The sequence below is a fragment of the Nocardia sp. NPDC056564 genome, from assembly GCF_042793755.1.
Classification (GTDB): Bacteria; Actinomycetota; Actinomycetes; order Mycobacteriales; family Mycobacteriaceae; genus Nocardia.
This window is the reverse complement of sequence record NZ_JBHTUR010000003.1, coordinates 229,192-286,862: the sequence shown is the minus strand read 5'-3', so window position 1 is coordinate 286,862 and position 57,671 is coordinate 229,192. Positions and strand designations below refer to the sequence as shown.

The 57,671-nt window shown below is 68.1% G+C and carries 46 protein-coding genes (2 of these 46 only partly in view); 35 read left to right on the top strand and 11 right to left on the bottom strand.

From position 1 onward, the window contains the following. The 9 genes in view from ACFQ9K_RS09155 to ACFQ9K_RS09115 are tightly spaced (at most 46 nt apart) and all read left to right on the top strand, a layout consistent with a single transcriptional unit that may run on beyond the window. A protein-coding gene (locus tag ACFQ9K_RS09155; protein WP_378718191.1) for an amino acid adenylation domain-containing protein crosses the window boundary here: on the top strand, positions 1-6,003 show its 3' portion. 2,652 nt of this gene lie to the left of the window's left edge; 6,003 of the gene's 8,655 nt are visible here — the last part of the coding sequence; the start codon falls outside the window, past its left edge; its stop codon occupies positions 6,001-6,003. A 44-nt stretch (positions 6,004-6,047) separates the two neighbouring features. Continuing rightward, the gene (locus tag ACFQ9K_RS09150; RefSeq protein WP_378718192.1) at positions 6,048-6,800 is read left to right on the top strand and encodes a class I SAM-dependent methyltransferase; all 753 of its coding nucleotides are present in this window, start codon (positions 6,048-6,050) and stop codon (positions 6,798-6,800) included. A gap of 32 nt (positions 6,801-6,832) precedes the next feature. Beyond that, entirely contained in the window at positions 6,833-8,143 is a 1,311-nt protein-coding gene (locus ACFQ9K_RS09145) for a phytoene desaturase family protein (protein WP_378718194.1), read from the top strand. Between the two features lie 46 nt (positions 8,144-8,189). Continuing rightward, positions 8,190-9,380 carry a LeuA family protein gene (locus ACFQ9K_RS09140; protein WP_378718195.1) on the top strand — a complete coding sequence of 397 codons (1,191 nt, stop codon included), beginning with the start codon at positions 8,190-8,192 and terminating at the stop codon, positions 9,378-9,380. Next, on the top strand, positions 9,377-10,783 hold the full coding sequence (leuC, locus tag ACFQ9K_RS09135; protein ID WP_378718197.1) for a 3-isopropylmalate dehydratase large subunit: 1,407 nt from the start codon (positions 9,377-9,379) through the stop codon (positions 10,781-10,783). The genes ACFQ9K_RS09140 and leuC overlap by 4 nt, the downstream gene beginning before the upstream one ends. Next, positions 10,780-11,403, top strand: coding sequence for a 3-isopropylmalate dehydratase small subunit (gene leuD, locus ACFQ9K_RS09130; protein WP_378718198.1), 624 nt, complete (start codon positions 10,780-10,782; stop codon positions 11,401-11,403). Before leuC ends, leuD begins: the two co-directional genes overlap by 4 nt. Then, positions 11,400-12,422, top strand: coding sequence for an isocitrate/isopropylmalate dehydrogenase family protein (locus ACFQ9K_RS09125; protein WP_378718199.1), 1,023 nt, complete (start codon positions 11,400-11,402; stop codon positions 12,420-12,422). The genes leuD and ACFQ9K_RS09125 overlap by 4 nt, the downstream gene beginning before the upstream one ends. A gap of 17 nt (positions 12,423-12,439) precedes the next feature. Then, positions 12,440-13,654 carry a pyridoxal phosphate-dependent aminotransferase gene (locus ACFQ9K_RS09120; RefSeq protein WP_378718200.1) on the top strand — a complete coding sequence of 405 codons (1,215 nt, stop codon included), beginning with the start codon at positions 12,440-12,442 and terminating at the stop codon, positions 13,652-13,654. Beyond that, positions 13,648-14,607, top strand: coding sequence for a helix-turn-helix domain-containing protein (locus ACFQ9K_RS09115; RefSeq protein ID WP_378718201.1), 960 nt, complete (start codon positions 13,648-13,650; stop codon positions 14,605-14,607). Before ACFQ9K_RS09120 ends, ACFQ9K_RS09115 begins: the two co-directional genes overlap by 7 nt. A gap of 508 nt (positions 14,608-15,115) precedes the next feature. Here the strand turns inward: ACFQ9K_RS09115 and ACFQ9K_RS09110 are convergent. After that, positions 15,116-16,348, bottom strand: a complete 1,233-nt coding sequence (locus ACFQ9K_RS09110; RefSeq protein WP_378718203.1) for an ROK family protein — start codon at positions 16,346-16,348, stop codon at positions 15,116-15,118. Between the two features lie 143 nt (positions 16,349-16,491). Here ACFQ9K_RS09110 and ACFQ9K_RS09105 point away from each other — a divergent pair, with 143 nt between their 5' ends. The 14 genes from ACFQ9K_RS09105 (at position 16,492) to crcB (ACFQ9K_RS09040) (ending at position 29,978) form a co-directional block, all read left to right on the top strand. Then, the gene (locus ACFQ9K_RS09105; RefSeq protein WP_378718204.1) at positions 16,492-17,541 is read left to right on the top strand and encodes a substrate-binding domain-containing protein; all 1,050 of its coding nucleotides are present in this window, start codon (positions 16,492-16,494) and stop codon (positions 17,539-17,541) included. Further along, entirely contained in the window at positions 17,532-19,055 is a 1,524-nt protein-coding gene (locus tag ACFQ9K_RS09100; protein ID WP_378983011.1) for a sugar ABC transporter ATP-binding protein, read from the top strand. The genes ACFQ9K_RS09105 and ACFQ9K_RS09100 overlap by 10 nt, the downstream gene beginning before the upstream one ends. After that, positions 19,052-20,107 (top strand): ABC transporter permease, encoded by a 1,056-nt coding sequence (locus tag ACFQ9K_RS09095; protein ID WP_378717580.1) that lies wholly within the window; start codon positions 19,052-19,054, stop codon positions 20,105-20,107. Before ACFQ9K_RS09100 ends, ACFQ9K_RS09095 begins: the two co-directional genes overlap by 4 nt. Before the next feature lie 130 nt (positions 20,108-20,237). Continuing rightward, the gene (locus ACFQ9K_RS09090; protein ID WP_378717582.1) at positions 20,238-21,137 is read left to right on the top strand and encodes an SMP-30/gluconolactonase/LRE family protein; all 900 of its coding nucleotides are present in this window, start codon (positions 20,238-20,240) and stop codon (positions 21,135-21,137) included. Then, positions 21,127-21,738 (top strand): bifunctional 4-hydroxy-2-oxoglutarate aldolase/2-dehydro-3-deoxy-phosphogluconate aldolase, encoded by a 612-nt coding sequence (locus ACFQ9K_RS09085; protein ID WP_378717583.1) that lies wholly within the window; start codon positions 21,127-21,129, stop codon positions 21,736-21,738. Before ACFQ9K_RS09090 ends, ACFQ9K_RS09085 begins: the two co-directional genes overlap by 11 nt. 72 nt (positions 21,739-21,810) lie before the next feature. Beyond that, positions 21,811-22,755: a sugar kinase gene (locus ACFQ9K_RS09080; RefSeq protein ID WP_378717585.1), complete on the top strand. Its 945-nt coding sequence runs from the start codon at positions 21,811-21,813 to the stop codon at positions 22,753-22,755. A 17-nt stretch (positions 22,756-22,772) separates the two neighbouring features. Continuing rightward, on the top strand, positions 22,773-23,528 hold the full coding sequence (locus ACFQ9K_RS09075) for an SDR family NAD(P)-dependent oxidoreductase (RefSeq protein ID WP_378717587.1): 756 nt from the start codon (positions 22,773-22,775) through the stop codon (positions 23,526-23,528). Next, positions 23,525-24,670 carry a galactonate dehydratase gene (gene dgoD, locus ACFQ9K_RS09070; protein WP_378717588.1) on the top strand — a complete coding sequence of 382 codons (1,146 nt, stop codon included), beginning with the start codon at positions 23,525-23,527 and terminating at the stop codon, positions 24,668-24,670. Before ACFQ9K_RS09075 ends, dgoD begins: the two co-directional genes overlap by 4 nt. A gap of 48 nt (positions 24,671-24,718) precedes the next feature. Next, on the top strand, positions 24,719-24,988 hold the full coding sequence (locus tag ACFQ9K_RS09065; RefSeq protein ID WP_378717590.1) for a hypothetical protein: 270 nt from the start codon (positions 24,719-24,721) through the stop codon (positions 24,986-24,988). 325 nt (positions 24,989-25,313) lie between these two features. After that, positions 25,314-26,777 (top strand): MDR family MFS transporter, encoded by a 1,464-nt coding sequence (locus ACFQ9K_RS09060; protein WP_378717592.1) that lies wholly within the window; start codon positions 25,314-25,316, stop codon positions 26,775-26,777. Between the two features lie 196 nt (positions 26,778-26,973). Beyond that, complete coding sequence (locus ACFQ9K_RS09055; protein WP_378717593.1) at positions 26,974-28,515, top strand: M28 family metallopeptidase; 1,542 nt, start codon at positions 26,974-26,976, stop codon at positions 28,513-28,515. Positions 28,516-28,587: 72 nt separating this feature from the next. Next, positions 28,588-28,941, top strand: coding sequence for a hypothetical protein (locus ACFQ9K_RS09050; protein ID WP_378717594.1), 354 nt, complete (start codon positions 28,588-28,590; stop codon positions 28,939-28,941). Between the two features lie 186 nt (positions 28,942-29,127). Beyond that, the gene (gene crcB, locus ACFQ9K_RS09045; protein WP_378717596.1) at positions 29,128-29,619 is read left to right on the top strand and encodes a fluoride efflux transporter CrcB; all 492 of its coding nucleotides are present in this window, start codon (positions 29,128-29,130) and stop codon (positions 29,617-29,619) included. After that, positions 29,616-29,978: a fluoride efflux transporter CrcB gene (crcB, locus tag ACFQ9K_RS09040; RefSeq protein ID WP_378717597.1), complete on the top strand. Its 363-nt coding sequence runs from the start codon at positions 29,616-29,618 to the stop codon at positions 29,976-29,978. The genes crcB (ACFQ9K_RS09045) and crcB (ACFQ9K_RS09040) overlap by 4 nt, the downstream gene beginning before the upstream one ends. Before the next feature lie 36 nt (positions 29,979-30,014). On the opposite strand, the gene ACFQ9K_RS09035 is transcribed toward crcB (ACFQ9K_RS09040), so the two are convergent. Next, positions 30,015-31,154, bottom strand: a complete 1,140-nt coding sequence (locus tag ACFQ9K_RS09035; protein ID WP_378717599.1) for a Fic family protein — start codon at positions 31,152-31,154, stop codon at positions 30,015-30,017. 329 nt (positions 31,155-31,483) lie between these two features. Between ACFQ9K_RS09035 and ACFQ9K_RS09030 the strand changes: the two genes are divergently transcribed. After that, positions 31,484-33,610, top strand: coding sequence for an SGNH hydrolase domain-containing protein (locus ACFQ9K_RS09030; protein WP_378717650.1), 2,127 nt, complete (start codon positions 31,484-31,486; stop codon positions 33,608-33,610). An 11-nt stretch (positions 33,611-33,621) separates the two neighbouring features. On the opposite strand, the gene ACFQ9K_RS09025 is transcribed toward ACFQ9K_RS09030, so the two are convergent. From ACFQ9K_RS09025 to ACFQ9K_RS08985, 9 genes are all read right to left on the bottom strand, one after another. Next, positions 33,622-35,913: an ATP-binding cassette domain-containing protein gene (locus tag ACFQ9K_RS09025; RefSeq protein WP_378717651.1), complete on the bottom strand. Its 2,292-nt coding sequence runs from the start codon at positions 35,911-35,913 to the stop codon at positions 33,622-33,624. A 44-nt stretch (positions 35,914-35,957) separates the two neighbouring features. After that, complete coding sequence (asnB, locus tag ACFQ9K_RS09020; protein WP_378717600.1) at positions 35,958-37,814, bottom strand: asparagine synthase (glutamine-hydrolyzing); 1,857 nt, start codon at positions 37,812-37,814, stop codon at positions 35,958-35,960. Between the two features lie 26 nt (positions 37,815-37,840). After that, positions 37,841-39,322 (bottom strand): aldehyde dehydrogenase family protein, encoded by a 1,482-nt coding sequence (locus ACFQ9K_RS09015; RefSeq protein WP_378717601.1) that lies wholly within the window; start codon positions 39,320-39,322, stop codon positions 37,841-37,843. Positions 39,323-39,340: 18 nt separating this feature from the next. Further along, a complete protein-coding gene (locus ACFQ9K_RS09010; RefSeq protein WP_378717603.1) occupies positions 39,341-40,396 on the bottom strand; it encodes a zinc-dependent alcohol dehydrogenase family protein in 1,056 nt (351 codons plus the stop codon). A gap of 11 nt (positions 40,397-40,407) precedes the next feature. Next, the gene (locus tag ACFQ9K_RS09005) at positions 40,408-41,601 is read right to left on the bottom strand and encodes a cytochrome P450 (RefSeq protein ID WP_378717605.1); all 1,194 of its coding nucleotides are present in this window, start codon (positions 41,599-41,601) and stop codon (positions 40,408-40,410) included. Further along, complete coding sequence (locus tag ACFQ9K_RS09000) at positions 41,598-42,659, bottom strand: methyltransferase domain-containing protein (RefSeq protein ID WP_378717607.1); 1,062 nt, start codon at positions 42,657-42,659, stop codon at positions 41,598-41,600. The genes ACFQ9K_RS09005 and ACFQ9K_RS09000 overlap by 4 nt, the downstream gene beginning before the upstream one ends. 33 nt (positions 42,660-42,692) lie before the next feature. Next, entirely contained in the window at positions 42,693-44,492 is a 1,800-nt protein-coding gene (locus ACFQ9K_RS08995; RefSeq protein WP_378717608.1) for a gamma-glutamyltransferase, read from the bottom strand. A gap of 11 nt (positions 44,493-44,503) precedes the next feature. After that, complete coding sequence (locus ACFQ9K_RS08990) at positions 44,504-45,967, bottom strand: FAD-binding protein (protein WP_378717610.1); 1,464 nt, start codon at positions 45,965-45,967, stop codon at positions 44,504-44,506. 158 nt (positions 45,968-46,125) lie between these two features. Continuing rightward, the gene (locus ACFQ9K_RS08985; RefSeq protein ID WP_378717612.1) at positions 46,126-46,605 is read right to left on the bottom strand and encodes a MarR family winged helix-turn-helix transcriptional regulator; all 480 of its coding nucleotides are present in this window, start codon (positions 46,603-46,605) and stop codon (positions 46,126-46,128) included. A 103-nt stretch (positions 46,606-46,708) separates the two neighbouring features. Here ACFQ9K_RS08985 and ACFQ9K_RS08980 point away from each other — a divergent pair, with 103 nt between their 5' ends. From ACFQ9K_RS08980 to ACFQ9K_RS08930, 11 genes are all read left to right on the top strand, one after another. Then, positions 46,709-47,461, top strand: a complete 753-nt coding sequence (locus tag ACFQ9K_RS08980; protein WP_378717613.1) for a VOC family protein — start codon at positions 46,709-46,711, stop codon at positions 47,459-47,461. An 8-nt stretch (positions 47,462-47,469) separates the two neighbouring features. Further along, complete coding sequence (locus tag ACFQ9K_RS08975; protein WP_378717614.1) at positions 47,470-48,648, top strand: MFS transporter; 1,179 nt, start codon at positions 47,470-47,472, stop codon at positions 48,646-48,648. A gap of 321 nt (positions 48,649-48,969) precedes the next feature. After that, on the top strand, positions 48,970-49,440 hold the full coding sequence (locus ACFQ9K_RS08970; RefSeq protein WP_378717616.1) for a VOC family protein: 471 nt from the start codon (positions 48,970-48,972) through the stop codon (positions 49,438-49,440). Next, a complete protein-coding gene (locus ACFQ9K_RS08965) occupies positions 49,437-50,345 on the top strand; it encodes an L-tyrosine 3-hydroxylase (RefSeq protein ID WP_378717617.1) in 909 nt (302 codons plus the stop codon). The genes ACFQ9K_RS08970 and ACFQ9K_RS08965 overlap by 4 nt, the downstream gene beginning before the upstream one ends. After that, positions 50,342-51,226: an LLM class flavin-dependent oxidoreductase gene (locus ACFQ9K_RS08960; RefSeq protein ID WP_378717619.1), complete on the top strand. Its 885-nt coding sequence runs from the start codon at positions 50,342-50,344 to the stop codon at positions 51,224-51,226. Before ACFQ9K_RS08965 ends, ACFQ9K_RS08960 begins: the two co-directional genes overlap by 4 nt. Beyond that, complete coding sequence (locus ACFQ9K_RS08955; RefSeq protein ID WP_378717621.1) at positions 51,226-52,059, top strand: phenazine biosynthesis protein PhzF; 834 nt, start codon at positions 51,226-51,228, stop codon at positions 52,057-52,059. The genes ACFQ9K_RS08960 and ACFQ9K_RS08955 overlap by 1 nt, the downstream gene beginning before the upstream one ends. Beyond that, positions 52,056-53,285: an aminotransferase class V-fold PLP-dependent enzyme gene (locus ACFQ9K_RS08950; RefSeq protein WP_378717622.1), complete on the top strand. Its 1,230-nt coding sequence runs from the start codon at positions 52,056-52,058 to the stop codon at positions 53,283-53,285. Before ACFQ9K_RS08955 ends, ACFQ9K_RS08950 begins: the two co-directional genes overlap by 4 nt. Beyond that, a complete protein-coding gene (locus tag ACFQ9K_RS08945) occupies positions 53,282-54,082 on the top strand; it encodes a tryptophan 2,3-dioxygenase (RefSeq protein WP_378717624.1) in 801 nt (266 codons plus the stop codon). The genes ACFQ9K_RS08950 and ACFQ9K_RS08945 overlap by 4 nt, the downstream gene beginning before the upstream one ends. A 49-nt stretch (positions 54,083-54,131) precedes the next feature. Further along, positions 54,132-55,196, top strand: a complete 1,065-nt coding sequence (locus tag ACFQ9K_RS08940) for a methyltransferase (RefSeq protein WP_378717625.1) — start codon at positions 54,132-54,134, stop codon at positions 55,194-55,196. Further along, positions 55,189-56,079: an alpha/beta hydrolase gene (locus ACFQ9K_RS08935; RefSeq protein ID WP_378717627.1), complete on the top strand. Its 891-nt coding sequence runs from the start codon at positions 55,189-55,191 to the stop codon at positions 56,077-56,079. Before ACFQ9K_RS08940 ends, ACFQ9K_RS08935 begins: the two co-directional genes overlap by 8 nt. Beyond that, positions 56,076-57,671, top strand: partial view of an amino acid adenylation domain-containing protein gene (locus ACFQ9K_RS08930; protein ID WP_378717629.1) — the 5' portion only. The gene runs 237 nt beyond the window's last position; only the first 1,596 of its 1,833 coding nucleotides appear in the window; it begins with the start codon at positions 56,076-56,078; its stop codon lies beyond the right edge, outside the window. The genes ACFQ9K_RS08935 and ACFQ9K_RS08930 overlap by 4 nt, the downstream gene beginning before the upstream one ends.

Here is a 57,671-nt window from a genome sequence, read left to right as displayed (position 1 = left end):
GGAATCCGGATCACCCGCGGGTACCTGCGTCGCCCCGGATTCACCGCAACCCGTTATGTGGCAAGTCCTTTCGGTCCGCCGGGCGAGCGGGCCTACCGGACGGGCGATCTGGTCCGGGCGCACGCGGACGGGGTCCTGGAATATCTCGGCAGGGCGGACGCGCAGCTCAAGGTGCGCGGCCATCGCATCGAATCCGGCGAGGTCGAGCACGCGATGAATCTCCATCCCGCGGTGGTGCAGTCGGCGGTGGTCGTGGATGGTGCGACGCCACTGGACCGGCATCTGATCGGCTACTTCGCGACCGCTGGGAATGCCGATGCCGAGGATCTGCGTGCGCACCTGACCGCCACCCTGCCCCGGCACATGGTGCCCGATCGGCTGATCCGGCTGGAACGCCTGCCGCTGACCCCGCACGGCAAACTCGACCGCGCCGCGCTTCGCTCGGCGGCCGCACGTCCGGTCCGCTCGATCGAACCGGCCACTATCGCAACGCTTTTCGAAGAGCAGGTGGCGCAGCATCCCGCCGGCGTCGCACTGAGTCTGTCGGCAGGCGAGGAGGTGTCCTACGCGGACCTGAACCAGCAGGCCAACCGGATCGCTCGGATGATCGTCGCCCGCGGCGCCGGCCCGGAACGAGTGGTGGCGCTGCTGCTGCCGCGCGGCCGGATGCTGATCACCGCGATCTTGGCGGTGGCGAAATCGGGGGCGGCATTCCTGCCGATCGATCTGGACGCCCCGCTGGATCGAATCAGGTTCGTGCTCAACGATGTTCGACCGGCACTGGTCATTCGCCGCGCCGCCGACAGCGGCAAGTGGGTCGCTGCGGAGTCCGTCGCGGAACAGATCGTGCTCGACCAGGACGACCTCCACACCGACCGGTGGCCTGGCCACGATCTGGCCGCCGACGAGCGGCACGGCGCCATCGCGCTGGATCAGCCTGCGTATGTGCTCTACACCTCCGGGTCCACCGGCACACCCAAGGGCGTCGTCCTCACCCATGGTGGCCTGGCCGGCCTGGTTCGGGTCTCGCGCGGGCGATTCCGGGCGGGCGGTTCGAGCCGGGTATTGCAGTTGTCCTCGCCGGGCTTCGATATCGGGATCATGGAGCTGTGCGTGTCGTTGCTGTGCGGTGGCGTGCTTGTGCTGGCCCCGACCGGCCAACTGCGACTCGGTGCGCCCCTGGTGGAATTGTGTGCGCGACAACGGGTTACCCATATGATGATGGCGCCCACCGCGCTGTCGGCGCTGCCCGTGGGTTCCCTGCCGTCGGTCGAAGTGCTCGCCGTCGGGGCGGAGGCGGTGCCGCAGACCTTGGCCGCGTCCTGGTCCGCGGGCCGGGTCCTGCTCAACGGGTACGGTCCCACCGAAGCCACGGTCTGCGCCACGGTGAGCCGGCCGCTCGACGGCTCGGTGCCGCCGCCGATCGGCCGGCCGATACCCGGCGTGCGCTGCCACGTCCTGGACGACGCGCTTCGACCGGTACCGGCCGACGGGGTCGGTGAGCTGTACCTGGGCGGGCCGGGGCTAGCGCGCGGATATGTCAACCGGCCCGCCGCGACGGCGGGGCGGTTCGTCGCCGATCCGTCCGGGCTACCCGGCGAACGGTTATACCGAACCGGCGACCTGGTCCGCAGGCACGCCGACGGTGATCTGACCTACCTCGGCCGAGTCGACGATCAGGTCAAACTCAACGGCGTCCGAATCGAACTCGGCGAAGTCGAGTCGGCGCTCGGCACGCACGCGGCCGTCCACGCCTGCGCGGTCACGGTTCGGGAAGACCGCCCCGGCATCCGCTATCTCGCGGCCTACCTCGTCTGCACCGCCGCCGATGCCCCCGCGCCCGCGGAATTGCGCGAACACCTTCGAAAGACGCTGCCGGACAGCATGATTCCTACCGCCTACGTGACGGTCGCCGAACTCCCGCGCACCCTGAACGGCAAGATCGACCGCGCCGCGCTGCCGAAACCGGAGCAATCGAGCGCGCCCCCGCCGGGAGACGACCGGACCGGGACGCAGGCGGAGATCCAGCGCATCTGGTGTGCGGTGCTCGGCCGGGATTCGATCGGTCTCGACGAACCGTTCTTCGAGGCCGGCGGGACATCGCTGCTGCTGGTCCAGTTGCAGCAGCGGTTGACCGAGGCGCTGGACACCGAGGTGGACGTCGCGACCCTGTTCGACTATCCGACCATTCGGCGCTTTGCCGACCACTGCGCGCCAGAACGCCTGCCGGAACGAAGTTCCCGGGGCGAGCGCGGGCCCACGGAGCACTCGATCGCGATTGTCGGCATGGCGGTCCGGGCGCCCGGGGCGGCCGGCCTCGATCAGCTGTGGTCGTTGCTGACCGATGGCACGGAGGGCATCGTGCACGGCTCGGCAAGCCGGAACGGTTTCGTCGCCTCGACCGGCGTGCCGCCGGGGGCGGGCACGTTCGACGCCGGCTTCTTCGGCTATACGGCGGCGGACGCGCGGCAACTCGACGCCCAGCAGCGGCTGTTCCTCCAGACGGCGTGGGAGGCCGTGGAGCACGCCGGATACGATCCGCGCGCGCTGGACGGCCCGACCGGTGTCTTCGCGGGCGCGGGCCTGCCCTACGACTGGCTCCGCGCCAACGACTGGCGGCAGACCACGAATCCGGCTGCGCTGCAACGGGTCGGGCTCGGCAATCCGCTGCAATTCTTGAGCGCGCACACCGCCTACAAGCTCGGTCTGCGCGGACCGGCCCTCACGGTGAACACCGCCTGCTCCACGTCGTTGGTCGCGGTGCATCTGGCCTGCGAAAGCCTGATCACCCGGCAGTGCGCGACGGCGCTGGCTGGCGGCGTGAGCCTGCGACCGGACGGTGAGACCGGCTACCTCCATCAAGACGGCGGGGTGCTGTCCCCGGACGGACGATGCAGGCCGTTCGACGCCGATGCCGGGGGAACGATCTCCACCGGCGGTGCGGGCCTGGTCGTGCTGAAACGCCTTGCCGACGCGGTCGCCGACGGCGACACCATCCACGCCGTCATCCGGGGGTCTGCCACCAACAACGACGGTGATCGCAAGCTCGGCTTCACCGCGCCCAGTGTCGACGGCCAGGCCGAAATGCTCGACGCCGCCTACCGGTTCGCGGGTGTCGATCCCGGGACGGTCACCTACATCCAGGCGCACGGCACCGCCACGGCCCTCGGCGACGTCGTCGAGGTGCGCGCACTCGACCGGGTGCTTGGCCGATCCGGTGACACAGCGCGCCGCTGCGCGCTCGGCTCGGTGAAAGCCAATATCGGGCATACGGATTCGGCGGCCGGGGTGATCGGGCTGATCGCCACCGTGCTGGCCGTCCGGCACGGCCGGATTCCAGGCGTCGTGCATTTCCGGCAGCCGAACCCGAGGCTGGAGCTGGACCGAACGCGCTTCTACGTCAACGCCCGGACGGTCGCGTGGCCCCCCACCGATGGCCTCCCACGACGCGCCGGGGTCACCGCCATCGGCCTGGGCGGCACGAACGCGCACGTTGTGGTGGAGCAGGCCCCGGCACCCGGGCGATTGCCGGAAACCGAACGGGCACAGGTGCTCACGGTGTCGGCCAGAGACGCCGCGACGCTCCAGCGTGCTGCGACGAGACTCGCCGATCACCTGCGGAACAGTTCCGATCTGTCGTTGGCCGATGTCGCGTTCACCCTGCAACGCGGCAGGCATCACTTCGCTCATCGCCGCGCCGTGTCGTGCCGAAGCGTTGCGCAGGCGATCGAGGGACTGTCGGACACCGGCAGCCCCGGCCACGTCGTCGCCGACCCGGGCACACCGCGAAAGCTGGTCTTCCTGTTTCCCGGCGGCGGCTCGCAGTTTCCCGGCATGGGCCGGACCCTGTATGCCGAAGAGCCGGTCTACCGGGCGACCTTCGACGAATGCCGCGCCCTTTTCCGAACCGAATTGGGCTGTGACATCGGCGAGTTGCTTCTTCATGCGGAAAAGGGTGACGACACCGCCACAGTGCTGCGCCGCCCTTCGCTCAACTTCGCCGCGATACTCACCACCGAACTCGCGGTCGCGGCACTGCTCAGGTCCTATGGCATCACCCCGACCGCCCTGATCGGCCACAGCCTGGGGGAGTACGCCGCGGCGCACGTCGCGGGCGTCCTGTCCATGCCCGATGTGGTCGGTCTGGTCGCGGCGCGCGGATTGCTGTGCGACAAACTCCCGCCGACCGCGGTGGTCTCGGTTCCGCTGGCCGAGGACGAGGTCGGGCCGATGCTCGATGCCGGACTCGCCATCGCCGCGGTGAACAGCGTCCGGCACTGTGCCGTCTCCGGGCCGGTGGACACACTCGAACAGTTCCTGCGGCGACTGCGCCGCGACGGCGTCCAGGTCAAGCCGGTGCCGATCGACATGGGCGCCCACTCCGCCGCCACCGATCTCATCGCCGACGAGTTCGCCCGGGAATGCGCACGCCGTCCCCATGGGTCGCCGACCATTCCCCTGGTGTCCGGATTGACCGGGGCCATGCAGCCCGTCGGCGAACCGTTCGACCCGCGCTATTGGGTTCGGCATCTGCGTCAGACCATTCGATTCGCCGAGGGGCTGAACACCGTGCTCGCCGACCCGGATGCGATCGCCGTGCAGATCGGGCCGGGGCGGGCCCTGCTGCAACTCACCGAGGTGCATCCACGCTGCGGTGCGGACCGCCCGGTCCTGCCGACCCTGCTGCCCGATCGATGCGAAACCGACACGGTCGCAGAACTTCTCGCCCGGCTGTGGGAACGCGGCGTCGACCTCGACTGGGGTGCCGCCGGGCACGGGGAACGTCGCAGGCGCGTCCCGCTCCCGGCCTACCCCTTCCCGGTGGATGACGAACCGGCGACACCGGCGGCCCACCCGGAGCCGCTCAGCGCGACCGAGCCCGGTTCCGATCGAATCGAACAGGTGCTGCGTCGGCTGTGGTGTGAACTGATCGGCGTCGCCGAGGTCGGCGCCACGGACGACTTCCTCCACTCGGGCGGCGACTCCCAACTGGCCGTTGTGTTCCGCAGCCGGATCAAAGAGGCACTGGGCGTGCAGATTTCGGCCCATGCCTTCCTCCAGTACCGGACCTTCGGTGCGCTGCTCGATCATCTGCGGCCCGCGCCGGCACCGGCACGGACAGCGGCGGCGCACTCACCGGTCCTGATCACCCTCAGATCGGGCGAGCCGGACCGGGTGCCCCTCTACCTCGTTCAAGCCATCGGCGGCACCGTGTACTCCTACCGGGACTTGGTCGACCACCTGGACGCGCGCCGGCCCGTGCACGCCTTCCGCGCCTACGGGATCGAACCCGGCGAACCGGTTCCGTCGACGATCGGCGACGCCGCCGACCGCAACGTGCGGGCGTTGCTCGACACGCACCGGGGCGGGCCGATCGTGCTGGGCGGTCACTCGTCCGGTGGCGTGCTCGCGCACGAGATGGCCAGGCAACTGCTCGACGCGGGACAACCTGTCCCCGTGGTGGTCCTCATCGACACCACGACGTTCGCCGACGCGCACCGATACAACCTGCGCACCGCCGAGGACGTGCGCGCGGCCTTCGACAGCTTCCGTGACACCGCACCGGAGGCCTGGGCCGCGTTCACCACGGCGATGGACACCGACCCGAATATCCGAGCCGTGATCGTCGCGACCAATTCCGCGATCCGCGAACACCAGCCGGTCGCGATACCCGCCGACCTGCTGTACCTGCGCGCCGCCGAGACCAACCGGATATTCGACCCGCATCCCGAAAACGCATGGCGCCAATTGTTCTCGGGCCGGACAACAGTGTGCACCGTGTCCGGGAATCATTTCACGCTCATCGACGGGCCGCATGCCGCCGGCGTGGCGGAAGCGATCGAGCAGGCGTTGCGCGGAGTCGAAACCGATTCGGCCGCAGAAGTTTCCGGCAGCCCGTCGATGCTGCACATTCGCACCCCGTCGGGCCTGCGGGTGGGCGGGCTCAGCCTGGCCCAGGCGGCCGAGCTGATCCGGGCGACGGGAGGTCTGCGCGACAGGTGAAAACCGCTGCTGGCGAACGTTATCCACCAGAACCATGAGGAGCCATGAACAACCCAGCGATCGGCGATCGATTCGCCGCATACGGTGCGACCTACGCACAATCGGAACAGCTTCCGTTACGAAAATATCTGGAAGCGCCCAGCTTCTTGTCCGTGCTCGGCGACATCGAGGGGCTGTCGGTTCTCGACGCGGGGTGCGGGAGCGGGTTCTATGCCCGCACCCTGGCCAGGGCGGGAGCGGGAAAAGTGATAGGCCTGGACCCCTCCGAGGGCATGCTCGCTGTCGCCGAACAGCTCGAGCGCGCCGAAACCGACGGCATAGCCTATGTTCTCGGTGATCTCGCCGATGCGGCCCGGCTCGGCCCGGTCGATATCGTCACCGCGGTCTACGTCCTGCCCTATGCCACTTCACTGGAGCATCTGGCGGCGATGTGCCGTGGCGCCGCCGCGGCGCTGCGGCCGGGCGGGCGCTTCGTCACCTTCGCCGTGAACCCGGATTTCGCCCGCGATCCCGACTGGTACGCACCGTACGGGTTCGCCCTGCGCTGCGCGCACACCGGCCAGGAGGGTGAGCCGGTGACCCTGGTCTCGGAACTGTTCGATCCGCCGCTGGCGGTGCACCTGCGCCGCTGGTCGCGCCAGGCGCACGAGACCGCCCTGCGCGCAGCCGGTTTCGCGGACATCACGTGGACGCACCCCAGGCCCTCGACCGCCGGGATCGCCGAGCTGGGTCCCGAGTTCTGGGCGGCCTACACCCAGATCCCGCACGCCCTCGTGCTTACCGGCCTGCGCCCCTGATCGACTTTCGGACAACACCCGAGGAGGGTGACATGGCACCCGAGTACGACGTCATCGTCATCGGAGCCGGCCTGGCCGGCTTAACCGCGGCCACGGCCTTGCAGGCGGCGGGCCGTCAGGTCACGATCATCGAGCGGGCCGATCGCGCCGGCGGATTGTGCGGCAGTCGGATCATCGACGGTTACTCGTTCACCATCGCCTGCAACGACTTCGGGCATTTCATCGTCGACGCGATGGCTCGGCTGGGTGTGCAGATCGAATTCACCAGACCGCGTTCGCTCCTGTGCACCGCGCGGCGGACCTACCGGCTTCCGATCGGCCCCGCGACGGTGTGGCCGCTACTACGCGAGCTGCCCGACCTCGCCCGCTTTCTCCGGGCGCTGCGCAGCGGAATCGCCTCCCCGGAAACCGTTTTCGTCGACGACATCCTCGCCGCGGTGAAGGGCCCTGCCGTCGCGGACCTGATCGGCATCTGGTGCTGGGCGTTCGGCACGCCTCCGGGCCGGTTCCGCGGCGACAAGTTCGCCGCACTGTTCGCGAGAAAGCCGGGATACGGCTACGACCGGATGGTCACCCCGGTCGGCGGACCGCAAGCCCTCGTCGATGCCATGACGGCACGCTTCACCGAACTCGGCGGCGAAATCGAGCTGGGCAGCAGGGTTCTCGACGTCGTGGCCGCCCCCGAGGGCAAGATCGTCAGCACGGCGACCGGAGTCCGGCGCGCGCGGCAGGTGGTGTCCAGTCAGGCCCCGGCCGACCGGTACCCGCCGGGAGTGGTACCGGGCCTGGCGTTCGGAACCCTGCACCTCGCCACCGACGGCGGCGCGCCCTTCCCGGCGGGCGTGCACACGGTCGCGCACGTGCCCACCGGAATCCCGGAAATCCTGAATCGCCTCGACGCCGGTGAGCTGCCGGACGACATTCCGTTCACCGTGTTTCCCTGCGGCCCTGCCGGTTCCGCGCAGCGGGACCAGCGGACGTTCAACGCGTACCTGCTGTTCCCGCGCGGTGTCGATGAGTTCGACGCGCAACAGCGCAGCCGCATCGAGCTTTACGTGCTCGCCCGGATCGAATCCATGATCCCCGGTTTCACCGCCCGGATTCGCTACCGCAGGCTCGTCTCGCCCCGCGAATTCACCGCGCTGCACGGTGTTCCGAGCTACGCGACGCCGGTGATCATCCCGCCGGGATTCGAGAAGCCCGACGGCTACGACCCGATCCGGGACATCTGCTACGTCGGCAACCACGTGCAGCCGGTGGGCGAGCACGCGTGCAGTGCCGTCGCCTCCGGCTTACGCGCCGCCGAAACCCTGGCCAGGGCCGACGATCTCGTTCCGCGCTGACGGCGCACCGAAACATCCCCACCGATCAGGATTGGAGAAACGAATCATGACCAGCTGCGACAATTCGTCACTCCGGCGAATATCGCTGTTCGACACCACGTTACGAGACGGTGAGCAGGCCCCCGGGAACGCCTTGTCGCCGCGACAGAAACTCGAGCTGGCCCTGGCGCTGGAGGAGATCGGTGTCGACGTGATCGAGGCGGGTTTCCCGGCCTCGTCACCGAGTGAATACGAGGCCACGGCGCTGCTGGCCAAGGAGTTGACCACCGCGCGGATCGCGACGCTGAGCCGGGCCGTGCACGAGGATGTGCGGCTGGCGATCGAGGCGGGCGGAACCGCGAACCACCACCTCCAGATCCTGGCCACCGGCAGCGAGACCCACCTGAAGTACAAGCGCGGCATCGACAAGGCCGAGGCGGTGCGCGAGGTCGTCGACACGATGCGCTACGCCGCCGCGCTGGGCGCGGAGAATCTGACGCTGGGTATCGAGGACGCGACCCGTGGTTCGGACGCGCTGCTGCGGGAACTGATCGAGGAATCGCTGGCCGCGGGCGCGAATCTCGTCGCGGTCGGCGACACCACGGGGTGTATGACCCCGAACGAGTACGGCGCGCTGATCGCCAAGATCCGTTCCTGGGTCGGCCCGGATATCGCGATCGGAACGCACTGCCACGAGGACCTCGGCCTGTCGCTGGCCAACGCGCTGGCCGGCATCCAGGCCGGGGCCGACGAAGTGCAGACCACCCTGGCCGGGATCGGCGAACGAGCGGGCAATACCGCGCTCGAAGAACTGATCGCCGTGCTCACCTACAAGGGCCACGAGATCGGCGCCCGAACCAGCGCGAAGACCGAGGGCCTCTACCACGCCTTCCAGCTACTCAGCCGGGCGATCGGACTGACCGCGCCGCGGAACAAGGCGATCTTCGGCGTCAACGCCTTCGCGACCCAGGCCGGCATTCATCAGGCCGGCATGCTGCGGGAACCGATCACCTACGAGTACATCGAGGCCGCGCGATTCGGCCGGACCCGATCGCTGCTGGTCGGCCGGGGCTCGGGTCGGGCGGTGCTGCGCTACGTCTACGACGAGATCGGTCTTCCCGTGGATGAGGGCGTGGTCGAGCGGCTGTATCAGGACTACGTCGCCAATCGGGTCAACGGCGAGTGCATCGACCTCCAGGGCGTGCGGGAGCTGATCGTGCGACAGCACGCCGCGACCGGGAAGGCGGGGGTTCCGTGAGCGGCGCGCGCACCCTGATCGACAAGGTCTGGGACAACCATGTGATCCAACCGGTCGACGAGCACACCGACCTGCTCTACATCGATCTGCACCTGGTGCACGAGGCCAGTTCGCCCCAGGCGTTCGACGGCCTGCGCCAGGCCGATCGCCGGGTTCGCCGCCCCGACCTCACCCTGGCCATCGAGGACCACAACGTCCCGACCCGCTCGCTGTTGCTGACCGACGCGCTGGGCCGGGGGCAGGTGGAAACCCTGCGGCGCAACTGCGCCGAGCACGGCATCGAGTTGTTCCGGCTCGGCGACACCCGTCAGGGCATCGTCCACGTCGTGGCGCCCGAACGCGGATTCGTCCAGCCCGGCATGTCGGTCATCTGCGGTGACAGCCACACCTCGACCCACGGCGCCTTCGGTGCGCTCGCCTTCGGCGTCGGCACCTCCGATGTCGAGCACGTGCTCGCCACCCAGACCCTGCCACTGGCGCGACCGCGCACCATGGCCGCGGAATTCGTCGGCGAGTTGCCCGCCGATGTCACCGCTAAGGACATGATTTTGGCGCTCATCGCCCACATCGGAGCCAACGGCGCGCACGGTCACATCATCGAATTCCGCGGCCGACCCGTCGAAGCGCTGTCGATGGAGTCGCGGATGACCATGTGCAACATGAGCGTCGAGGCCGGCGCACGAGCGGGGCTGATCGCACCCGACGACACCACCCTGGCCTATCTCGACGGGTTGCCCGCGGCGCCCGGCAAAGCCGCCTGGGCCGACGCCGTCGCGCAGTGGCGGACGCTGCCCACCGATCCGGGCGCGGTGTTCGACCGCACCGTCACCATCGACGTCTCCGGCCTGACCCCGTTCGTCACCTGGGGCACCAATCCCGGGCAGGCCGTGCCGATCTCCGGTGTGGTGCCGGATCCGGCCGGGTTCGCGGATCCGGCGGCGCGCGCAGCCGCTCAGCGCAGCCTGGACTATATGGATCTGATCCCCGGTACGCCGATGCGGTCGATCGACATCGACACCGTCTTCCTCGGGTCCTGTACTAACAGCCGCATCGAGGATCTGCGTTCCGCGGCAGCGATTCTGCGTGGCCGCACCATCTCCCCGTCGGTGCGGATGCTGGTGGTTCCCGGCTCGCTGGCGGTGCGGCGGCAGGCCGAGCAGGAGGGGCTGGACACCGTCTTCCGCGCCGCCGGGGCCGAGTGGCGGCTGTCCGGCTGTTCGATGTGCCTTGGGCTGAACGAGGACCGGCTGACCGGCACCGAACGCTGTGCGTCCACATCGAATCGCAATTACGAGGGTCGCCAGGGCGCCCGTGCGCGTACGCATCTGGTGTCTCCCGCCGTTGCCGCCGCCACCGCGGTCACCGGACGACTCACCGGCCCGAACACTCTGGAGGAGTCATGAAGGCGGTCACCGAGCACACGGGCCGGGCGGTGGTGTTGCGGCGCAGCAACGTCGATACCGACCAGATCATCCCGGCAGAGTATTGCAAGCGGCTGACCAAGAGCGGGTACGCGGACGCGTTGTTCGCCGGCTGGCGGACGGATCCGGATTTCGTGCTCAACCACCCGGCGAATACGGGCGCCAGCGTCCTGGTCGCGCAACACAACTTCGGCACCGGTAGCTCCAGGGAACACGCGGTGTGGGCGTTGCGGGATTGGGGATTCGTCGCCGTCGTCGCCACCAGTTTCGGAGATATCTTCCACCGCAACGCGTTCAAGAACGGACTACTGGCCGTCGAGTTGCCCGAACCGGCGGTCGATTGGCTGGCCGACGCGATCGAACGCGACCCCGGCCTGCCGGTCACGGTCAATCTCCGTCGGTGCGAGATCGGGGCGGGTGGGGTGCGGTATCCGTTCGCGGTCGACGCGCGGGCCCGGGAGTTGCTGCTCGGCGGAATGGACGAGATCGCGGTGACGCTCGAACGTGACGCCTCGATCAGGAGCTACGAACGGACCCGTGCCCACTGGCTGCCCAGCATCCGCCCGAGCGTGCCCAGCCTGGTCGGGGGAGCCGGGTCATGAGCACGATCACGGTGATTCCCGGCGACGGCATCGGCCCCGAGGTCATCGAGGAGGCGGTGCGGACCCTGGACGAGCTGGCGCTCGGGCTCGAGTTCGACATTCTCGGGCACGTCAATGCCGACAATTATCTGCGCACCGGAATCGCGTTGTCGGACAGCGATTTCGATCGCATTTCCGCCAGCGATGCGGTCCTGCTCGGCGCGGTCGGCGACGCCAGGGCCGATATGGCCTATGCCCGCGGCGTGCTGCTGCGCCTGCGTTTCGACCTGGACCTCTACGTGAACTATCGGCCCGCCGTGCTCTGCCACGATCGGCTGAGCCCGCTGCGCGACGAGACGCGGCGGTCGATCGACTGCCGGGTGGTCCGGGAGAACACGGAGGGGCTCTACGCGGGTATCGGCGGCAGACTGCATCGGGCGACGAGCAACGAGGTCGGGATCGATGCCGAGATCAGCACCTATCACGGTGTCGCGCGCATCCTCGACTTCGCGTTCACCAGCGCACGGCGCTCGGTGTGCCTGGTGGACAAGTCGAACGCGGTCCGCAACGGCGGCGCGTTGTGGCAGCGCTGCTGGGCCGAGGCGTGTGACAAGTATCCCGACGTGCCCGCCCGGCACCTGTACGTCGACGCGGCGGTCATGCACCTGGTCCATGATCCGACCGCGTTCGATGTCATCGTCACGAACAACTCCTACGGTGACATCCTGAGCGACCTCACCGCCGAGCTGGCCGGCGGCCTCGGTGCGGTCGGATCGGCGAATATCAACGGCGGCAACGGGTTCGGCCTGTTCGAACCGGTGCACGGTTCGGCGCCCGATATCGCGGGACGGGCGATCGCGAATCCGATCGGCGCGATCCTCACCGCCGCGCTGCTGGTCGACCACCTCGGCCACCGCGACGCCGCCCGCGCGGTTCGCACCGGGGTCGAGAAGGTGATTTCCGCCGGGCACGTCACCCCCGACCTCGGCGGGCCGCTGTCGACGAGGGACGTCGGCGCGGCGATCCGCGCACAGTTGTGACCGAAGGAGATGACCACATGACATCCTTCCCGCGTCCGCAGATCGCGTCGAAAGTCGCGAGATTGGCCTCCGGTCAACTGTTCCGGTTGCTGAGCGAGGCACACGACAGCCAGGCGATCGACCTCGCCCTCGGCGTGCCCGAGACACCGGCCACCCCATCGGCCTTGATCGAGGCCGCCGCCGCGGTGCTACGCGGCGGACAGCACAACCAATACGCGAACCCCTTCGGGAATCCGCTGCTGCGCAAGCAACTCGCCGACACCTTCCGGCCCGCGGCGGATCCGGATACCGAAATCACCATCACCGTCGGCGCTACCGAGGCATTGCACACGGCCGTGCTCACCGTCGTCGAGCCGGGCGACGAGGTGGTCCTCTTCGAGCCCGTCTATGACAACTTCCTCAGCGCCATCGCGCTCGCCGGCGGCATCCCCCGGCCGATCTCGCTGTCCCCACCACACTGGCGTCATGATCCGGCCGAGCTGCGCGCCGCGTTCGGACCGCGCACCCGGGCGATCATCGTAGCCACCCCGAACAACCCGACCGGGCACATGCTTTCGCGCGCCGAGTGGACCGAGATCGCCGAGCTGTGCCAGCACTGGAACGCGGTCGTCGTCTCCGACGAGATCTATAGCGGCTACGTCTTCGACGGCCACCGGCACATCTCGGCGGCCGATATTCCGGCCCTGCGCGACCGATGCTTTGTCGCGGGCAGTCTTTCGAAGAGCCATGCGGTTTGTGGTTGGCGGATCGGGTATCTCCGGGCCGCCGCGGCGCTGACCACGGCGGCCCGTCAGGTGCACATCGCCGTGTGCGGCGGTACCGCCGCACCCTTGCAGGAAGCGGTAGCGCGGGGCGCGGCGGCCGACCCCGAGTTCCCCCGGCCCGGCACCGATCTACGCGCACAACGGGATCGGACCATCGAGATGTTCGACCAGCTCGACTTCCGTTGCGTCCCACCGGATGGTGGCTGCTATGTGATGGCCGACATCACCTCGTTCACCGACGCGGACAGCGAAACCCTCGCCGAGCGCTTACTCCGGCAGGCGGGGGTGCTGGTTGTGCCGGGGCGATACTTCTACCTGGACGACAACGATCACCGGGACGCGTTCGTCCGCGTGGCGTTCAATCGGTCGTTGTCGCTGCTCGACGCTGCCGAGCGGCGGCTCAGCGCGGTCGCGTCCGGCCGGACCCGGGCGTTGATCGGCGGCGAGCACGGGGGGACGGCGTGGTGATAGTTCTCGACACCGCGACGGTCGCGCCGCACGAGCGAGCCGATCTGGTCGCGGCCGCCATCCGCGAGACGGCGGCACCGATGCACCTGGAGCTGGCCGGTCCGGATCGCGACATCCGTTGCCGATTCGAGCAGTGGCAGCTCGGTGACACGACGCTGTTGCGGTCCGCGCTGGGCGGGATCAAGGTGGTGCGCACGCCGCGGCTGATCCGGCAGGCGCCTGCCACGCAGTTCCTGATCAACTTCACCCGCGGTGGCACCGGATCGCGGTTCACCCGCGGCGCCACCCGGTACCACTATGACGACGGTGATCTCTTCCTCCTCGAACTCAACCGGCCGTTCGAGGCCGAGTACGCCGGGGGCGAGTGTGTGAGCCTGCAGATGCCGCACGAACTGCTCGACCTTTCCGAGGACATCGTTCGCGATGCCGCTGATCGGTTACGCGCCAGTCCGTTACACCATCTGCTGGTGACCCAGCTCGCCGAGCTGATCGATATCGCCCCCACGGTCCACGAGCCCGCCGCGGGCGATGCGCTCGGCCAATCCTGTCTGGAGGTCATCCGCGCCCTGCTCGTCACCGCCGTCGATCACGGTGACGCGACAGCGGTGCCCACCGACATCATGGTCGCCCGAATCCGTGCGTACATCCGCCGCCATCTTGCCGACCCCACCCTCACGCCGGCCACCATCGCTCGCGCACACTACATTTCGATCCGCCACCTCTACAAGATCTGCGCCCAGGCAGGCATCCGGCTCGAACAGTGGATCATTGCCCAGCGTCTCGACAGAGCACGCGCCCAACTCGCTCGACCTGATCTCGCGCGGCACACCATCGCCGCCGTCGCCCACCGGTACGGCTTCCGCGACCCCGCCCACTTCACCCAGCGCTTCCGCGCGACCTACGGCATGACGCCGAGCCAATGGCGAGCGGATACCGACCACCGCCCACGATGAGTCACAAGCACGCATTCTCAACGCGTAAACCCACTGCGGTCCAGCGCCGTTCGGTGTTGTGAAAACCAACAGCACTCTTGCGCAACACTACTGATGTTTCCCATTCGTGCACTGTCAAGTCGCAAACCCGGCCCGCTCATGAAAGCATCTGTGCCAGTTGACTATCGGATTGCAGGCACTACCGCATAGCCGCGCACCGAGAATTCGAGGAAACACAATGCTTCTGTGGGCGACCGTCGGCACCGCAACCCTCATCGTGCTACTCCTACTCGGCGCGGCAGCACGAGCCATGGACCCCCAGAGCCGAGCAGACCGCCGCCGCCAGAACCCCTCCGCCGCCCGCCCATCAACCGCACAACAGCAGTGGCCGCAGTCGAGGCGCTAGTTTCGGTCAACCAAGCCCGAGCTGGCTCGCGGATCGAACCTCGCCCGCAATCACACTGTGGGACACGAGCGGCCCCAATGGGTCTCGCGCTGCTTGGGCTGTGGTCGGGTGATGCCCAGGAAATCACGGAGTAGGGGTGCGCTGGGCTCGGCGGGCGGCTATGGAGCCGAAGGTTTCGCGGTCGGCGAGGAAGCCTTCGAGGGCGAAGGTGGCGGCGCCTAGGCTGGCGGGGTTGTGGGGGAGGGTGGAGAGTTGCAGGGTTACCGCGGCGAAGGGGTCGGTCATGGCGTGGCGGGCGGCTACCCGACGGGTGACGTCGAGGAGGCGGGCGCCGAGGTGGTCGGCGATCAGGTCGCCGAAGACGATGGTTCGCGGGTTGAACAGGTTCACCAGGTTGGCGATCGTGACGCCCAGGTAGTGGCCGGTCTTGTCGATGACCTCCAGCGCTACCGCGTCACCGGCGTCGGCGGCCTTGGCGATGGCCGCGATGGTGACGGCGTCGTCGGCGTCGAGTAGCGGGCTGGACGGCGCGAGTTCGCGCAGGGTGCGCACGATGCCGGGCGCGCTGACATACGCCTCCACGCAACCCGTTCGCCCGCAACGGCATTCGCGTCCGTCGAGCACCAGGTTGGTGTGTCCCCACTCGCCGGCGCTGTTGGTGACACCCCGATAGAGCATCCCCTCGACGACCACGCCGATACCGACGCCGGCGCGCAGCGTGACGACGATCAGATCGTCCACATCCCGCCCCGCCCCGAACCAAAGATGCGCTGCCGTACTGGCTTTGAGCGGATTGTCCAGGTACAGCGGGTAGGCGAGGTGCTGCTCGAGCAGCTGCGCGAGGGGCACGTCGTGCCAATGCCAGTACGGCGAGAACACCGAGACGCCGCCGATGGGATCGACGAGACCCGGCACGCTCAGCCCGACGCCGAGCACCTTGTCCGCGTCGCCTGCGGCCAGCTCGCCGATGCCGCGGGTGATCAGCGCGACGACATCGCCCGGCTCGGTGGCCGCCGGGTCGACGGGGATCTCGACCGAGCGCTGCACCGTCATCGCCATGTCGAAAAGGTCGAAGTGGATGGCGGTTTCGGCGATATCGACCCCGACCAGCCTGCCGCGGTCGGGATTGATCGCGAGCTGGGCGCGCGGGCGGCCGATGCCGGGCGCGTCGTAGCCGAGCTCGGCGAGCACGCCTACGTCCAGCAGTTCCGAGATCATGTTGCCGACCGTGGCGAACGACAGCCCGGTCGCCCTGGCGATCTCCTGCCTGCTGATATGGCCGACGGCGGCGTACACCGCCTGCAGCACGCCGAACCTGTTGCGACGTCGGATGTCGCGCGCGGTCAGCTGATACACGGGTCGGGACCTCCTCGTCCGCTGGTGGTCGCAAACATACCGAACCACTTCCGCCAACAGTATTTACAACAGTTATCGGAAGTCTTACTGTAACCGGCATCACTACACGACGCGAGTAGGCGTCAGATCACCGAGGAGTGCCCATGTCCTGGACCCATCGACGACGTTGGACCAGTGCCGTTCTGTGCGGGGTGTCGCTGGCCCTGGCCGCGACCGCCTGCTCATCGGGCAAGGAGGCCGACTCGGCCGCCAACGGTCCACAGCATCAGACGGGCGCGGTCAGCCTGGTCTACGCGCAGAAACAGGGCGACCAGGAGTACTTCATCGGTGAGGCCGAAGGCGCGAAGGCGAAGGCCAAGGAACTCGGTATCGAGCTGAAGGTCGTGAACCTGGGCAACGACGCGAACAAGGCGGTCACCGAGGTCAACAACGCGATCAATCAGAAGGCCAGCGGCGTGATCGTCGTGGTGCCGGATCCGTCGGTCGGCCCGCAGGTCGCCCAGCTCACCAAGACCGGCGGCGTCGCGCTGCTGACCTCGGATGACCAGGTCTGCACGACCGGTCCCGATCCATCGAAGTGTGCCAAGGACCAACTGGTGCCGCGCGTCGGATTCAGCGGAACGCAGATGGGCACCGAGGTCGGCCGCCGAGCGGGCGAGGACTTCAAGAAGGCCGGCTGGAAGCCGGAGGAAACCGCGATCGTCGATGCGTGGAAGCAGGACGTGACGGTCTGCACCGACCGGGTCGAGGCGAACAAGAAGGCCTTCCGCGCGGCGGCCGGTGTCGACGTCAAGGTGATCGATGTCGGCACCGACAACACCCCCTCGGACGCGCAGAACAAGATCTCCGCGACGGTCGCGGGCAACCGCTCGGTCAAGAACTGGATCGTCATGGGCTGCAACGACGAGAACGTCAGCGGTGGCGTCGCCGCCATCCAGAATTCCGGTTACGCCGCGGACAACGTGCTCGGCGTCGGCCTCGGCGCCTACCTGGCCTGTAAGGAATGGCGTGGCGGCAAGCCGACCGGCTTCAAGGCGGCGCTGTTCATCAACGGCAAGGATGTCGGCGCCCTCGCGGTGCAGACGATCTACGACTACCTGAAGAACGGCAAGGCCATGCCCGCCGAGGCCTTCGCCCCGACCACGATGGTCGACTCCGGCAGCTGGCAGCAGGCAGGCGTTCCATGCAGCTGAACGGCCTGCGCGCCACCGGCCTCAGCAAGAGTTTCGCCGGGGTGCCCGCCCTGCGCGACGTGAGCCTGGACTTCCCGGCCGGCGCGGTGACCGCGCTCATGGGTGAGAACGGCGCAGGCAAATCCACGCTGATCCGGATCCTCGGCGGCGATCACCGTCCGGATACCGGCCGGCTCGAACTCGACGGCGTCGTGCTCGAGCCGGCCACCCCGGCCGATGCCCGCGCGGCCGGGATCCGGGTGATCGGTCAGGAACCGGAGATCGTGCCGCACGTCTCGGTCGCCGAGAACGTCTACCTCGGCGCGCTGCCGCGCCGCGCGGGTCGCCTGCTCGACCGCGCGGCGCTGCGCGAGCGGATGCGCACCGACCTGGCCCGGCTCGGCTTCGATCGCGACCTCGACCCGGACACCGTCGGATCGAAACTGACTGCCGCGCAACGCCAGCTGGTCGAGATCATGCGGGCGCTCACCACCGACGCCAAGGTGATCGCCTTCGACGAGCCCACCTCCTCGCTGTCCGACCACGAAACCGAATCGCTGTTCGCGCTGATCGGCCGGTTGCGGGAGCGCGGGCTGGCGGTGATCTACGTGTCGCATCGGATGCGGGAGATCTTCCAGCTCGCCGATCGGGTCGCGGTCCTGCGCGACGGCGCGCTGGTCGGGGTGCGCGCGATCGCGGAGACCGACGATCAAGAGATCGTCCGCATGATGGTCGGTCGTGACCTGTCCACGCTGTTCGCCCGCGGGCCGAGCGCGCCGGGCCGGGTCGTCCTGGATGTGGACGCGGTGACCACCGACGACGTGCGGGACGTGAGCCTCCAGGTACGTGCGGGCGAAGTGGTCGCGCTGGCCGGGTTGGTCGGCGCGGGCCGTTCGGAGCTGGCGGGCGCGCTGGCCGGTGATCATCCGATCCGCTCCGGTGCGGTGCGGGTGGACGGCAAGCAGCTGCGGTTGCGTCAACCACGGGACGCGGTGCGGGCCGGCATCGGCTACGCGCCGGAGGAACGCAAAGCTCAGGCCCTGCTGCTGCATCGCGGTGTGCGCGACAACATCTCACTGGCCATGCTCGATCACCTGCGCCGACTGCGCTTCGTCAAAGCGGGCGAGGAACGTCGGCTCGCCCAGCACTACGTCGACTCGCTGCGCGTACGCACGCCCTCGATCGAACAGGAGGTGCGCAAGCTCTCCGGCGGCAACCAGCAGAAGGTGGTGCTGGCCCGCTGGCTGGCGCGCAAACCCAAGGTGCTGATCCTGGACGAGCCGACCCGCGGCGTGGACGTCGGTGCGAAGGCCGAGATCTACCGCATCATCGAGGAATTGGCCGAGGCCGGGGTGGCGGTGCTGGTGATCTCCTCGGAACTACCCGAAGTACTCGGCCTGGCCGACCGGATCGTCGTCATGCAGCACGGGCGCGTCACCGGCGAACTGGACCGCAGCGCAGCCAGCGAGGAGGCCATTCTCGCGCTCGCCATGGCCGCAGACCTCACGTCGAACACATCTCGAGGGAACCAATGATTGAGCAACAACTCGAACCGCCGCCGGTGGCCACCGCCACACCGGCCCCCACGCTGAGCCGCTACACCGCCGCGCTCACCCCGCGGCGACTGCTGCACGCGATCGGCCCGGGAAATCTCAGCCTGATCGGCGCGCTCGTGGTCATCGTCGCGATCTTCGGCTCGCTCAACGATGGCTACCTCGATCCGGCGAACCTGGCCGGAATCGGCGACGCGGTCACGGTATTCGGGCTGCTGGCTGTCGTGCAGACCGTGGTGATCATCTGCGGAGCGCTCGATATCTCGGTCGGCTCGCAAGCGGGCGTGGCCTCGGTGATCAGCGCGATGGCGTTCACCGCGACCTCGGGTAACGCCTTCCTCGGCATTCTCGCCGCGGTCGGCGTCGGCGTGCTGCTCGGCCTGGTGAACGGGCTGATCATCGTGTACGGCCGGGTGAACCCCGTGATCGCGACGCTGGCCACGCTGGCCGCGTACAAGGGTCTGGCCCAACTGATTTCGGGCGGCAAGGCGCAGGGCTTCGTGCTGGACAACGACCTGTTCATCTTCCTGGCCCGTGGCAAGATCATCGGGCTGCCGGTTCCGGTGATCATTCTCGCGATCGTCGCCCTGGCCGTGCACGTGCTGCTGAAGTACACCGATATCGGTCGCAATATCTATGCCATCGGCGGAAACGACACCGCCGCCCGGCTTTCCGGTATCAACATCAACAAGTACCTGATCGCGGTGTTCGTGCTAGCCGGTGTGGTGGCCGCGATCGCGGGCATCATCCTCACCGCGCGCACCGGATCCGGGCAGCCGGTTTCCGGCAGCGAAGGTCTGGAGCTGAAGGCGATCACCGCGGCGGCGCTGGGCGGATGTGCGCTCAAGGGCGGCAAAGGAACCGTCGGCGGCACGCTGCTGGCCGTGGTCCTGCTCGGCGCACTGGACAACGGGCTGAATGTTGTTGGCGTCAATACATTTTGGCAGAATGTCGCGCAGGGATCATTGCTGGTCGCCGCCGTCGTCATTCAGCAGCGGCGCAGTGGCGAACGCGCGGTCGGGTTGCCGACCTGATGTGAAACCCACACCGCCACAATCCGTTCGATATCCGCACGCGGTTCGGTGCGGCGAGTCGGTATGTGGGAAACCGGAAGGTGCGCGGCCGGTCCGCTGGCCGGTGCACCGCCTATCTCAGGAGCGAATCATGATCACCTTGCGTGCGCATCCGTGCGCTCCGCCACCCGGGGTGCTGTGTGAAAGCCCGGTGTGGGACAGCAGAACCCAGGAGCTGGTGTGGGTCGACATCCGCGGCGGGCACATCCATCGCGCGACCCTGGACGGACCCGACCTCACCCTTCGATCGACGATCAGCTTGGCGCCGCCGGTCAGCGCGGTGGTGCCGTGCGCCTCCGGCGGCCTGGTCGCGACGGTGGGCGATACCGTCTATCGGATCGCCGACGACGGTACCGCCACGCCGATCGCCGCGATACCGATGCCGGCGGACGGGATTCGGCGCCGTCTGAACGACGCGAAGGCCGACCCGCACGGACGTCTGCTCGCGGGCACCATGTCCGAGGACGGCGTCACGGGAAGCGCCGCCCTCTACCGGCTCGACGCAGACGGTGCGCTGACCACCCTCCGCGCGGGAGTCACCATCTCCAACGGACTCGACTGGAGCCCGGACGGCACCGTCCTCTACTACGCGGACAGCCCGACGAAACGAGTCGACGCCTTCGACTACGACATCGCCACCGGCACTTTCAGCGGCGGCCGGACCTTCGCGCGCTTCTTCGGCGGCGACCCCGACGGCCTGACCGTCGACGGCGAGGGCTGGGTGTGGGTCGCGGTCTGGGGCGCGGGACAGGTGCACGGATTCGACCCCACCGGACATCGGCGCGTGATCATCGAGGTCGGCCCGTCGCAGGTGTCGAGCTGCGTGTTCGCCGGGCCGGACCTGAGCGTCCTGGTGATCACCACCGCCGCGGAGGGCCGGGGCGCCGCGGAACCCGATGCCGGTCGACTGTTCACCTGCGTCCCCGGTGCCGTCGGCCTGCCCGGAACCGCCTACGCCGATACGGGATTGGTGCCCAGCGATGTCCGATGATCTCTTGCGGTGGAGCACCCCGGTCATCGCGATCCTGCGTGCCCCGGACGCGTCCCGATTCGCCGAAGTCACCGCCGTGCTGCACGAATCCGGCATCACGGCGGTCGAATTCACGCTCACGACCGTCGGCGCCTTGGACGCACTGCGAGACTGCGCGGGGCTCGCGCATCCGATCGGCGTCGGCACCGTCCGCACCGCCGACGACGCGAACCGCGCGGTCGAGGCCGGCGCCGCCTACCTGATCACCCCGATCGTCAGCGACGACGTCATCGAACAGGGATTCCGGCTGGGCGTCCCGGTGATCTCAGGCGCGTTCACCCCTACCGAGATTCACCACGCCTGGTCGGCGGGCAGCACCATGATCAAGGTCTTCCCGGCCTCGGTCGGCGGGCCCGACTACCTCCGCGCCCTCCGCGCGCCCCTGCCCGATATTCCCCTGGTGCCCACCGGGGGCGTCGCCCTGCAGGACGCCAAGGCCTACATGGACGCGGGCGCCACCGCCCTCGGCATCGGTTCCCCGCTCATCGGCGACGCCTGCACCGGCGGCGACCTCGACGCCCTCCGCGAACGCGTGGCATTACTGCGCGAGGAGTTGTCATGAACGAGCGGCGGGCGGCCGGCGGCGAGGTGCGGTCGTGACCGGCAGCGCGCCGGTCGTGCGGGACGGATTGTCATGAGGGGCAAGCTGGTAACGCTCGGCGAGGCCATCGGAGTGGTGGCGGCAATCGACCCGGGGCCGTTGGCTTCGGGTGCGGCGATGCGGATGGATTTCGCGGGCGCCGAAGCGACGGTTGCCATCGGCGTCAGCAGGCTGGGACACGACAGCGCGTGGGTAGGCAGCGTCGGAGACGATGCGATCGGCACGATGGTGCTGGATCGGCTGCGGGCCGAGCGAGTCGATGTGTCCCGCTGCCGGATTGATCCGGAGCTGCCGAGCGGCCTGATGCTGCGCGAACGGCGGACCGCTGACCGGATCCGGGTCACCTACTACCGGCGCGGGCTCGCGGGCGCCAAACTGTCGGTGGCCGAGGTCGACCAGGAACAGATCGCCGCGGCGGGCGTCCTGCATCTCACCGGAATCACCCCGGCGCTCGGTCAGACCGCGCGCGCCGCGGTGCACGCCGCATTGGACGCGGCGATCGATGCCGGTGTCCTCGTGTCACTGGACATCAACTATCGCAGCGCGCTCTGGTCCCGCGCCGAGGCCGCCGCCGAGCTGGCGAAACTGGTGTCGCGATCCGACATCGTCTTCGCCGGAACCGACGAGGCGGCGCTGCTGGTGCCCACCGCGAGCCCGGCGGCCATGGCCGAATCCCTGGCCGCGCTCGGGCCGTCGCAGGTCGTCTTGAAACTCGGCGCCGAGGGTGCGCTCGCAGTGCACCGCGGCCGGCAGATCCGGCAACCGGTGATCCCGGTGACCATGGTCGATCCGGTGGGCGCGGGCGACGCGTTCGTCGCCGGCTACCTCGCCGGCGTGCTCGACGGCGGTCCGGTCCGGCACAGCCTGCGATTGGCCGCGACCTGCGGCGCGTTCGCGGTCTCGGTACCCGGCGACTGGGCCGGCCTGCCGTCGCGCCGCGACCTCGACCTGCTCACCGGCACAGACATCCAACGATGACCACGAAGGGAAGAGCATTGAGTCGCCTGTCGGACCGCGTCGCGGTCGTCACCGGTGCGGCATCGGGCATCGGGGCCGCCACGGCCCGGCGCCTCGCCGAAGAGGGAGCCTCGGTCGTCGTCGCCGATATCGCCGAAGCCGGGGGAGCGGAGGTCGCGGCGAAGATCCGCGCGGCCGGGCATCACGCCGAATTCGTCCGCTGCGACGTCTCCCGCGAGGAGTCGTGGGCCGAGCTGCGGGATCGGGTCAACGAGCTGTTCGGTCCGCTGGACACGTTGTGCAGCAACGCCTCCAAGCAGGCCACCATCCCCGCGCACGAGCTGACCCGCCCGCAGTGGGACGAGGGCCTGGCGGTCAATTTGACGCCGCTGTTTCTCGGTGTGCGCACCTTCATCGATGATCTGCGCTCCCGCACCGGCAATGTGGTCGCGATCTCCAGCGTGCACGCCCAGTTCGGCCTGCCCGGATATCCGGTGTACGCCGCGGCCAAGGGCGGATTGACCGCGCTGGTGCGGCAACTCGCCGTGGAGTACGGCTCGTCCCGGGTGCGGTTCAACGCCATTCTGCCCGGCCCGGTGCTCACCCCGGTCTGGGACGACGTCGACGAGGAGGGCAGGCGAATGTCGGCCCGCGCCACCGCCCTCGACCGGTTGGGCAAACCCGAGGAGGTCGCCGCGGCGGTCGCCTTCCTCGCCTCCGACGACGCCTCGTTCATCACCGGTGCCAACCTCGTCGTCGACGGTGGCTGGAGCGTACGAAAGGAGTCCCGGTGAAGATCACCGCACTGACCACCTACCTGGTCGCGCCGCGCTGGTGTTTCCTGCGCATCGACACCGACGAGGGCATCACCGGCTGGGGTGAACCGGTCATCGAGGGCCGCGCGCACACCGTCGCCGCCGCCGTGGACGAACTGGCCGACTACCTCGTCGGCAAGGATCCGATGAGCATCGAGGCGCATTGGCAGGCGCTCACCAAGGGCGGCTTCTATCGCGGCGGTCCGATCCTGTCCAGCGCGGTCGCCGGCATCGACCAGGCCCTGTGGGACATCACCGGCAAGGCCCTCGGCGTCCCCGTCTGGCAGTTGCTCGGCGGCGCGGTCCGCGACCGGATCCGGGTGTACAGCTGGATCGGCGGCGACCGCCCCGACGATGTCGCCCAAGCCGCGCTCGAACGAAAACAGCAGGGCTTCACCGCGATCAAGATGAACGGCTCGGCCGAACTCGATTTGATCGACACACCGCGTGCCACCACGGGCATCGTCGAGCGGGTAGCCGCGGTCCGCGCGGCCACCGGCGACGAGTTCGACATCGCCGTCGATTTCCACGGCCGGCTCTCCGTGGCGATGGCGCGGCGAGTGCTGCCGCTGCTGGAGCCGTACCTGCCGTTCTTCGTCGAGGAGCCGCTGGTGCCCGAGGTCAGCGACCGGATCGGCGAGATCGCCCGCGGGACGAGCATTCCCATCGCGACCGGCGAACGGCTGTTCTCCCGGTGGGACTTCCGCACGGTGATCGACCAGGGCATCGCGGTCGTCCAGCCGGACCTCTCGCACGCGGGCGGCATCTCCGAGGTCCGCCGGATCGCCGCCCTTGCCGAGAGTCGCGACGTGGCGATCGCGCCGCACTGCCCGCTCGGTCCGATCGCGCTGGCCGCCAGCCTGCAGGTCGGTTTCGCCACCCCCAACCTGCTCATCCAGGAACAAAGCCTGGGCATCCACTACAACACCGGATCCGACCTACTCGACTACCTGGTCGACCCCGCCGTCTTCGCCTACCGCGACGGCTATGTCGACCTCCTGAACGCGCCGGGTCTCGGCATCGAGATCGACGAGAAGGCGGTGGCCCGAGCCGCCGAACTGGGCCATCGCTGGCGAAATCCGATCTGGTACCGCAAGGACGGTTCCTTCGCCGAATGGTGAATCACCCCGCCGGTGCGGTTGCCGGCCCGTAACAACGGAGAAACTGCCGTGGTCGCATACATTCTGATTTCTGCCCTCCGATTGGCCGCACCCCCGGCCGAGCGGATGTACGAACCCGACGAGCACCTCGCCGAGCGCACCGAGATCGACGACCCACCGCCGCCCACCATCGCGCCCCTACCGCGGGCGGAACATTCACTCGACGAGAACCCGGCCGGACCAGCAGCCGGCCCGCGCCACAAACAACGGTTGCGGATCGTGCCGGACCCTGCGCCGCAGCTGGACCGGCGCGGCCATCGGGAGCGGAAACGCGCCTGACGGCACCCCCGAGCAAGCGACCAGGCAACGCGTTCGCGCACAGCTCCGCCCTGGTCGCTCGTCTAGTTCGCTGCGCCCGGCAGAGTGATCCGGCTCACTATTCGATCTTGAAGCCGCTGGAAAAATCCCGTTGAACAGCGCGTATCTCGAAGCGTACGGTCATATCTCCGGGAAAACCCGGTGATTTGTGTCGGTCCCAACCGGTTAACTGTTGAGCGCCCGATGAGTTCGAGCACCCGAGTCCGTCTCATTCATTGTGGCGCCGGGACCTCGACCCTCCAGGGGCCACACGCTCAACTGTCAACCATCTGCCCGGAGGTATCCGATGTCCGCCCATATATCCGCTCCCGCCAAGGGAGGACGGACACCGCTCGTAATCCGGGTATTGGTGCTCGCGACGTTCGTGGTGATCCTGAACGAGACCATCATGATCAACGCGATCCCCCGGCTCATGGCGGATCTCGACGTCACCGAGCGAGCGGCGCAGTGGGTCTCCACCGCGTTCATGCTCACCATGGCCGCCATCATTCCCACCACCGGCTGGTTCCTGCAACGGGTTTCGACCAGGCAGGCCTACGCGTCGGCGATGGGAATCTTCCTGGCCGGCACCGCGCTCGCGGCCATCGCACCGACCTTCGAGGTGCTGCTGCTCGGCCGGATCGTGCAGGCCGGCGGCACCGCGGTGATGATGCCGCTGCTGATGACCACGCTGATGACCGTTGTCCCCGAACAGGATCGCGGCCGGGTGATGGGCAACGTCACCCTCGCCATCTCGGTGGCGCCCGCGATGGGGCCGGTGATCTCCGGGCTGGTGCTGCAGGTCGGTTCGTGGCGTTGGCTTTTCGTGCTCGTGCTGCCGATCACCGCGGTGGTCGCCTGGCTCGGTTTGCGTCAGCTGGAGAATGTCGGTGAGCCGCAGGTCGGCGCGATCGACTGGGCCAGTGTGGTGCTCGCCGCGCTCGGCTTCGGCGGACTGGTGTTCGGGCTCAGCCGATTCGAGGTCGACAACCTGACCGGCCCCGCGCTGATCGTCGCCGCGGGTGTCGCGCTGATCGCCGGTTTCGTGTTCCGTCAGCTGAGCCTGCAGCGCAGCGGCACCCCGCTGCTGGACCTGCGTGTTCTGCTGGCCGGCACCTACACCAAGGCGCTGGTGCTGATGTCGGTCGCGTTCATGGCGATGCTCGGCTCGATGATCCTGCTGCCGCTGTACCTGCAGAACCTGCGTGGTCTGAGCCCGCTGGCGACCGGCCTGCTGGTGATGCCGGGCGGTCTGGCGATGGGTCTGCTCGGACCGACCATCGGAAAGCTGTTCGACCGGTTCGGCGGACGGTTGCTGGTGATCCCCGGGTCGATCGGCATTGCCGCGTCGCTGGCCGGTTTCACGCTGATCTCGCTGAGCATGCCGTACTGGCAGCTGCTCGGCCTGCACATGCTGCTGATGGTGTCGCTGGCCGCGACCTTCACCCCGGTGTTCACCCTCGGGCTCGGTGCGTTGCCGCAGCACCTGTACTCGCACGGCAGCTCGATGCTCGGCACCCTGCAGCAGGTTGCCGCGGCCTTCGGTACCGCGCTGGTGGTGACCGTGATGTCGGCGCGCAGCACGGCGCTGGTCAAGGACGGCGTCGACGCGGTGACCGCGCACCTGGACGGCATGCGCCTGGCGTTCCTGGTGTCCGCCGTCCTGGCGCTGGTCGTGATCGCCGCCGCCGTGCTGCTGCCGAACCGAGCTGCCGCACATGAAGATTCCGACGAGACCGAATCCGCGACGCCCGAATTGATCAAGGGCTGAGCGTAATTCGACCCGACGAAACCCCCGGCTGCCTGCGCAGGCCGGGGGTTTCGTCGTTCCGGAATCACCGGCCCCGACCGCCGGATAGCGTACCCACACAACCGTTTTCCCCACTTGGACTGGGGTTTCACTAAGCGGACATACCGGCTTAACCTCCGACCATCGGGATTTGTCCGTCCCTTTGGAGGAGCCCCACATGCCCCACATCTTCCGCCGTGCCAAGGCTTGTCGCGTTGTCGCCGTCACCGCCGCTCTGCCTCTCGCTCTCTCGCTCACGCTGGCCGGGATCTCGCATGCCGATCCTGGCGCGCCCCCCGAGCGACAACTGGCCGAATCGGTCCAGGCGCCCAACATCAAACGACACCTGCAGGAGTTCCAGAAGATCGCCGACGCCAATGGCGGCACCCGTGCCTCCGGCACCCCGGGTTTCGACAAGTCCAGTGACTACGTGGCCGGCAAGCTCCGCGGCGCGGGCTACCAGGTAACCGTGCAGAAGTTCGACTTCCCGTTCTTCCGGGAGAAGTCGACCGCGGCCATGTCGCAGGTCTCACCCGACGCGAAGGTCTACAAGCCGACCGCGCCGGGCAGCAGCGATCTCGGCGACTTCACCACCCTGACCTATTCGGGTTCCGGCGACGTGACGGGCAAGGTTCAGGCCGTCGATCTGACCCTGCCGCCCGCGCCGGTGCCGAGCTCGACCTCCGGCTGCGAGGCCGAGGACTTCGCCGGCTTCACCGCGGGCAATATCGCCCTGATCCAGCGCGGCACCTGCCCCTTCGCCGACAAGGCGCGCAATGCCCAGACGGCAGGCGCGTCGGCCGTGATCATCTTCAACGAGGGCCAGCCCGGCCGTACCGACGCCTTCGCCGGAACCCTCGGCGGGCCCGGTTTCACGGTGCCGGTGGTCGGTGCGAGCTTCGCCGTGGGCGAGGACCTCGCGTCCCCGGCGAACACGGTGGTCAAGGTCAAGACCGATACCGAGAGCACGACCCGCACCACCAATAACATCGTCGCGGAGACCAAACGCGGCAACGCGGACAAGGTCGTGATGGCCGGAGCGCACCTCGACTCCGTGCTCGCCGGTCCGGGTATCAACGACAACGGATCCGGCAGCGCGGGCTTGCTCGAGGTCGCGTTGCAGCTGGCCAAGGTGCCGCCGAAGAACAAGGTCCGCTTCGCCTGGTGGGGAGCCGAAGAGCTCGGCCTGCTCGGTTCGGAACACTACGTGGCGAACCTGCCCGAGGCGGATCGCGGCAAGATCGCGCTGTATGCCAACTACGACATGATCGCGTCGCCGAACTACGCGTACATGATCTATGACGGCAGCGGGGGACCGGCCGGTTCCGCCGAGATCGAGAAGAACCTGGCCAAGTACTTCGACTTCCTCCGCCTCCCGCACATCCCCACCGCGCTCGACGGTCGCTCCGACTACGGGCCGTTCATGGCGGTCGGCATTCCGGTCGGCGGCCTGTTCACCGGTGCGGAGGGGGTCAAGACGCCCGAGCAGCAGAAGATGTTCGGTGGTGAAGCGGGCAAGCCGTATGACTCCTGCTACCACAGTGCCTGCGACACGACCAAGAACATCAACGAGAAGGCGCTCGCCGTGAACACCGGCGCCATCGCCTACTCGGTCGCGACGTTCGCGTTCAGCGACAACCCGCCCGCGCGCACGACGGCGGCGAAAACCAGTCCCGCACAGGTAAAGACCGTGACCCATCACGGTGGACTCGCCTTGTAAGTCTGGAAACAAGGCAGAACGCAACCCGGTGGCCATCCCCACCGGGTTTCGTTCTGTCCTAGGCTTGTTCCCATGACCGCAGAGCGCCCTGGTGACGATGTCGCGACGGTCGTGCGCGACCAGATCGCGGACCTGGTCGGCGGACGGGCCGGTGCGGCAATGGTTTTCGGTGAACCGGTCACCGCCGGCGGTGTCACCGTCGTGCCGGTGGCGCGCGCGGGTATCGGATTCGGCGGCATCGAGGGCAGCATCGGCGGTGGCACCGATATCCGTCCGGTGGGGTACCTCGAGATCAGTCACGGCGCGGTGCGGTATCGGCCGATTCGGGATATCTGGGGACGTGTGGTCGTACCGCTGGCGGCGGTGGCCGCCGGTGCCGCCGCACCCTGGGTACTCCGCTCGGTAAGCAAGCTGCGCCGCCAGTAGCCGCGCTCCGGAACCTGTCGGCCATACCCCCGCACGCACCCCGCGTTGACACGACATACAATGGTTGCTGCGGCGGTGGGGCTCGCCGCTCCGGGCATCGGATCCGGAACAACCGCGGGCATCGCCGGCCAACAGTCCCTACCCCATCACTCCGCTTTCGGGCGGCCCATGGAGTAGGAGACAGCCGTGCCCATCGACCCGCATGCACCCGTTCTCGTCGATCCCGATATCGACCTGCACAGCCCTGACCAGCGCTGCGAACTCGCGAGCACGCACGGCGTTGTCTTGGCCGTCATCGCCGTCGGCGGCGCGCTCGGGGCGTTGGCGCGCTACGGGCTCACCCTCGCCTGGCCCGCGCCGGCGGGTGGCTTCCCGTGGGCGGTGTTCATGATCAACGTAGCGGGGAGTTTCCTGCTCGGCGTCCTGATGGTCGTGATCACCGAAATCCGTCCCGCGCATCCGCTGGTACGTCCGTTCCTCGGCGTGGGCGTGCTCGGCGGCTTCACCACCTTCTCCACCTACGCCAACGACATCAGGGCGCTACTCGATCCGGCCACGGTCTTGGTCGCCGCCGTCTACCTGTTCGGCACCCTGATCGCGGCCCTGGTCGCCACCACCCTGGCCCAGATACTCGTTCGCGCGCTGGTGCGTCCCACCCCGGTCGAGGCGGCGCGATGAACGCCTTGCTCGTGATCACCGGCGCCGTCCTCGGCGCACCGCTGCGCTATCTGCTCGACCGCACCGTCCAATCCCGCCACGACGGCCATTTCCCTTGGGGCACACTGGCAGTCAACATCACCGGCTGCCTGATCCTCGGCGCCATCACCGGCGCGGGCCTCTCCGCCCCCTGGATGCTGCTGGCAGGCACCGGCTTCTGCGGCGCCTTCACCACCTACAGCACCTTCAGCTACGAAACCGTCCGCCTGGCCCAACACCACGCCTACCGCCAGGCCACCCTGAACGCAGTACTCAGCATCACCGCAGGCCTGGCCGCCGCCGCGCTCGGCTATTCCCTCGCCCACACCCTCCATGGATAGGGGAAGTCGCCGCAACCATTCCGCTCGTGCGATTCGTCATGCGGTGGCGTACGGATCTGTCAATGTCGTTGGTGTGTGCGCGATTTCCAATGCAGCCTCGGGGAACATCGGGCCGGCGACGTAGAACCGTGCGCGGGTGCGTCCGACCGGCGCCAGGATCTGCCTCCGCACGAGTTCGCGTAGATCACGTTGTGCCTGTTGCAGATTCAGACCCTCGTTCTGCTCGTAGCGGGTGCGGCGCACCCGGCCCGACATCGCGACGTCGTGCAACGCGGTGACCAGTCGTTCGTCCAAACCGTTGCCGGAGGCGAAATCGATGAGCGACTCCCATACCCGTCCGGAACGGACGAACCTCGCGTGGACAGTCTGTGCCTGCTGGTGATAGGCGATCAGATTGAACCGGATCCATTCCGAGACATCCTGATTCGGCCGGTACTCACTGCCGCGACGCCCCAGTACCTGGTAGTACTCCCACGTGTTACCCGGACGACCCAGCCATGCCTCGATCGAAGAGAACTCCGGCGCGAGTACGCCTTCGCGCGCGATCATCAACGTTTGCAGCGAGCGTGACATTCGGCCGTTGCCGTCGGCCCAGGGATGAATCGATACCAGATGTAGGTGAGCCATCGCAGCGCGAACCAGTGGGTGTGACCCTTTCTCGATATCGAGCCAGTCCACCAACTCGTTCATCAATCCCGGCACCGCCGCTGCCTCTGGCGCGGTGTATGCGGCAATGCTCGGATCGCGCACGTCGGTAACGTATACCGGACCTCGCCGCCACTGGCCGGCTGGTCGGCGTGCAGTGTGCCGGTGTCCCTGCAGCATCCAATGCAGTGCGTTGAGAAGTCCTTTGCTGTAAGTAAAGTCCTCGACGTCATCCAATGTCTGGATGTAGGTCATCATTTGCTCATAGGCAAGCGTTTCTGCTCGATTCTCCTCCGAGACGTCGACGTCACGCTCGCCGGCCATCAGGTCCTCCACATCGACAGTGGCGACCTTGAAACCTTCGATGGAGTTGGACGCCGCCACCGCATCTGCGGTCAGGAACTTCCGCAACCCTCCGGTCCACCCGCTCGGCGCGCCCTGTAGCTGGTGACGCAACAAATCGCGCATGCGATCCACTTCGGACAGCACACGTTCGTCGGCGTCGCTCAATGCGGGAGTCGGAAACAGCATACGGCCACGATATAGTGACGTAATCATTACGTCAAGCACCTGCTGGCGCGGGTTTTTGGGCTTGCTGATCGGCGGCACTGTGCCGCCGCGGCGGGTTGACGCGTACACGTCCGATGCTCCGGCCGATTTGTCGCCTGTCCGTGGTGGAAATTCTTTGCGTGAATATGAGTGCGTAGATGATCGGCGGCAGTACGCCCGGCATGCTCGGCGAGCTTTATAAGCGTGACTTACATATTTGTTCAGTGATTCTTGATCGGGAAAGTTCGGGGGGACATTTTTGGGGTGAGTTGGTAAGAATGCGTCCCATGGTAGGGACTGTGGCCGGGGGAATGGTGGGTCGGCGGGTTGAGCCGGGTGGGGTGGGGGTCGGGTTTCGGGGGGATGTGCAGGGGTTGCGGGCGATTGCGGTGGTGGCGGTGGTGGTTTTTCATGCGGGGGTGTGGGGGGTTGGGGGTGGATTCGTGGGGGTTGATGTTTTCTTTGTGATTTCGGGGTTTTTGATTACCGGGATGTTGTGGCGGGAAGTGGCGGTTACCGGGACCGTGGGGTTGGCTCGGTTCTATGGTGGGCGGGCTCGGCGGTTGTTGCCCGCGTCGGGGATTGTGCTGGTCGCCACGGCGGTGGGGGCGGCGATGTGGTTGCCGCCGCTGCAGGCTCGGGCGGTGCTCTGGGATGGGATCGCCAGTGCGTTGTATGCGGGGAACTATCGGCTCGCGTGGAATGGGACGGATTATCTGGCCGCGGCTGCGCCGCCGTCGCCGTTTCAGCATTACTGGTCGTTGGGCGTGGAGGAGCAGTTCTATCTGCTGTGGCCCGCGTTGATCATCGGGGTCGCGTGGTTGGTGCGGCGTCGGCGTCGGGTGGATCCTTCGCCGGTGCCGTATCTGATCGTTCTCACGCTCGTCGCCGCGGCGTCGTTCACGATCTCGTACACCTGGACTCGCACGCTGCCGCCGTGGGCGTTCTTCGCCTTACCGGCGCGGGCCTGGGAGCTGGCGCTCGGAGGCATGGTCGCCCTTTCGGTTCCGGTGTGGCGGCGGTTGCCGGAATCGGTGGCAACCGTAGCGGGGTGGGCGGGGTTGGCGTCGATCCTGTTCGCCTGTACCCGATTGGACGGGCACACACCGTATCCCGGCACGGCGGCGCTGCTGCCGGTCCTCGGTTCGGCGCTGATCATCGCCGCGGGGTGCGCCACCACCCGGTGGGGGGTGGGGCGGGCGCTGTCGGTCGAGCCGTTGCAGTCGCTGGGGCGGCTGTCGTACTCCTGGTATCTCTGGCATTGGCCGGTGCTGTTGCTCGCGCCACGGGTGCTCGGTCATGATCTCGATACCGTCGGCGCGGTAGGCGCCGTCGTCACGGCGGGTGGCCTGGCGATGCTCACGCTGTGGTTCGTCGAGAATCCGGTCCGGTTCGCGGCACCGCTACGGCGTTCGGCCGCACTGAGTCTCGCGAGCGGGGGCGCCGTCACCGCGGTGGCGGTGGGTGCGGGGGTGGCGCTGCTCGTGTTCGTGCCCGCCCCGGTCGGCCACGGAGCGGCCGCCGAGGCGCTCACGGTGATGTCGGCGCCGGAGCCGGCGGCAGCGGCGGTCGACCCGCACGGTGCGGTGGTCCGACAGTTGACCGCGCAGGTGCAGGCCGCGGTCACTGCTTCGGCCGAACGGCGCTCCGTCCCTTCGAATCTCTCGCCGGCGCTCGCCGACGCACCCGGCGACAAGGCGACGGTTTTCGGAAACGGTTGCGTACGTTCGTGGCTCGACATCGGCCAGCCCGAATGCGCCTCGGGCGATCCGGATTCGACCAGCAGGGTGGCCCTGGTCGGCGATTCGCACGCCGCGATGTGGAGTCCCGCGTTCGAACGAGTTGCCGAACAACGGCATTGGCGACTGGAAACGATGAGCAAGGTCACCTGCCCGCTGATGGAGCTGCCCATCACCAGCCCCTACCTGGGCCGCGAGTACACCGAATGCGTGCAGTGGCGCCACCAGATCCTGTCCCGGTTGCAAGCCGAGCACCCGCGACTGATCGTGCTGAGCATGTCCCGCCGGTACGGCGGCGACTTCGGTTTCACGACCTACGACCAGGCATGGATCGACAGTCTGTCCCGTTTGACCGCCCAGCTACGCGCAACCGGCGCGAAGGTCCTTGTCCTCGGCCCGATCCCGGATCCGCACACGACGGCGCCGACCTGCCTGTCCGACCATTTGGACGACGCGCTGGCCTGCACACCGTCCCGCTCGATCGCTGTCGACGACGCGGGCATCACCGCCGAACGCGCCGCCGCGACCTCCGCCGGCGCGCACTACGCCGACCTCACCGACCTGTTCTGCACAACCACCCGGTGCCCGCTCATCGCCCGCGACAACCTCATCTACCGTGACGACAACCACCTCACGGTCAGCTACGCCACCACCCTCACCCCGATCGTCGCCGCACTGGCCGACCGCGCCCTCGGCTGACCCGGACGAACTCAGCGATCGGCTCGTTCGAGATCGGCGCGCAGGTACTGCGCGGTCACGGACTTCTTGTCGGCGGTGAGCTGTTCCGGCGTGCCCTCGAACAGGATTCGGCCACCGTGACGTCCGGCGTCGGGTCCGAGATCGATCACCCAGTCCGCGTGTTTGACCACCTCCAGGTCGTGTTCGACCACGATGACCGTGTTCCCGTCGTCCACCAGCCGGTCGAACAGCACGAGCAGGCGGTCGACATCGGCCATGTGCAGGCCGGTGGTCGGCTCGTCGAAGACGAACACGGTGCCCGTATCTTGCAGCCGGAGCGCGAGTTTCAAACGTTGACGCTCACCACCCGACAGTGTGGACAACGGCTGCCCCAGCGTCAGATAGGCCAGGCCGACCTCGCCGAGCGTCGCGAGCTTCCCAATCACCTTCTCTTCGGTGAAGTAGGCCAGCCCCTCTTCGACGGTGAGTCCGAGCACCTCGGCAATGTTCTTGCCGCGCAACGTCTTCGCGAGCGCCTCCGGCCGATACCGGCTGCCCTCGCACACCTCGCAGGTCACCGTGACCGGATCCAGGTAGGCGAGGTCGGTCTCGATCACCCCGCGCCCCTTGCACGCCGGGCAGGCACCGGCGGAGTTGAAGCTGAACAGCCCGGGATCGGCATCGTTCGCCTTCGCGAACAGCCCGCGCACCGTGTCCATGATGTCCACATAGGTCGCCGGCGTCGATCGAGAGGAGATGCCGATGCCCGACTGGTCCACCATCACCGCGTCCGGATGCTGGGCCGCGAAAGCCCCTGAGATGAGCGAACTTTTACCGGAACCCGCCACCCCGGTCACCGCGGTGAGCACGCCGGTCGGAATGCGCACGGACACATCGTGCAGGTTGTTCACCGTCGCCTTGCGGATGTCCAGCGCGCCGGTCGATTCGCGCACCTTCTCCTTCAGGCCGGTGTGCTCACGCAGCCGCCGCCCGGTGAGCGTGTTCGCCTTCCGCAACTGCCGGTACGTCCCTTGGAACACGATCTCGCCGCCGTGCGCACCGGCTTCGGGCCCGATGTCGACGATTCGATCGGCGACCGCCATGACGTCGGGATTGTGTTCCACGACCAGGACTGTGTTGCCGTTGTCCCGCAGCTGGGCGAGAAGTTCGTTGAGCCGGTGCACATCTCGCGGATGCAGCCCCACGCTCGGCTCGTCGAAGATGAAGGTGAGGTCGCTCAGGCTGCTGCCGAGATGCCGGACCGTCTTCAGTCGCTGTCCTTCACCACCCGACAGTGTGGACGTCTCGCGACCGAGGCTGAGGTACCCGAGCCCGATCGACTCCAGCCGGGTCAGCGCCGTAACCGCCGCCTCGACAACGGGTTTGGCGACCCGGTCGTCGATGTGCCCCAACTCGGCGATCAGTTCGGTGACCTCCAGCGCCGCGTAGTCGGCGATGTTCTTCCCGTTGATCTTCGAGGCCAGCGCGGCTTTGTTGAGCCGTCCGCCGCCACACGCCGGACAGGTACTGACCGTCACGACCTGCTCGACGTCCCTGCGCTCCTTCTCCTTCAGCGCATCGAGCCCGTTCTTGAGGTAGCGCCGATTGAACTTGGTGACCACGCCTTCGTACTCGTTGGAGTGCGTGACATCCTTGCCGGGACGGCGGACCTTGAACCCCTCGCCGTACAGCAGCTTGTCCCATTCCTCCGCCGTGAACTTCGCCAGCGGCTTGTCCGGATCGAACAGGCCGGATTCGGCGTAGATGGTCCACGGGTAACCACCGACCGCGTACAGCGGCGACGTGATCGCTCCCTCGTTCAGCGACTTGTTCTTGTCGAGGAGCAGATCGAGATCGAGGCGCGCGGTGCGGCCGAGTCCCTCGCATTCGGGGCACATGCCCTGTGGAACGTTGAACGAGTAGCTGCTCGACTCGCCGGCGCTGGGCTTGCCGTGCCGCGAGAACAGCACGCGCAGAATGGGATTGATCTCGGTCATGGTGCCGACGGTCGAGCGGGAACTGCCGCCGATCTGCCGCTGATCGACCACGATGGCCGTCGACAGATGCGACATACGCTCGGCATGCGGTCGCTCGTACTTCGGCAGCCGATTACGAATGAACCAGGGAAAGGTCTCGTTGAGCTGTCGCTGCGACTCGATGGCGATCGTGCCGAACACCAGCGACGACTTACCGGAACCGGATACGCCCGTGAAGACGGTCAGCCGCCCCTTGGGGATCTCCAGCGACACGTTCTTCAGGTTGTTCTCGCGGACGCCTTGCAGCGTAATACTGTCGTTCGCTTGCCGACCGACTCGATCCGACATATCCACTCCCCTCAGCGTGACCAGAACTAGTTTCCAAAAGGAAATTATACCAAGACGCGCACGTCGTAGGCGTCGATCCATTCGGCGAGGCGAATGGGTGTCTCGTTGTACAGCCCGCGTTCCTGCATCGATGACGCGCCGGCCACCGGTGCGTTCAGGTGCCGATCGATCGCGTCGAGATCGAACAGCGGCAATGCCGGCGAACTGGGCTCCGCGACAATCTTTCCGAGAATGTGCTTGATCGCCCGGTCATACCCGGAATCCTGGGTGGACGGATAGGGCGCTTTGCGGCGTTTCACAATCGATTCCGGGAGCAGATCCGCGGTCGCCGCGCGCAACAGGCTCTTCTCCCGTCCGTCGAAGGTCTTGATCGACCACGGCACGTTGAACACATACTCGACCAGTCGATGATCGCAGAACGGAACTCGGACCTCGATGCCGCCGGCCATACTCAAGCGGTCCTTGCGATCCAGCATCACCGGCAGCCACCGGGTCAAATTCAGATAGCTCGCGCTCCGCATTCGCCGGTCGTGCCCGGCTTCCCCGGCCAGGTGCGGAACCTCCCGCAGCGCCGTCCGGTACTGATCGGCGATGTATTCCGGAAGGTTCAGTGCCGCCGTCAGATCCGGATTCAGGAACGCAGTCGACTGCTCGGTGATCGACCGCTCGCCGAGCGCGTGCCACGGAAACGTATCGGCCCGCACGGCTTTCTCGTCATGGAACCACAGGTAGCCGCCGAAGACCTCATCCGCGGATTCGCCGGAAAGCGCGACCGTCGATTGCTCCCGCACTGCACGGAACAGCAGATAGAGCGACGGCCCGAGATCGCCGTCCCCGAACGGCAGATCCCACGCCCGCGACACCGCGGACCGGATGCTCGGCGAAACGAGATCCGCGTTGTTCAACAGGATGGTCTGGTGGTCGGTCCCGACGTGCCGCACCAATTCCTGCGCGAACGGCTGATCCGGCGCCTCCCGCAACGGCTCCGGCGCGAAGTTCTCCACCTGCCCTTCGAAATCCACGGAGAAGCTCCGGATGCGCTTGCCGCCGTCGAGCCTCCGCTGCGCGAGGGCCGTCAACCCACTGGAATCCAATCCGCCGGACAGCAGCGTGCACAGCGGAACATCGGCGACCAATTGCCGGGCAACGATGTCTTCCAACAACTCCCGGACCCGGCCGACGCTCGCGGGAATATCGTCGGTGTGCGGCCGCGACTCCAATTCCCAATACTTCTCCTCGGTCCGCCGCCCCTGGCGAACCCGGAGCACATGCCCGGGACGCACCTCATACATTCCGTGCAACGGTGTCTGCCCGGGAACCCGGACAAACGACAGCACATCGCGCAGCCCGTCGAGCGTGAGCACCGCCCGGCTCGCCGGGTGCGCGAGAATCGCCTTCGGCTCGGACCCGAACAGCACACCGTCGGCGGCCGGATAGTAGAACAACGGCTTGACGCCCAACCGATCCCGATACAGCAGCAATTCCTCGACGCGACTGTCCCAGATCGCGAAGGCGAACATTCCGTTGAGCCGCCGCACGAATTCGGTGCCCCACTCCAGGTAGGCCCGCAGAACGACCTCGGTGTCACTCCGAGTCGAGAAACGGTGGCCCTTGGTCGTGAGTTCGTCCCGGAGTTCGGTGAAGTTGTACACCTCGCCGCTGTAACTGATCGCCGCCAGCGGCGTCCCGTCGGGCAATGTTTCCGGCGTGACCATCGGCTGCCTGCCGCCCTCGAGGTCGATCACCGAAAGCCGCCGGTGTCCCAGGGCGCAATGCGGATGGAACCACATTCCCTCGGCATCGGGGCCGCGAAGTGCCATGGTGTCCACCATTTCCTGGAGAACCCGGCGCTCGGCAGTGAGATCACGATCGAAATCCACCCAACCGGCGATTCCGCACATCGTCCTGTCCTTTCGCTATCGTCGTCTCACGCGAGCGTCGCCCACACGGTCTTCGGTTCCAGATACGCGTCGAGCCCGGCCCGTCCCATTTCCCGGCCGACCCCGGACGCCTTCACCCCGCCGAACGGGGCCGCCGGATCACCGGGCGCCCAGGTGTTGAGGTAGACCGAGCCCGCACGCAGGCGCGCGGCGAGAGTGTGTGCGGTGCTGAGGTTTTGGGTCCACACGCCGGCCGCGAGACCGTACTCGGTGGCATCGGCAAGGCGCACGGCCTCCTCGATGTCGCCGAACGGCGACGCCACCAGCACCGGCCCGAAGATCTCCTCCCGGCAGATCCGCATCTCCGGCGTGACATCGGTGAAAAGCGTTGGCCGAATGAAGAACCCGCCAGCGGGGGAGGGGTCGGGAAGGTCTCCCGACCGCAACGTCGCACCGGCGGCCAGCCCGTCCTCGAGGTAGCCGCGCACGCGCCGATACTGCTCGGCCGATACCACCGGCCCGCATTCGGTCGCCGGATCCAGCGCGGGCCCGACCTGCGCGCGCTTCGCCCGCGCCGACAGCCCCTCGATCACCTCGTCGAACACGCTCTCGTGCACGAACAGCCGGGACGCGGCGTTGCAGGCCTGGCCGGCATTGACGAAGATCCCGGTGTAGCTCCCGGCGATCGCGGCGTCGAGGTCGGCATCCGGGAGAACGATGTTCGGACTCTTCCCGCCGAGCTCCAAGGTCACCCGCTTGAGCTGTGCTCCTGCCTTCGCGCCGATCTCCCGGCCTACCGGCGTGGACCCGGTGAACACGATCTTGTCCACGCCGGGGTGATCCACCAGTGCCGCACCGGTCTGTCCGTCTCCGGTCAGCACATTGACCGTGCCCGCCGGGAAGCCCGCCTCGTCGACCAGTTCGGCGAACCGTAACGCGGTCAACGGCGTCTGCTCCGCGGGCTTGAGCACCACCGTGCACCCGGCCGCCAGCGCCGCGCCGACCTTCCACGCCGTCATCAACAGCGAGAAGTTCCACGGAATGATCTGAGCGCACACCCCGACCGGCTCTTTCCTGGTGTAGCACAACGTATTCGGCACCGCGACGGGTATCGTCTCGCCCTCGATCCTGGCCGGCCAGCCACTGAAGTAGCGGAATTGCGCTGCCGCGGCCGGAACGTCGAGCGCGCGCGTCATGGTGATCGGCTTGCCCGCGTCGAGCGCCTCCAGCTCGGCCAGTTCCTCGCCGTTGTGCTCGATGAGGTCGGCCAGCCGCGCGATGAGCCGCCCGCGATCGGCGGCGGAGAGCCGGCTCCAAGGTCCGTCGAGCGCGGCACGGGCGGCGGTGACGGCGGCCGCGACGTCCTCCGCTCCCGCGTAAGCGATCTCCGCAAGGTGCCCGCCGGTGGACGGATCGACGGTACCGAAGGTCCGGCCGCTCGCCGCCGCGACGAACGCGCCGTCGATGTACAGCAGATGCGGCCGGGTCAGGAAGTTGCGGGCGGCGGCGCCCACGGGGCTGGTTTCCACGTGTCCTCCCGGTCCGCGTCAGAAGCGGTCGATGACGGTGATGCCGGTGGTGGTGAAATCGCTCATCGCGGACAGGACTTCCCCGGCCCGGTCGAGCGAAACCGTGCGCCGCACCAGCGTCTGCGGTGTGAGCCGGCCGGAGGTGACCAGCGAGAGCAACTCCGGATAGCTGGAATGCGGATTGCCGTGCGAGCCAACGACGGTCAGTTCGCCGATGGTGAGGAGATCCATCGGCAGCGCGATCTGCCCGGAATCCGCCGCGCTGGTCAGCCCGACCTGGATGTGCCTGCCGCGCTTACGCAGCGAGCGTAGGGAATTCACCACCGTCGCCGCGGTGCCGAGCGCATCGATCGAGACGTGCGCACCACCGCGGGTGGCTTCTCGAACGGCCGCGGGCACATCCTGCTCGACGCTCGCGTCGACCGTATGCACCGCCCCTTGCTCCTTGGCCAGCGCGAGCTTGCCCGCATCGATATCCACCGCGACAACGGAAGCGCCTGCGGCACTGGCGATCTGCACAGCGGCCAATCCGACCCCGCCGACCCCGTGTACGGCCACCCATTCGCCGGGGCGAACCTGTCCCTGCCCGGTGACCGCATGGAACGCCGTCATGAACCGGCAGCCGATCGCGCTGGCCGCCACCGGTGTCAGCTCGTCCGGCACCCGGACGCAGTTGACGTCGGCAGCGGCGATCCGGACGTACTCGGCATACCCGCCGTCACACCAGAACCCGAGCACCTGCATGTTGTCGCACACATTGGCGTGCCCCGACCGGCAGTAGGCGCACGTCCCGCAGGCCAGGTGGAAGGGGGTGGTGACCCGGTCGCCGACCCGCACGGTGCGCACCTCGCGGCCGACAGCCGTTACCGTGCCGACGATCTCGTGTCCCAGTGTGCGCGGCAGCGCGACCTGTCCGCCCATCCACCCCCAGTCGCCCATCCACGCGTGCCAGTCGCTCCGGCAGATGCCGGTGGCCAGGACCTCCAGCACGACGCCGTCGGGTTCCGGTGCGGGATCGGGAATTTCGCGTAGCTCGAGTGGGGCGCCGTATTCGACCACCTGTGCCGCTCGCATGGTCGCCCCTTTCAGCAGATGCGCATGGGGAGTGTTGCCAGTCCCCGGGTGATGTTGTTCGGTTCCCGGATGGGGTCACCGGTGAGTTCCAGCGTGGCCGCGCGTGCGGCGAGGGCGGCGAACAACGCGTTGGCCTCCATCGAGGCGAGAGTTCTTCCCGGACAGTTGTGTACGCCGAAGCCGAAGCCGACCGTGTCCGCCGGGTTTCGATCCGCCCGGAAGCTGTCCGGGTCGGGATAGTGGCGTTCGTCGCGGTTGGCCGCACCGTAGGAGACCAGGACCCGGGCGCCCTCGGGAATCGTGACGCCGTCGACCTCTCGGTCCTCGGTGGTGACGCGCGAAAAGTGCTGGATCGGTGTCTCCAGCCGGACGCCCTCCAGGAACGCGCCGGGGATCAGCTTCGGTTCCTGCCGAACGGCCGCCCATTGGTCCGGGTTCTCGGCCAGCAGCCACAGGGTGCTGGCCACGCCGGCGATGGTGGTGTCCAGCCCGGCACAGGCGTAGGCGCTCATGGTCATCAGGGCTTCGTTCTCGGTGATCTCGCCGCGATCGGCTGCCGCCCAGACGATGTGGCCGAAGCTGTCCGGCAGCAACTTGTCCGGCGTCGCGTCGGTGACGAGATACTGCATGAGCGCCTCGACGTCCGGAAAGGTCGACAGCTGACGCGCACCGGGCGGCCCGAAGTAGTTGAACGCGCCGAGCGCCCAGACCAGAATCTTGTCCCGCTGTTCGTCGCGCGGAAAGCCGATCAGGTCCATCACGATGTCCACCGGCAGCTTGGCCGCGAAATCGGTGACGCCGTCGAAGGTTTCGCGCCGGATCAGGTCGTCGACCAGTTCGTCGGCGAGCTGCTCGATATTGCCCGCGACCTTGCGTACGTACTTGGGCCGCAGGGCGTCGTCGAGCACCTTGCGCACGGCGCGATGCCGCGGCGGGTCCATCGACAGCAGCGAGCCGTCCGACAGTTCGTTGGCCGTCGGGTTCATCGCGATGCCCCGTGCGGAACTGAACCCCTCCCAGTCCACGAGCGCGGCGCGCACCTGGTCGTACCGGAACAGCCCGTAGAGATCATGTTCGGTCATCCGCACGACCGGGCCGAGGTCGCGCAGGGTCTGATAGCTGGGGACCGGATCGAGCAGGGCCTCGGTCGAGAACAGGTCCAGATCGGTCTCGACCGCGACGCCGGGGGTCGCTGTGGTGGTCACGGCCGGTCCTTTCCGGCCAGATCGTAGAAGCACAACCGCGGCCCGGCCTCCGGTCGCGTGTACATCCGGCGACAGGTCAGCTCGGACTTCTCGAACACGTCGAACCAGGCGGCCCGATCGCGCGGCAGTCCCTGACCGGTCAGCACATGGATGAGGAAGAAGTCGTCGTCGTTCTCCCTGCCGTCGTAACGGATTTCCGGCTCGCCGATCAGCAGGATCTTCAATGCGGGGAACGTCGCCGAGATCTCGTTCAACAGGTCGATGACGGCCTGCTCGCCGTGCCGGAAGTGCTCGTGCAACGCGCTCATCATGCACAGTCCGTCGGCCTCGAAACATTCCTTCGGCCAGGACTTGGGCGCGAACGCGTCCCCGACCACGAACTCGACCCGATCGGCGACACCTGACGTGCGGGCATGCTCGTTGGCCACCGCGACGGCGTCGGCGTCGATATCCAGGCCGATACCGGTCAGCGCGGGATCGCGCAGGCAGGCGTCGACCACCAATGACCCACCACCACAACCGATATCGAGAATCCGCTCGACGTTCCGGCCGCGCATGGCGGTCAGCAGGGTGGGCGTGTGGAAGGCGGAGAACAGGGTGTCGCAGTGCGCGCCCAGCTTGCCGCCGTCGCGAATCACGTCCTTGCCGTATACCGCCTTGCCTGTGAGCAGCTCGCCGGTCCGGCTGGTGACCATCCCGTACGCGTCGACGTAGACGCCGAGGCGGGCCAGCGAGACATCGGTGGTGAGGAACTCGCCGAGCCGGGTCAGGAAGAACTCCTCGCCCCGGGTCTCGAGAATGCCCCGATTGACCAGATACCGCAGAAAACCGGGTCCCATGTCGGGATCGATCCCGGCCAGCAGCCCGCCGGCGGGGCTGCGCGGCCCGGACTTCAGCCGCTCCAGCAGCGGGGTGTCGGCGATCGCCCGCACCGCGTGGCAGACATGCATCGCGCTGATCATTTCGGGCAGGTCGGAGAGGGTGAACGCCTGCCATTCCCGGCGCTGCCGCTCATCGGTGAGTTCGATGATTTCCGGACGATATTCGGTGGTCGTCATCGTTGTTCCTTTCGAAGATGGTGTCGCCCGGCGCTATTCGGCGACGGCGTAGGCGTGCCGCTTGCGCGGGCTCGCGGCAGCCCGGACGAACTCGTGGTCCTCGGTGAACCCGGTCGCGCAGACCCGGCCCAGCGAGTACGCGGGGACGAGTTCCACCTGGTGGCCGCGCTGTTCCAGCTGCTGGACGACCGCCGGATCGCAGGTCTGCTCCGCCACCAGGACACCGGGCCGGTGCGCGTGCGGCGTGAACGAGGCGGGCACCTGATCGGTGTGGAAGGCGGTGGTCTCGGTGGCGGCCTGGAAGTCGAGGCCGAAGTCGACGACGTTGAGGAAGAACTGCAACGTCCACTGGTCCTGCCGGTCGCCGCCCGGCGTGCCGAACGCGACATACGGACGGCCGTCGCGCAGCACCACCGTCGGGCTGAGCGTGGTCCGCGGCCGCTTGCCCGGTGCCAGCGAGTTCGGGTGGCCGGGGGCAAGATAGCCGCACTGGCCGCGGGTGCCGAGCGGGAAGCCGAGGCTCGCGATCGCCGGCGAACTCTTCAGCCAGCCGCCGCTGGGCGTCGCGGCGACCAGGTTGCCGTGCCGGTCGACCGCGGTGACGGTCACGGTGTCGCCCTTCGTCGCGGTCTCCTGCAAGATCGTCGGTAATCCGTTGCGCAGCTGCGACATCCACTCGGAGTCGGCCTCGGGGTAGTCCGGCACGGACCGCTCGGGAATGAACGAGGTCCGGCCGCCGGGCGCACCCGGCCGTAGGTCCAGCGCGGCCCGCGGGCCGACCAGGGTCCGCCGTTCCCGGCTGTACTCCTCGTCCAGCAGCGCGGCCAGCGGCACGTCGCTGAACGCCGGATCCCCGTACCACGCTTCACGATCGGCCATCGCGAGCTTCGTGCACTCGGTGACGGTGTGCATATAGTCGGCGCTGCCCGGGCCCATCGTCGCCAGATCGAATCCGTCCAGCAGCGCGATCTGCTGGAGGAACACCGGGCCCTGCGACCACGGTCCCGGCTTGAACACCTCATAAGCCCCGTAGGTGTAGCTCGGCGCGGTGTCGACGGTGGGCTGCCAGCCGGCCAGGTCGTCGGCGCTGAGCAGTCCGCGGTGCCGCCTGCCGGTGGAGTCCAGCATCGGGCCCGACCCGAGGAATTCCGAGATCTCCTCCGCCACAAAGCCTTTGTAGTAGGCATCGTGTGCGGCCTGGATCTGCGCCTCGCGATCGGCCGACGCGGACTCCGCCGCCTTGATCAGCCGCTGATAGGTGTTGGCGAGCGCCGGATTGCGGAACCGGCTGCCCGCCGCCGGCGCGACGCCGCCCCGCAGATACGTCTGGCCGGACCCGGTCCACTCCTCGCGGAACAGCGGCGCGAGCACCTGGATGGCCTGCGCGGTCTCGGGCAGCAGCGGAAAGCCGTTGTCCGCGTAGCCGATCGCCGGTTGCAGCACATCGGCCAGCGACATCGTGCCGAACTCCGCGAGCATCCGCATCCAGCCACCGAAGGCGCCGGGTACACAGGCCGGCAGCAGCCCCGATCCGGGGATACCGCTCAGCCCGAGCTCGGCGAAGGTATCGATGCCGACCGCCCGCGGCATCGGGCCCTGGCCGCAGATCTGGTGCACCTCATCGCTGTTCGCACGGTGCGCGACGACGGACAGGTCACCGCCGAGACCGTTGAAATGCGGTTCCACCACCTGGAGCACGAAGCCGGCGGCCACGGCGGCGTCGAAGGCGTTGCCGCCGTTGGCCAGAATGCGCATGCCTGCGGCGGAGGCGAGCCAGTGCGTACTGGATACCGCACCGGTGGTCCCGGTCAGTTCGGGCTTGGATGGAGGCATGGGGAAACTCCCTAGTCGTCTTGGAAGATCTTGAGACCCGGCGCGAGAATGGCGCCCGGGTCGTAGCGAGTCTTCGCCGCGCGCAACGCCGTCCACTTGTCGCCGTAATGCGCTCGCCAGTCCTGTGCGGTGAATCGCAGCGAGCCGATCGGATAGAGCACGGCACCGTACTGCGCCCGCGCATGGGCGAACATGTGATCGTTGCGGTCCAGCATTTCGTCGATGAACGCCGGATCGACGCCGGGCGTCTCGGCCACCGTGTTGATGTCGAGGACGAACACCCAGTCGGAGCCGTCCGCGTCGGGCACCGGCGGCAGCGGCCGGGTCAGGTGCGAGCGCCGCTGCGGATACAGCAGGCTGATCCCGAACGGCCCGATGTCCCGCGCGCTGAGCCGCGACTGCACCTCGCCGACGTACTCCTCGACCACGGCGCCGGACAGCCATACGTCGTACCACGGCTTGACCAGCCGGTCCCAGCCCACCTCGGCGCGCATGCCGTCGACCAGGGTGTCGATCTTGTACGCGTAATCCAGGTAGGTGGTGTCGTCGATCGACGCCTCGGTGGTCAGGCCCTCGGTCGCGACCGCGTCGTCCGGCGGCGTGGCCGGATCGTAAAGGGCTGTGGCATAGAGCCGATGGGTCGGCTCGGACTCCGGCGAATACAACTCCGCATAGACGTGGTCGATGGCCGGTCGCTCGATGAGCGTGCGCACATCGCGGAAGAACTTCGCGTTGTCGGTGTACTCCAGCACATAGGAGCGCGCGCGTTCGGCCGCGGGGACCAGGTCGAGCACCGCCTTGGTGATGACGCCGCACTGGCCGAGCCCGCCGAGCACCGCCTCGAACAGATCGGGCAGGTGTCGCGGCGAGCAACGCTCGATCGCGCCGGTTCCGGTGACGACCTCGAGTTCGCGCACGTGGTCGACGTGCAGCCCGGTGCGCAGCGCGCCGACGAGACCGCCGAGCCCGCCGACCGAGAGCGTGCCGCCCACGGTCAGCGAGGTGTAACCGGTGACGGCGGGCGGGGTCAGCTTCGGCGACTGCGCGTAGGCGGCGTCGATCAGGTCCTTCCACAGGATTCCGGCGTCGACCTCGGCGACATCCTTACCGATGGAATGAATGCGGTTGAGGTATTTGTTCTCGATCACCAGGTCGTCGGTGAGACCCTGGCCGAGCGTGGTGTGCGCCGCGCCCCTGGTCGACACGCTGACGTCGTGCGCGCGGCAGAAGCGGATCATCGCGGCGATGTCGGCCGCCGATCGCGGCCGCAGCACCGCCGCGGGCTTGTGATTGGTGATGTTGCCCAGGTCGGTGGCGACCGCGGCGCGCGACTCCTCGTCGACGAGCAGTTCACCCTCCAGCGCGGGCGCGGTAGCGAACGACAGCCCCGCGTGATCGCCGGTGATCCAGGTGCGTTCGAGCGGATCGAAACCGACTATCGCGGACTGCATGGTGCCGGCGCTGAATTCAGGCACGGCAAACTCCTTTCGACGCAATGGTTTCGGCCGATGACAAGCACGAAGGCGGCGGCCGATTTCCATTGCATCGAACATATCCGGGCGGCTATGCCCGGCACATCCAGAGAATCTTCAAGTTACTGTCAAATGCTCTTGAAGCGATATGACAGTGCAGGTTACGGCGAAATCGGTGCGGGCTGGCCGGCATTGTGGATCGCCTCGGCGACTTTGCCGCACAGTTCGGCGAAAATTGCTTGTTCGGCCGGGGTGAGCACGGACTCGGCGATCGCGGCGTTGTCCCGCCTGCATTCGGCTGCGCGGTCGAGGAATTCGCGGCCGGTCGAGGTCAGCGAGGTCGTCTGGGCGCGCCGGTCGGTGCCGAGCGTCGCCTGTTCCACCAGCTCCTGATCCTTCAGTACGCGCAGGGCTTTGGACATGGTCGGGCGCGAGACGCTCAGCGCGTCACTCAGCGCCGACGGCGTCATCGGCCCACGCAGGCGCAGCATTTCGAGGACGTCGTACTGCTGCCAGCTCACCCGCTCCGGGGTCGTCCTGGTGCGGCGCGCCACCAGCACGCAGGTCAGGTGGGCCAGCGCGTTCTCGATCCCGCCCTGCCAGTCGAGTACCTGGCTGTGCTCGTGCTCGTCGACAGACACTGGTCTCTCCTCACCCGGTCGCGGACTTGATTTCCCGTTGGAAACTAGTTTACGGTAATTATCGCTACACCAACTCGTACTCTGTCATACAGGAGGAGTGGTTATGAGCGCCTCGGGTACTCACCCGGCCACCGTGGGGTGGTTCGAAATCACCGCCACCGATCCGGACCTCGGCAAGCAGTTCTATCAGCGCGTATTCGACTGGCAATTCGCGTCGTCCGGCCCCGGCTGTTACACGATCACCGCGCCCGGAGCGGCGTCGAGCATGGGCGCATTGCGCCGCGGCAGCGCGGATGCGTTGTGGATCAGTGTCGTATGCGACGACATCGAAGCGACTGTTCCGCGGCTGGAAACGTTGGGCGCCAAAGTTTTCGAGGATCCCGCCCGGACCGCCGGGGGCGATCTGCGCGCGGTGATCATCGATGTGCAGGGGAACCAGATCGGGCTGTTCCAACCCGCTGCCGGCGAGCAGGTGCGGCCGGCCCCGGTGCCGAACGCGACGGCGTGGTTCGAAATCGGCACAACGGATTTCGAGGCCACCCGGACGTTCTACGCAAACGCGTTCGGCTGGACCTACGCGCGGGACGAGGCCGCCGAAGGGGCGGTCTACTACAGCGTGCACCCCGGCGGCGCGGCGGAGCCGATCGGCGGAACGATGGACGTGACCGCCCTGCCGAACCCGGCCGACTACGCGATACCGGGACTGCTCGTCACCGACGTCCCGGACCTGCTCGCGCGCGTCGAACAGGCAGGCGGACAACGCCTGATGGACCCGTTCTCCGATGCGACCGGCCTGATCATCGGACAGTTCACCGACCCGTCCGGCAACCGGTGGACCGCGTTCGCCCGGCCGTGAGGGGTGCCATGCCGTTCGCCGTATACGTGTTGGGCCTCGGCGTTTTCTGCCTCAACACCACAGAGATCATGGTCGCCGGGCTGATTCCCGGCATGTCGAGTGACCTCGGCGTCTCCATCGCCGCCATCGGCTACCTCGTCTCGATCTTCGCCTTCGGCATGGTCGTCGGCGGGCCGGTGCTGATCGTCGGCCTGTCGAAGGTGCCGCAGAAGCGGTCGCTGATCTGGCTGCTCGTGGTCTTCGTGACCGGGCAGACGATCGGCGCTCTGGCACAGGACTATTGGGTGCTGGTGATCGCCAGGGTGGTGACCGCGCTGGCCGCGTCGGCGTTCTTCGGTGTCGGCGCCGCGGTCTGTGTGCGGCTCGTGGGCGCCGAACGGCGCGGACGCGCCATGTCGGTGCTGTACGGCGGCATGATGGTCGCCCAGGTCGTCGGCCTGCCGCTGGCCACCTTCATCGAGCAGCATTTCGGCTGGCGGGCCAGCTTCTGGCTGGTCGACGCGCTGGCACTGGTGTGTATCGCCGCGGTCGTGGCACTGGTTCCGTCCGGCGGCGACACCCAGACCATGGACTTCCGTGCGGAGATCCCGGCCTTCCGCAACCTGCGGCTGTGGGGCGCGTACGCGACCAACGCCCTGGTCATCGGCTCCGTCGTGGCCGGATTCACCTATCTGTCACCGATTTTCACCGATGCCACGCAGTTCGCGCCGGCCACGGTGCCGCTGTTGTTCGCCGCCTACGGGATCGCCACCGTGGTGGGCAATGCCGTCGTCGGCCGGTTCGCCGACCGCTACACGCGGCCCGTCCTGTTCGCGGGATTGATCGCGTTGATGCTGGTGCTCGCGGGTTTCGCGCTGTGCGTCGAGGACAAGGCGCCGACCGTCGTCGCCACCGTGCTGCTCGGCTTGATCGGCCTGCCGCTCAACCCGGCCATGGCGGCCAGGGTGATGTCGGTGTCCAATGAGGGTGCGCTGGTCAACACCGTCAACGGGTCCGCCATCAACATCGGGGTGGTCATCGGCCCCTGGCTCGGCGGCCTCGGGATCAGCGCCGGGCTCGGCCTCACGGCGCCGCTCTGGATCGGCGCCGCCATGGCGCTCGGCGGACTGCTGACGCTGATACCTGATCTGCGGCAACGTAATCAGGTGCACGGCCGACCGGCCGTGGCGGCCGAGCGGAGTTCGTAAGCGCCGCCAATATGGTTGCGGCGTATTGTTTTTCCGCGGGGCACCGGCCGATCGGGCGGCGTGGCGGTATGCGCGCCGTCCACTCGGAGTCGAATCGTGTCGTGCGCCGGAGTATCCGGTTTCCGGCGCGGTAAACCCGTGCTGGTCAGAGGTTTTCGACAAGCGCAGGAAACTGCTGTCTGACAACGATTTAAGAGTTTCTTGAACCCCATTTGATTGCCCCTGACCTCGCTCTCCGCCGAGTATGGAAAGCGCTGGGACATTCCCTCCCGCAGCGGTGAGGGACCCGCGCTGAGCACATTCGCGACGGAAAGGCATCCGATGCACGGGCTTGACATCGCGCCGAAATTTCACCACCTCGCCATTCAGACCGACGATGTGGACGCCACGATCCGGTGGTACCAGGAATTCCTCGGCGCCACGGTGGAATGGAAGCTCGACAGCTTCTCACCACTCACCCTCGAGCGACTACCGGGAATCGAGAAGCTGGTCGAGCTGAAAACGGGGGACGTGCGATTCCACGTCTTCGACCGGACCGCGCACACACAGGACGGCCCGGACCCGCTGGGCTACCAATATCAACACGTCGGCATCACCGTGGACCGGCCGCAAGACCTTGTCGCCCTTCGGGAGCGGTGGCTGACTGCGCGGGCGGCGACCGATCTGCGCTGGGCCAGGGACGAGGCGCCCTCCGACATCGTGACCGACGCGGACGGCATGCAGAGCCTGTACGTGGTCGACCCGAACGGCCTCGAGATGGAATTCCTCTACTTCCCCGGAGCAGGGTCGTGAGCAGACATAACGGACAGGGGCCGAAGGGGCGCAGGCCGCCCGCATTGCAGCCGCATCTGTTGTTCATGCCGCCGCTGGGCGACGGCTTCGCGGGAGCCGCCGACGCTCCCGGCGAGCCCGCGGCAGCCGACCGGGAGATGCTGGACTACAAAGTATTCGGCACCCGGCAGGTCGAGGCGGAACGGCTGTTCTGGTACCGCTGGATCGCCGGTCACCAGATCTCGTTCCTGATGTGGCGGGCCATGGGTGACGTGGTGTGGCTGCACTCCGGCGACGATGCCGACAAGCCGGACGAACGCGAACTCGAGCTGCTGTCCGCCTGCGTCGACGGGTACAGCGCGATGCTGCTCTACTCGTCCACCGTCCCGCGGGAGCACTATCACGCCGACATCAGGGCGCGAATGGCGTTGCAGCACCCCGCGTTCAGCGGCACCTGGGCGCCCGACTATCGACCGGTGCGCCGCCTGTTCCGCGGCAAGCTGCCGTGGCAGGACGACCCGGCGTGCGCGGCGCTCGACGCAGCCGTGGCCCGCAACGAGGTCACCCACAGTCACATCGCCGATCATCTGGTGCCGGATGGTCATTCGCTGTTGCAGAAATCCGCCGGCGTACCCGGCGTCAGCGTCTCCCGGGAGAAGGAAGACCTCTACGACAACTTCTTCCTGACCGTCCGGCGCCCGGTCAGCCACGCCGAGTTCGTGGCCCAGCTCGATTCCCGGATCGCGGATCTCACCGCCGACCTGCGGCACAACGGGCTGTACCCGGACGTCGACGGCCGTCACCACCCGGTCGTCACGGCCGAGTCCGACGCGGTGATGCGACCGCTGGTCACCGACATCCCGCAGGTGCTGGATCGGGCGGCCCGGCTGGTATCGGACCTGCGACTCGAGGAGGCGCGCCGATGAAGCACGGCATCGTCCTGCTGCCCGAGCACGAGTGGAAGGTCGCCGCCGACCGGTGGCGCGCCGCCGAGCAGCTCGGCTACCGGCACGCCTGGACCTACGACCATCTGATGTGGCGCTGGCTCGCGGATCGTCCGTGGTACGCGTCGATTCCGACGCTCACGGCCGCGGCCACCGTCACCGGTGCCATCGGCCTCGGCCTGCTCGTGGCCACCCCCAACTTCCGCAACCCGGTCGCGCTCGCCAAGGAACTCGTCACCGTCGACGACATCGCGGGCGGCCGGCTGATCTGCGGACTCGGCGCCGGCGCACCGGGATTCGATGTGAGCATCCTCGGTGGGCCGGACCTCGGCCCGCGCGAGCGCGCCGACCGATTCGAGGCGTTCGTCGAACTCCTCGACACCGTGCTCACCCGAGGCTCCGTGACAACGGTGTCACGCTGGTACACCGCGGCGGGCGTGGACTTCCATCCGCGGGCCGGCGACGCGCCGCGCCTGCCCTTCGCCGTGGCCGCGACCGGCCCGCGAGGCATGGCGCTGGCCGCGAGGTTCGCGCGGTACTGGGTTACGTCCGGGCCGCCCAACGACTTCCGCACGCGGCCGCTGCGCGAGGTCGTGCCCGTGCTGCGAGACCAGGTGCGCGGCATCGACGCCGCGTGCGAGCGGGTGGGCCGGGACCCGGCCACGCTCGGCAAGCTGTTCGTCGCCGACGCGGCGGTGGGCGGGATCACCGGTTCGCTGGCCGCCTACGAGGACGCCGCCGGCGAGCTGGAGCAGGTGGGCATCACCGATCTGGTCGTGCACTGGCCGCGCCCCGATCAGCCGTATCGCGGCGACGAGCAGGTCGTGATCGATTTCGCCGAGAAGCACCTGGGAGGCGAGTGATGCGAGTACTACGCCTGGACATGTTCGGCGCGGCGCCCGGGCGGGGGAGCACCTTGGACGTGCTGATCCCCGAGGGCCGGTGCGACGACCGCGTGGTCGCGGAAGCCGCGGAGTACGCGCGCCAGGGCAATGCCGACGAGAGCGCATTGGTGAGCGAATGCTCCCCGGCGCAACAGACTTTCGGTTCGCGGATCTTCAACACCGATGGCGAGACGCCGTTCGGCACGCATTCGCTGGCCGGCGTGGCGGCCTGCCTGGTCGGCACCGGTCGGCTGGCGCCGGGTGCGGTCGGCCGCACGGCCGAGGTCGGCTGCCACTGGCTGTGGACCGACGGCGGCGAGGTGCGCGTGCCGTTCGACGGACCCGTTGTGCACGAACGGATTCCGTACGATCCCGCGTTGTTCGGCTGGCGCACGGGTAGTGCGCATGCCGGTGGGATCGGGCGGGCCTTCAACTTCGTCCGGATCACCGAGGACCCGCGTTCCCTGCCGGTCCCGGATCTCGACCGGATGCGGGAGCTGGGTCTCCCGGATCTCACCGCGTATCGCTGGGACCCGGATCGGCAGGAGGTGCTCGCCCGCGTGTTCGCGCCCGGGTTCGGCATCCCGGAGGACGCAGGCTGCCTGCCCGCGGCCGCCGCGCTCGGACTCACCGGGCTCGGGTTGACCGCCGACGGCCGGTCGCCGGTGACGGTTCGGCAGGTGACGGGTGACGGTCGCGAGTCCGTCTTCGGCTGCACCGGGGCGCGACACGGCGACACGGCGAGCGTGCGGATCACCGGCCAGGTATGGGTTCCCGCGATCGACGACGAGCAGAAAGCGAGTGAGGGATGAGCATTCGGTCGGAATCCGGAGCAACCATGCCTGCCCTCGACGAGGCCAGACGTCGGGACGATCTCGATCCGCTGGCCCAGTACGCGCGCCAGTTCGCCACCGCGGGCGCCATCCACCTCAACGGGAACTCCCTCGGCCCGCCCCGCGGCAACCTGGCCGCCGAACTCGACCGTGTGGTGTCCGGCCAGTGGGCGCCGCGCCAGGTGCAGGCCTGGTTCCAGGACGGCTGGCTCGAGCTGCCCCGCACGGTCGGCGACAAGCTGGGCACGCTGCTCGGCGCCGGGCCGGGGCAGGTGCTGGTCGCCGGGGAAACCACCTCCACGACCGTGTTCAACGCGCTGACCGCCGCCGCGCGCCTGCGCCAGGACCGCCCGGTGCTGCTGATCGAGGCGGAGTCCTTCCCGACCGATCTGTACATCGCGAATTCGGTGGCCCGGCTGCTGGACCGCGAGCTCGTTGTCGAATCGCGCGCCGGCTTCGAGGAATACCTGCGGCACAACGGCACTCAGGTCGCGGCGGCGCTCGCCGCACCCGTGGATTTCCGGACCGGGGAGCGGCGAGAGATCCGTCCGGTCACCGCGCTGTGTCACGCGGTAGGAGCCGTATCGGTGTGGGATCTCAGCCATGCCACCGGCGTGTTGCCGGTCGACCTGGACGCGAACGCGGTCGACCTGGCCGTCGGCTGTGGGTACAAATACCTCGGCGGTGGTCCGGGCGCACCGGCTTTCACCTACGTCCCGATCAGACTTCAATCGGCCGTGGACTTTCCACTGGCCGGCTGGCACGGGCACGCCGAGCCGTTCGCGATGGCGCGGACATTCGTCCCGGCCGACGACATCGATCGCGCCCGCACCGGCACGCCACCGCTGCTGAGCCTGGTCGGGCTGAATCATGCTCTCGCCCCGCTGATCGAGGTCGGCATCCACGAATTGCGCCGGCGTTCCAGGGATCTCGGTGAGTTCTTCCTCGAGTGCCTCGCGGGCAGCCGTCCGGAACTGCTGGATGCACTGGTCTCCCCGCGCGACCCGGAACGGCGGGGCGGTCATTTCGCCTTGCGAATTCCACAGGCGGACAGAGTCGAAAGCGCACTCGCCGACGGCGGTGTGCTGGTCGACGCCCGCCCGCCGGACCTGATCCGTTTCGCCTTCGCGCCGCTGTACGTGACGCACGAACAGGTGTCGCGGGCGGCCGACGCGCTGGCCCGCGCCGTGGGGGCAGTGCGATGACCCGCGCACCCGAATACGTTGCGCCCGAGTACGTCACCTACGCGCACATGGACGAACTGCACGCGTTGCAGGTCCCGCGCAGCGAGGCCCGCGGCGAGCTGAACTTCATCCTGATCAGTCATGTGAAGGAGCTGCTGTTCCGCGCGGTGATCGACGATCTCGACACCGCCCGCCGCGCACTGGTCCGCGACGACGTCGCCGATACCTGCCTGGCGCTGGCCCGCGCGACCCGCACGCAGCGGGTGCTCGTGGCCTGCTGGGAGTCGATGAACGGGATGTCGGTCGACGAGTTCGTGGCGTTCCGGGAGGTGCTCAACGACGCCTCCGGCACCCAATCCTTCGCCTACCGGGCACTGGAGTTCGTGCTGGGCAACCGGCCACAGCGGCAGGTGGAGGCGGCGTTGCGGGACGGGCACGCGATGCTGCGGGCCGAACTGCTGGAGCCGTCGCTGTACGACGTGGTGCTGCAACATCTTGCCCGGCAGGGCTTTTCGGTTCCGACCGAGTGCCTGGAACGGCCCTCGGCGCAACAGCACGAGGCCCATCCGCTGGTCGAGGACGTGTGGCTGGAGATCTACCGGCACCCGGCTCGGCACCCCGACGCGCACCGGCTGGCGGAGGCCCTGCTGGAGGTCGCCTATCAGTTCTCGCACTGGCGGGCCACCCACCTGCTCGTGGTCGAGCGGATGCTCGGCGGCAAGAGCGGGACGGCGGGCACCGACGGGGCACCGTGGCTGCGCGCCATCAACGAACACCGCTTCTTCCCGGAACTGTGGACCTTCCGCACCCGGCTCTAGAGCGCAGATCTCAGACAAATACCCCGACTGCTGGAGGAACACGATCACGATGACGGAACTGAAGACCGAGCCGACGAAACCGGTCGATCTCACCTCGCTCGTCCCGGTGTTGTTCGGATTCGCTGCTTTTCAGCAGCTGCGCGCGGCCTCGGAACTGCAATTGTTCGAATACCTCGACCTGAACGGCCCGTCCACCAGCGACCAGGCCGCCGAGGGGCTGGGGCTGCCCGCCAAATCCGCGCGGCAACTGCTGCTCGGCACCACCTCGCTCGGCCTCACCGACCGCGAGGGCGACGCGTACACGCTGAGCGCGATGCTGCACGACGCGATGGCCGACGGCACCTGGCCGCTCATCCGCAACATCATCGACTTCCAGCAGCGGCTGACCTACCTGCCCGCCAAGGAATACGCTGAGTCGCTGCGCACCGGCAAGAACCTGGGCCTCAAGCATCTGCCCGGCAAGGGAAACGACCTGTACACCCGGCTCGAGCAGACGCCGGAATTGGAGGCGCTGTTCTTCCGCGGCATGCATTCCTGGTCCGAGCTGTCCAATCCGGTGCTGCTGCATCAGGTCGACTACCGCACCGTGACCAAGATTCTGGATGTCGGCGGCGGCGACGCGGTGAATGCGATCGCGCTCGCCCAGGCACACCCGCACCTGAGGATCACCGTGTTCGATCTCGAGGGCGCCGTCGAGGTGGCCCGGGACAATATCGCGGCCGCCGGGCTCGGTGACCGGATCGACGTCGTGGCCGGCGATATGTTCGGCGACCCGCTGCCGCGCGGATATGACGCCGCCCTGTTCGCGCATCAGTTCGTGATCTGGTCGCCGGAGCAGAACCGGGCGCTGCTCGAACGGGCGTACGCGGCGCTGCCGCCGGGCGGCCGGGTGATCGTGTTCAACGCGTTCGCCGACGACGACGGGCGCGGCCCGCTCTACACCGCGCTGGACAACGTCTACTTCGCCACCCTGCCGTCCGAGGAGTCGACCATCTACCCGTGGCGGGAACACGAAGAGTGGCTCGTCGCTTCGGGATTCGGCGACATCAAGCGGATCCGCAACGAGGGCTGGACGCCGCACGGAGTCATCGAAGGGCGCAAGTCCGATGAGTGAACCGACCTTGCTCGACCGCGAGTACTCGCCGAGCTCGGTCGCGCGGCACATGGCCGCCTCGCTGCGGCGGTACCGGACGCTCAGCGACGCGGCCCGGTCCGAGCTGGACGTGCACATCGCGGTGCCGTACGGCGAGGGGCACGGCGAGCGGTGTCACGTGTTTCCCGCGGTGCCGCGCGGCACCCGGGGGCCGGAGACGCCGGCGCTGGTGTTCGTGCACGGTGGGCACTGGCAGGAGTCCGGCATCGACGACGCCTGCTTCGCCGCCGCGCACGCGGTGGCGCACGGATGCGCCTATGTCGCCGTGGGTTACGGGCTCGCGCCGGATCGCACGGTGCCCGGCATGATCGGCTCGGTGGTCCGGGCGCTCGACTGGCTGGTCACCACCGGACCGATGCTCGGGATCGATCCGGAGCGGTTGCACGTGGCCGGTAGCAGCGCGGGCGCGCATCTGCTGGCCGCGGCGCTCACCGGTGAGGACGCGCCGCGGGTGCGGAGCGCGTGCCTGCTGAGCGGGCTGTACGACCTCACCGAGATCCCCGAGACCTACGTCAACGACGCCGTGCGGCTGACCCCCGAACTCGCCGCCGAATGCAGCCCGTTGCGGATGCGCGCCCCGCGTTGCGACTCGGTCCTGCTCGCCGCCGGGCGGCACGAGACCCGGACGTATCTGCACCAGCACGCCGCGTACGCGGAACACCTTGCCGCACAGTTGGTCCCGGTGCGGGCGCAGATCGTGCCCGAGCGGGACCACTTCGACCTGCCGCTCGATCTGGCCGACCCGTCGACCCCGTTCGGCCGGACCAGCCTGCGCCACCTCGGCCTGGCGCCGCGCCGCCGAGGCGCATCAGAACCGGAAGGAACGGTGACATCAGCGCGATGAAACCCACACTGACCGCCCCGGAGTCCGTCACCACGGGCTCGGCCGAGGGCGCGACCACCGAGACCATTGTCGACGCCTTCGTGCGCACGGCGCGCGAATATGCCGAGCGGGAAGCGATTTCCGACGGCGATACCACGCTGACCTATGCCCAGCTGGACAACCTCAGTAGCCAGATCGCGCGGGCGTTGCGTGATCGTGGACTGACGCCGGGGGCGCGGGTCGGCGTGCACCTGGAGCGCAGCCTCGCCACCTATCAGGTGTTTCTCGGCATACTCAAGGCCGGACTCGTGGTGGTGCCGTTCAATCCGGCCCACCCGGCCGAGCACAAGTCGCGGATGTACCGGGTCGCCGAGCCGGCGCTCACCGTGACGGACTCTGGTGCGGCAGAAGGATTTCCGGCGGAAACCTGCCTTCCGGTCGGCGATCTGCTGGCAGCCGCGGAGTCGTTGTCCACCGAGTCCGGGCCGTCCGCGGTCACCGCGGCGGCGCCGGCGTTCGTTCTGTTCACGTCCGGTTCGACCGGCGTGCCCAAGGGCGTGGTGATCGCGCATCGCGGCATCGCCCGGGTTTCCCAGCATCTCGTCGGATTCACCCCCGGGCCCGACGATCGTTTCCTGCAACTCGCGCAGCCCGCGTTCGCCGCGTCGACCACCGACATCTGGACCTGCCTGCTGCGCGGTGGCCGGTTGACTATCGCGCCACAGGAGATACCGCCGCTCGGTGAGCTGGCGAGAGTGATCGCGCGCGAGCGGATCACCGTGCTGAACCTGTCCGTCGGACTGTTCAACCTGCTCGTCGAGCACCATGCCGAGCACCTCACGCGGGTCCGGACGGTGATCGTCAGCGGTGACTTCCCGTCCGCGGCGCACCTCGAGCGTGCGCTGGCGGTCATCGACGGTGACGTGTTCAACGCGTTCGGCTGCACGGAGAACTCCGCGCTGACCGCGGTCCACAAGATCACCCGGGCTGACCTTTCCGACGCCGAGATCCCGGTCGGCAGGCCGATGCCGACCGTCGAGATGACAGTGCGCGACGAGCGTGCGGAGCGGTGCGAGCCCGGCCGGATCGGCGAGCTGTGCATCGCCGGTGACGGTGTGGCGCTGGGGTATCTCGGCGACCCCGAGCAGACCGAGCGGAAGTTCGTCCGGCACGACGGGCAGCGGCTGCTGCGCACCGGCGATCTGGCCAAGCTGACCACCGACGGGGAGATCGTGCTCGCCGGCCGCACCGACCAGATGGTCAAGGTGCGCGGATTCCGGGTGGAGCCACGGCAGGTCGAGGTGACCGCCGAGGCGTTCCCCGGCGTGCAGCAGGCGGTGGCGCAGGCGGTGCCGAGCGACGGCGCGGCGGACCAGCTCGCGCTGTGGTGCGTGCCGGCGACCGGACACGAACTCGCGGAACGGGATCTGACCGAGTATCTGCGAAACCTTCTGCCCGACTACATGGTTCCGTCGATGGTCCTGATCGTCGACGCGTTTCCGCGCAACGCGAACGGCAAGATCGACCGCAGGGAACTCGGCTCGCGGCTCGCGGAACACACCGCCGACGAGGCACCGGCGGGCGTGGACACGAGTGCCCCCGTGCGGACCGAG

Excerpts from the sequence above, each read along its gene's own strand:
- ACFQ9K_RS09150 (WP_378718192.1), top strand. The coding sequence starts at position 6,048 with ATGAACAACCCAGCGATCGGCGATCGATTCGCCGCATACGGTGCGACC.
- ACFQ9K_RS09145 (WP_378718194.1), top strand. The coding sequence starts at position 6,833 with ATGGCACCCGAGTACGACGTCATCGTCATCGGAGCCGGCCTGGCCGGC.
- ACFQ9K_RS09140 (WP_378718195.1), top strand. The coding sequence starts at position 8,190 with ATGACCAGCTGCGACAATTCGTCACTCCGGCGAATATCGCTGTTCGAC.
- leuD (WP_378718198.1), top strand. The coding sequence starts at position 10,780 with ATGAAGGCGGTCACCGAGCACACGGGCCGGGCGGTGGTGTTGCGGCGC.
- ACFQ9K_RS09125 (WP_378718199.1), top strand. The coding sequence starts at position 11,400 with ATGAGCACGATCACGGTGATTCCCGGCGACGGCATCGGCCCCGAGGTC.
- ACFQ9K_RS09120 (WP_378718200.1), top strand. The coding sequence starts at position 12,440 with ATGACATCCTTCCCGCGTCCGCAGATCGCGTCGAAAGTCGCGAGATTG.
- ACFQ9K_RS09105 (WP_378718204.1), top strand. The coding sequence starts at position 16,492 with ATGTCCTGGACCCATCGACGACGTTGGACCAGTGCCGTTCTGTGCGGG.
- ACFQ9K_RS09100 (WP_378983011.1), top strand. The coding sequence starts at position 17,532 with ATGCAGCTGAACGGCCTGCGCGCCACCGGCCTCAGCAAGAGTTTCGCC.
- ACFQ9K_RS09095 (WP_378717580.1), top strand. The coding sequence starts at position 19,052 with ATGATTGAGCAACAACTCGAACCGCCGCCGGTGGCCACCGCCACACCG.
- ACFQ9K_RS09090 (WP_378717582.1), top strand. The coding sequence starts at position 20,238 with ATGATCACCTTGCGTGCGCATCCGTGCGCTCCGCCACCCGGGGTGCTG.
- ACFQ9K_RS09085 (WP_378717583.1), top strand. The coding sequence starts at position 21,127 with ATGTCCGATGATCTCTTGCGGTGGAGCACCCCGGTCATCGCGATCCTG.
- ACFQ9K_RS09080 (WP_378717585.1), top strand. The coding sequence starts at position 21,811 with ATGAGGGGCAAGCTGGTAACGCTCGGCGAGGCCATCGGAGTGGTGGCG.
- ACFQ9K_RS09060 (WP_378717592.1), top strand. The coding sequence starts at position 25,314 with ATGTCCGCCCATATATCCGCTCCCGCCAAGGGAGGACGGACACCGCTC.
- ACFQ9K_RS09055 (WP_378717593.1), top strand. The coding sequence starts at position 26,974 with ATGCCCCACATCTTCCGCCGTGCCAAGGCTTGTCGCGTTGTCGCCGTC.
- ACFQ9K_RS09050 (WP_378717594.1), top strand. The coding sequence starts at position 28,588 with ATGACCGCAGAGCGCCCTGGTGACGATGTCGCGACGGTCGTGCGCGAC.
- crcB (WP_378717597.1), top strand. The coding sequence starts at position 29,616 with ATGAACGCCTTGCTCGTGATCACCGGCGCCGTCCTCGGCGCACCGCTG.
- ACFQ9K_RS09035 (WP_378717599.1), bottom strand. The coding sequence starts at position 31,154 with ATGCTGTTTCCGACTCCCGCATTGAGCGACGCCGACGAACGTGTGCTG.
- ACFQ9K_RS09030 (WP_378717650.1), top strand. The coding sequence starts at position 31,484 with ATGGTGGGTCGGCGGGTTGAGCCGGGTGGGGTGGGGGTCGGGTTTCGG.
- ACFQ9K_RS09025 (WP_378717651.1), bottom strand. The coding sequence starts at position 35,913 with ATGTCGGATCGAGTCGGTCGGCAAGCGAACGACAGTATTACGCTGCAA.
- asnB (WP_378717600.1), bottom strand. The coding sequence starts at position 37,814 with ATGTGCGGAATCGCCGGTTGGGTGGATTTCGATCGTGATCTCACTGCC.
- ACFQ9K_RS09010 (WP_378717603.1), bottom strand. The coding sequence starts at position 40,396 with ATGCGAGCGGCACAGGTGGTCGAATACGGCGCCCCACTCGAGCTACGC.
- ACFQ9K_RS09000 (WP_378717607.1), bottom strand. The coding sequence starts at position 42,659 with ATGACGACCACCGAATATCGTCCGGAAATCATCGAACTCACCGATGAG.
- ACFQ9K_RS08995 (WP_378717608.1), bottom strand. The coding sequence starts at position 44,492 with ATGCCTCCATCCAAGCCCGAACTGACCGGGACCACCGGTGCGGTATCC.
- ACFQ9K_RS08980 (WP_378717613.1), top strand. The coding sequence starts at position 46,709 with ATGAGCGCCTCGGGTACTCACCCGGCCACCGTGGGGTGGTTCGAAATC.
- ACFQ9K_RS08975 (WP_378717614.1), top strand. The coding sequence starts at position 47,470 with ATGCCGTTCGCCGTATACGTGTTGGGCCTCGGCGTTTTCTGCCTCAAC.
- ACFQ9K_RS08970 (WP_378717616.1), top strand. The coding sequence starts at position 48,970 with ATGCACGGGCTTGACATCGCGCCGAAATTTCACCACCTCGCCATTCAG.
- ACFQ9K_RS08960 (WP_378717619.1), top strand. The coding sequence starts at position 50,342 with ATGAAGCACGGCATCGTCCTGCTGCCCGAGCACGAGTGGAAGGTCGCC.
- ACFQ9K_RS08955 (WP_378717621.1), top strand. The coding sequence starts at position 51,226 with ATGCGAGTACTACGCCTGGACATGTTCGGCGCGGCGCCCGGGCGGGGG.
- ACFQ9K_RS08950 (WP_378717622.1), top strand. The coding sequence starts at position 52,056 with ATGAGCATTCGGTCGGAATCCGGAGCAACCATGCCTGCCCTCGACGAG.
- ACFQ9K_RS08945 (WP_378717624.1), top strand. The coding sequence starts at position 53,282 with ATGACCCGCGCACCCGAATACGTTGCGCCCGAGTACGTCACCTACGCG.
- ACFQ9K_RS08940 (WP_378717625.1), top strand. The coding sequence starts at position 54,132 with ATGACGGAACTGAAGACCGAGCCGACGAAACCGGTCGATCTCACCTCG.
- ACFQ9K_RS08935 (WP_378717627.1), top strand. The coding sequence starts at position 55,189 with ATGAGTGAACCGACCTTGCTCGACCGCGAGTACTCGCCGAGCTCGGTC.